At 58.0% G+C, this 57,671-nt stretch carries 49 protein-coding genes (2 of these 49 cut by a window edge); 18 read left to right on the top strand and 31 right to left on the bottom strand.

The window, feature by feature from the left end; genetic code table 11:
• The 4 genes from ptsP to treP all read right to left on the bottom strand — a co-directional run.
• On the bottom strand, window positions 1-1,771 hold the 5' portion of the coding sequence (gene ptsP, locus KVH01_RS14300) for a phosphoenolpyruvate--protein phosphotransferase (RefSeq protein WP_217881861.1). It extends 758 nt beyond the left edge of the window; the window shows 1,771 of its 2,529 coding nt (coding positions 1-1,771); its start codon is at window positions 1,769-1,771; the stop codon falls past the left edge of the window.
• Window positions 1,772-1,893: 122 nt separating this feature from the next.
• Window positions 1,894-3,114 (bottom strand): maltoporin, encoded by a 1,221-nt coding sequence (locus KVH01_RS14295; protein ID WP_217881860.1) that lies wholly within the window; start codon window positions 3,112-3,114, stop codon window positions 1,894-1,896.
• Between the two features lie 163 nt (window positions 3,115-3,277).
• Entirely contained in the window at window positions 3,278-4,924 is a 1,647-nt protein-coding gene (gene treC / locus KVH01_RS14290; protein ID WP_217881859.1) for an alpha,alpha-phosphotrehalase, read from the bottom strand.
• Window positions 4,925-5,041: 117 nt separating this feature from the next.
• The gene (gene treP, locus KVH01_RS14285) at window positions 5,042-6,484 is read right to left on the bottom strand and encodes a PTS system trehalose-specific EIIBC component (protein ID WP_124401812.1); all 1,443 of its coding nucleotides are present in this window, start codon (window positions 6,482-6,484) and stop codon (window positions 5,042-5,044) included.
• Between the two features lie 237 nt (window positions 6,485-6,721).
• Between treP and treR the strand changes: the two genes are divergently transcribed.
• The 3 genes from treR (at window position 6,722) to KVH01_RS14270 (ending at window position 13,029) form a co-directional block, all read left to right on the top strand.
• Entirely contained in the window at window positions 6,722-7,426 is a 705-nt protein-coding gene (gene treR / locus KVH01_RS14280; protein ID WP_217881858.1) for a trehalose operon repressor, read from the top strand.
• Between the two features lie 88 nt (window positions 7,427-7,514).
• Window positions 7,515-12,227: a membrane-targeted effector domain-containing toxin gene (locus KVH01_RS14275; protein WP_217881857.1), complete on the top strand. Its 4,713-nt coding sequence runs from the start codon at window positions 7,515-7,517 to the stop codon at window positions 12,225-12,227.
• A gap of 31 nt (window positions 12,228-12,258) precedes the next feature.
• Window positions 12,259-13,029, top strand: a complete 771-nt coding sequence (locus KVH01_RS14270; protein WP_217881856.1) for an APH(3')-II family aminoglycoside O-phosphotransferase — start codon at window positions 12,259-12,261, stop codon at window positions 13,027-13,029.
• 363 nt (window positions 13,030-13,392) lie between these two features.
• On the opposite strand, the gene KVH01_RS14265 is transcribed toward KVH01_RS14270, so the two are convergent.
• A complete protein-coding gene (locus tag KVH01_RS14265; RefSeq protein ID WP_217881855.1) occupies window positions 13,393-13,563 on the bottom strand; it encodes a hypothetical protein in 171 nt (56 codons plus the stop codon).
• Window positions 13,564-14,209: 646 nt separating this feature from the next.
• On the opposite strand from KVH01_RS14265, the gene KVH01_RS14260 reads away from it, so the two are divergent.
• Both KVH01_RS14260 and KVH01_RS14255 read left to right on the top strand, forming a co-directional pair.
• Window positions 14,210-15,259, top strand: coding sequence for a DUF262 domain-containing protein (locus tag KVH01_RS14260; RefSeq protein WP_124408086.1), 1,050 nt, complete (start codon window positions 14,210-14,212; stop codon window positions 15,257-15,259).
• Between the two features lie 26 nt (window positions 15,260-15,285).
• Window positions 15,286-15,957: an MAE_28990/MAE_18760 family HEPN-like nuclease gene (locus KVH01_RS14255; protein WP_181127502.1), complete on the top strand. Its 672-nt coding sequence runs from the start codon at window positions 15,286-15,288 to the stop codon at window positions 15,955-15,957.
• A gap of 1 nt (window position 15,958) precedes the next feature.
• On the opposite strand, the gene KVH01_RS14250 is transcribed toward KVH01_RS14255, so the two are convergent.
• Window positions 15,959-17,257 (bottom strand): TRM11 family methyltransferase, encoded by a 1,299-nt coding sequence (locus tag KVH01_RS14250; RefSeq protein ID WP_217882027.1) that lies wholly within the window; start codon window positions 17,255-17,257, stop codon window positions 15,959-15,961.
• A gap of 347 nt (window positions 17,258-17,604) precedes the next feature.
• Between KVH01_RS14250 and KVH01_RS14245 the strand changes: the two genes are divergently transcribed.
• The 8 genes from KVH01_RS14245 (at window position 17,605) to KVH01_RS14210 (ending at window position 23,666) form a co-directional block, all read left to right on the top strand.
• Window positions 17,605-18,192, top strand: a complete 588-nt coding sequence (locus KVH01_RS14245; RefSeq protein WP_217881854.1) for a hypothetical protein — start codon at window positions 17,605-17,607, stop codon at window positions 18,190-18,192.
• Between the two features lie 630 nt (window positions 18,193-18,822).
• On the top strand, window positions 18,823-19,032 hold the full coding sequence (locus KVH01_RS14240) for a TraC family protein (RefSeq protein WP_045338571.1): 210 nt from the start codon (window positions 18,823-18,825) through the stop codon (window positions 19,030-19,032).
• 2 nt (window positions 19,033-19,034) lie between these two features.
• Window positions 19,035-19,259: a hypothetical protein gene (locus tag KVH01_RS30830; protein WP_045338569.1), complete on the top strand. Its 225-nt coding sequence runs from the start codon at window positions 19,035-19,037 to the stop codon at window positions 19,257-19,259.
• Window positions 19,260-19,528: 269 nt separating this feature from the next.
• Window positions 19,529-20,323 (top strand): P-type conjugative transfer protein TrbJ, encoded by a 795-nt coding sequence (gene trbJ / locus KVH01_RS14230; protein ID WP_182240337.1) that lies wholly within the window; start codon window positions 19,529-19,531, stop codon window positions 20,321-20,323.
• Window positions 20,324-20,325: 2 nt separating this feature from the next.
• On the top strand, window positions 20,326-20,514 hold the full coding sequence (locus tag KVH01_RS14225) for a hypothetical protein (protein ID WP_182240339.1): 189 nt from the start codon (window positions 20,326-20,328) through the stop codon (window positions 20,512-20,514).
• 2 nt (window positions 20,515-20,516) lie between these two features.
• On the top strand, window positions 20,517-22,136 hold the full coding sequence (gene trbL / locus KVH01_RS14220; RefSeq protein WP_217881853.1) for a P-type conjugative transfer protein TrbL: 1,620 nt from the start codon (window positions 20,517-20,519) through the stop codon (window positions 22,134-22,136).
• 2 nt (window positions 22,137-22,138) lie between these two features.
• Entirely contained in the window at window positions 22,139-22,450 is a 312-nt protein-coding gene (locus tag KVH01_RS14215; protein ID WP_217881852.1) for a hypothetical protein, read from the top strand.
• A gap of 616 nt (window positions 22,451-23,066) precedes the next feature.
• On the top strand, window positions 23,067-23,666 hold the full coding sequence (locus tag KVH01_RS14210; protein ID WP_217881851.1) for a hypothetical protein: 600 nt from the start codon (window positions 23,067-23,069) through the stop codon (window positions 23,664-23,666).
• A gap of 469 nt (window positions 23,667-24,135) precedes the next feature.
• Here KVH01_RS14210 and KVH01_RS14205 read toward each other — a convergent pair whose 3' ends face one another.
• The 8 genes from KVH01_RS14205 to KVH01_RS14170 all read right to left on the bottom strand — a co-directional run bounded on the left by KVH01_RS14205 (window position 24,136) and on the right by KVH01_RS14170 (window position 32,611).
• Window positions 24,136-24,642 carry a hypothetical protein gene (locus tag KVH01_RS14205; protein WP_225924198.1) on the bottom strand — a complete coding sequence of 169 codons (507 nt, stop codon included), beginning with the start codon at window positions 24,640-24,642 and terminating at the stop codon, window positions 24,136-24,138.
• Between the two features lie 232 nt (window positions 24,643-24,874).
• Complete coding sequence (locus KVH01_RS14200) at window positions 24,875-25,753, bottom strand: helicase RepA family protein (RefSeq protein WP_024777067.1); 879 nt, start codon at window positions 25,751-25,753, stop codon at window positions 24,875-24,877.
• A gap of 3 nt (window positions 25,754-25,756) precedes the next feature.
• Complete coding sequence (locus KVH01_RS14195) at window positions 25,757-25,987, bottom strand: helix-turn-helix transcriptional regulator (RefSeq protein ID WP_024777066.1); 231 nt, start codon at window positions 25,985-25,987, stop codon at window positions 25,757-25,759.
• A 303-nt stretch (window positions 25,988-26,290) separates the two neighbouring features.
• Window positions 26,291-27,499, bottom strand: a complete 1,209-nt coding sequence (locus KVH01_RS14190; protein ID WP_217882026.1) for a tyrosine-type recombinase/integrase — start codon at window positions 27,497-27,499, stop codon at window positions 26,291-26,293.
• A gap of 308 nt (window positions 27,500-27,807) precedes the next feature.
• Window positions 27,808-29,385 (bottom strand): glutamine-hydrolyzing GMP synthase, encoded by a 1,578-nt coding sequence (guaA, locus tag KVH01_RS14185; RefSeq protein ID WP_043046834.1) that lies wholly within the window; start codon window positions 29,383-29,385, stop codon window positions 27,808-27,810.
• Window positions 29,386-29,466: 81 nt separating this feature from the next.
• Entirely contained in the window at window positions 29,467-30,936 is a 1,470-nt protein-coding gene (guaB, locus tag KVH01_RS14180; protein ID WP_016977684.1) for an IMP dehydrogenase, read from the bottom strand.
• A 217-nt stretch (window positions 30,937-31,153) separates the two neighbouring features.
• Window positions 31,154-31,702: a hypothetical protein gene (locus KVH01_RS14175; protein ID WP_043046833.1), complete on the bottom strand. Its 549-nt coding sequence runs from the start codon at window positions 31,700-31,702 to the stop codon at window positions 31,154-31,156.
• A 141-nt stretch (window positions 31,703-31,843) separates the two neighbouring features.
• The gene (locus tag KVH01_RS14170) at window positions 31,844-32,611 is read right to left on the bottom strand and encodes a sulfite exporter TauE/SafE family protein (protein WP_217881849.1); all 768 of its coding nucleotides are present in this window, start codon (window positions 32,609-32,611) and stop codon (window positions 31,844-31,846) included.
• Between the two features lie 99 nt (window positions 32,612-32,710).
• Here KVH01_RS14170 and KVH01_RS14165 point away from each other — a divergent pair, with 99 nt between their 5' ends.
• The 5 genes from KVH01_RS14165 to leuA all read left to right on the top strand — a co-directional run bounded on the left by KVH01_RS14165 (window position 32,711) and on the right by leuA (window position 42,321).
• On the top strand, window positions 32,711-33,601 hold the full coding sequence (locus tag KVH01_RS14165; protein ID WP_217881848.1) for a LysR family transcriptional regulator: 891 nt from the start codon (window positions 32,711-32,713) through the stop codon (window positions 33,599-33,601).
• Window positions 33,602-33,611: 10 nt separating this feature from the next.
• Window positions 33,612-34,991, top strand: coding sequence for an exodeoxyribonuclease VII large subunit (gene xseA, locus KVH01_RS14160; protein WP_217881847.1), 1,380 nt, complete (start codon window positions 33,612-33,614; stop codon window positions 34,989-34,991).
• A gap of 3 nt (window positions 34,992-34,994) precedes the next feature.
• Window positions 34,995-35,816: a M23 family metallopeptidase gene (locus tag KVH01_RS14155; RefSeq protein WP_043046829.1), complete on the top strand. Its 822-nt coding sequence runs from the start codon at window positions 34,995-34,997 to the stop codon at window positions 35,814-35,816.
• Between the two features lie 307 nt (window positions 35,817-36,123).
• Window positions 36,124-40,236 carry a membrane-targeted effector domain-containing toxin gene (locus KVH01_RS14150; RefSeq protein ID WP_217881846.1) on the top strand — a complete coding sequence of 1,371 codons (4,113 nt, stop codon included), beginning with the start codon at window positions 36,124-36,126 and terminating at the stop codon, window positions 40,234-40,236.
• Window positions 40,237-40,641: 405 nt separating this feature from the next.
• Window positions 40,642-42,321 carry a 2-isopropylmalate synthase gene (leuA, locus tag KVH01_RS14145; protein ID WP_043046828.1) on the top strand — a complete coding sequence of 560 codons (1,680 nt, stop codon included), beginning with the start codon at window positions 40,642-40,644 and terminating at the stop codon, window positions 42,319-42,321.
• Between the two features lie 162 nt (window positions 42,322-42,483).
• On the opposite strand, the gene KVH01_RS14140 is transcribed toward leuA, so the two are convergent.
• The 17 genes from KVH01_RS14140 to iscU all read right to left on the bottom strand — a co-directional run.
• Window positions 42,484-43,275, bottom strand: coding sequence for an amidohydrolase (locus tag KVH01_RS14140; RefSeq protein WP_217881845.1), 792 nt, complete (start codon window positions 43,273-43,275; stop codon window positions 42,484-42,486).
• Window positions 43,263-44,411, bottom strand: a complete 1,149-nt coding sequence (locus KVH01_RS14135) for a pyridoxal phosphate-dependent aminotransferase (RefSeq protein ID WP_217881844.1) — start codon at window positions 44,409-44,411, stop codon at window positions 43,263-43,265. Before KVH01_RS14135 ends, KVH01_RS14140 begins: the two co-directional genes overlap by 13 nt.
• Window positions 44,412-44,546: 135 nt before the next feature.
• Entirely contained in the window at window positions 44,547-46,016 is a 1,470-nt protein-coding gene (gene der / locus KVH01_RS14130; protein WP_057703915.1) for a ribosome biogenesis GTPase Der, read from the bottom strand.
• Window positions 46,017-46,279: 263 nt separating this feature from the next.
• A complete protein-coding gene (gene bamB, locus KVH01_RS14125; protein WP_124421775.1) occupies window positions 46,280-47,431 on the bottom strand; it encodes an outer membrane protein assembly factor BamB in 1,152 nt (383 codons plus the stop codon).
• On the bottom strand, window positions 47,424-48,065 hold the full coding sequence (locus KVH01_RS14120; protein WP_217881843.1) for a YfgM family protein: 642 nt from the start codon (window positions 48,063-48,065) through the stop codon (window positions 47,424-47,426). Before KVH01_RS14120 ends, bamB begins: the two co-directional genes overlap by 8 nt.
• A gap of 41 nt (window positions 48,066-48,106) precedes the next feature.
• Window positions 48,107-49,396 carry a histidine--tRNA ligase gene (hisS, locus tag KVH01_RS14115; RefSeq protein WP_044268091.1) on the bottom strand — a complete coding sequence of 430 codons (1,290 nt, stop codon included), beginning with the start codon at window positions 49,394-49,396 and terminating at the stop codon, window positions 48,107-48,109.
• Between the two features lie 23 nt (window positions 49,397-49,419).
• Window positions 49,420-50,529 (bottom strand): flavodoxin-dependent (E)-4-hydroxy-3-methylbut-2-enyl-diphosphate synthase, encoded by a 1,110-nt coding sequence (gene ispG, locus KVH01_RS14110; protein ID WP_034115889.1) that lies wholly within the window; start codon window positions 50,527-50,529, stop codon window positions 49,420-49,422.
• Between the two features lie 2 nt (window positions 50,530-50,531).
• A complete protein-coding gene (locus tag KVH01_RS14105; protein ID WP_217881842.1) occupies window positions 50,532-51,524 on the bottom strand; it encodes a RodZ domain-containing protein in 993 nt (330 codons plus the stop codon).
• On the bottom strand, window positions 51,524-52,282 hold the full coding sequence (gene pilW / locus KVH01_RS14100) for a type IV pilus biogenesis/stability protein PilW (protein WP_217881841.1): 759 nt from the start codon (window positions 52,280-52,282) through the stop codon (window positions 51,524-51,526). The genes KVH01_RS14105 and pilW overlap by 1 nt, the downstream gene beginning before the upstream one ends.
• 12 nt (window positions 52,283-52,294) lie before the next feature.
• The gene (gene rlmN, locus KVH01_RS14095) at window positions 52,295-53,443 is read right to left on the bottom strand and encodes a 23S rRNA (adenine(2503)-C(2))-methyltransferase RlmN (RefSeq protein WP_005791178.1); all 1,149 of its coding nucleotides are present in this window, start codon (window positions 53,441-53,443) and stop codon (window positions 52,295-52,297) included.
• 29 nt (window positions 53,444-53,472) lie between these two features.
• Complete coding sequence (gene ndk, locus KVH01_RS14090) at window positions 53,473-53,898, bottom strand: nucleoside-diphosphate kinase (RefSeq protein ID WP_003175956.1); 426 nt, start codon at window positions 53,896-53,898, stop codon at window positions 53,473-53,475.
• 92 nt (window positions 53,899-53,990) lie between these two features.
• A complete protein-coding gene (gene iscX, locus KVH01_RS14085; RefSeq protein ID WP_217881840.1) occupies window positions 53,991-54,191 on the bottom strand; it encodes a Fe-S cluster assembly protein IscX in 201 nt (66 codons plus the stop codon).
• 14 nt (window positions 54,192-54,205) lie between these two features.
• Complete coding sequence (fdx, locus tag KVH01_RS14080; protein WP_057013169.1) at window positions 54,206-54,547, bottom strand: ISC system 2Fe-2S type ferredoxin; 342 nt, start codon at window positions 54,545-54,547, stop codon at window positions 54,206-54,208.
• Between the two features lie 3 nt (window positions 54,548-54,550).
• Window positions 54,551-56,413, bottom strand: a complete 1,863-nt coding sequence (gene hscA, locus KVH01_RS14075) for a Fe-S protein assembly chaperone HscA (RefSeq protein WP_124401839.1) — start codon at window positions 56,411-56,413, stop codon at window positions 54,551-54,553.
• A gap of 51 nt (window positions 56,414-56,464) precedes the next feature.
• The gene (hscB, locus tag KVH01_RS14070; protein ID WP_043046817.1) at window positions 56,465-56,986 is read right to left on the bottom strand and encodes a co-chaperone HscB; all 522 of its coding nucleotides are present in this window, start codon (window positions 56,984-56,986) and stop codon (window positions 56,465-56,467) included.
• An 8-nt stretch (window positions 56,987-56,994) separates the two neighbouring features.
• Window positions 56,995-57,318 (bottom strand): iron-sulfur cluster assembly protein IscA, encoded by a 324-nt coding sequence (gene iscA, locus KVH01_RS14065; protein WP_003209680.1) that lies wholly within the window; start codon window positions 57,316-57,318, stop codon window positions 56,995-56,997.
• A gap of 28 nt (window positions 57,319-57,346) precedes the next feature.
• Window positions 57,347-57,671: the 3' portion of a Fe-S cluster assembly scaffold IscU gene (iscU, locus tag KVH01_RS14060; RefSeq protein ID WP_043046816.1), read on the bottom strand. 62 nt of this gene lie beyond the right edge of the window; the window shows 325 of its 387 coding nt (coding positions 63-387); its start codon lies off the right edge, out of view; it ends in the stop codon at window positions 57,347-57,349.

The following is a 57,671-nucleotide window of genomic DNA, read 5'->3' as shown; positions in this document are numbered from 1 at the left end:
TGCCAAGGGCACGGGCGATGGCGCTATAGGTGCCGGCTTGTTCCTCCGGGCTCGGGGCACGGTTGCGGTCCAGGTAGAGGAACTCCGAACGCAGCAGGCCCACGCCTTCACCACCCAGGGTCAGGGACTGCTCGACTTCCTGCAGCGAGGCGACGTTGGCCGTGACTTCGACGTGATGGCCGTCGCGAGTGATTGCCGCCAGGGATGCCTGTGCGATTTCACGCTGCAGCCGCAGCTTTTGCTGTTGGCGAACCGCTTGCAGTTGTTCGATTTCAGCCAGGTCCGGTTCCAGGTGAAGCTCGCCTTTGTCGGCGTCGAGCAGTACTCGTTTGCCGTTGGCCAGGGCCAATACATGGGCCGGTACACCGCAAATGGACGGCAGGCCGAGCGCCCGGGCGAGGATGGCCACGTGGCTGGTAGCCCCACCGGCGACAGTGACAAAACCCAGCACCTTGCTGGTATCCAGGCCGGCGGTTTGCGAGGGCGTGAGTTGTTCGGCGACCAGGATGGCGCACTCAGGCAGGTCCAATGACCGTTCGGGAACACCCAGGATCAGCTTGAGCACGCGCTGGCCGACATCGGCCAGGTCCGCCGCACGCTCGGCGAGCAGCGCCTTGCCCAAGCCTTCGAAGAGTTTCGCGGTCGCCAGCGTGGCGCTGTTCCAGGCAAAGGCGGCGCTCTTGCCTTGGGCGAGCAGGCCGTGGGCTTGCTCCAGCAGGGTCGGGTCTTCGAGCAATTCCTGATGGGCACGGAAAATTTCGGCCTGGGCACTGCCGGCGGCCTTGTCTTGCAATGCCTGCAGCGCTTCGGCTGCCGCCCGCAGGCCACGCGCCAATGCGGCACGCTCGAAGGTTTCGCCAGCACCGGTTTCAGGAATATTCAGCGCCGGTTCGGCCACTTGGACGACCTGGCCAAACGCCGAGCCCGGTGATGCACACACGCCCCGCATCAAGCTATCCGATGATACCGGCGCGGCAGGCTTGACTACTTCGACCGCCGCCACCGTCTCGCCACAGCCGTCCTGCAACAGCGCCACCAGCGCCTGGATCGCCGCCTCGGCATCGGTGCCCGCCGCACTCACTTGCAGGCTATCGCCCCGGGACGTCTGCAGCGCCATGATCGCCACCAGTGACTTGGCATTCGCGCTCTGGGTTTGCTTGTGCAGGTAAATGCTTGAACTGAACCCTTTCGCCGCCTGGGCAAGCACTGCCGCTGGGCGAGCGTGCAAGCCGTTGGCGTTGGGCAAGGTCAGGGGCTTGGAGAACAGCGCATCGCCCTCCTCTTCATCGGCTTCTGACGACGCTTGCCCGGGCGACACTCGCAACAGTGGCCGGCCTTCCTCGACAACGCCCTGATCGGGCGCCAGCAATACAAATGGCTCGCCACTGACGACCAGCATCAGGGTCAGCAGACTGCGGGCATTGAGCGCCACGTAGTCGGCGTCGAATTCAAGCAGCGGTTGCCCGGCCACCACCCGCTGGCCTTCTTCGACCAGGCGGGTGAAGCCCTGGCCCGCCAGGTTCACGGTGTCCAGGCCGATATGCAACAGCACCTGCACGCCGTTGTCGTCGGTGACACTCACCGCATGGCCGCTGTCCTGGATATTGCTGATCACGCCGGCCAGCGGCGCGCAGAGCGTCTGCGAGGTGGGATCGATGCACAGGCCGTCGCCGATCACGCGACTGGAAAACACTGGGTCGGGTACCTGATCCAGCGCCAGCAGCACCCCGGACAGGGGCGCCAGCAGTTCCAGGGGTTGAGATGGGGTCATGACTTCACCTGTTTGTGTTGTTCTTTAAGAATCATTGAGTCGATGCAAGGTTGAGGATGACGAAGATCAAAGGTGGGAGCAGGCTTGCCCGCTCCCACATTAGCCCGCGCACTCCTTACGGATTATTTCCACCAGTATTCGACTTGCACGCCCATGTTCGAACCATGCCGTGCCGTGCCATAGGCGCCGGTATCGGATAACGCCGAGCCCGCCGCGAGTTCATTCGCTGCGCGCTTGGCCGCCTGGTTCCAGCTGGCGTAGGTGTAGTACAACCGCACTTCCGGCCGCGCCCAGAACTCCGGTCCTTTGGGCGACCAGGTCGGCGCAAACGTGAATTTGCTCAGCTTGCGTGTACCGCCGGTAGCCTCCACCTGATCGTGGCCCAGTTCAGCGACCAGCTTGAATTGTTCGCTGATGGCATACGCAGGGCGTACGCCAAGGGACATCCAGTTCTGGTCCTGGCGCCCCGGGCGTACATCCTTCTGGTACACCGCCTGGACTTGCCCACCGAAACGCGGGGTCACCTGCCAGTCAAAGAACTCCACGGCACGGTAGCTTTTGCTGCTCTTGTCCAGCCGGGTATTGCCGGTATAGCCCAGCCCGGTGCCAGGGCCTTCGCCGTACTGCAGGGCGAACTTGTTCTTGCCGCCCAGGAACGGGGTTTGCACATGCTGCGCGGTCAGCGCCCAACCGCTGTTGGTGTCACGCCCGCCGGCCTTGGCGATGTAGCTCAAACCAAGCTCCAGCTCGCCACCCGGGTTGGTGTTGAAACCGGCCACGTTGAAGTCGTGACGGGTGGCGTACTCCTTCTGGTACAGATTGTCCTTGCGCGACAGGGCGTAGCTGTATTTCAAGCCGCCGATCAGCACGTCCTCGATCCCGCCACCGGTGGCGCTCTGGTTCCAGTAGTAGAAGTCGGAGATATGGATATCGTTACGCTTGTAGTAACGCCGCCCGGCCCACAGCGAACCACCGTTGAGACTGGGCAGGTTGGACCATTGCGCATACATCTGCGGCATGCGTGCCGAGCCGTTGTTTTCACCCTGGAACTTCAGGGCGCGGTCGTACTTGTTGTAGAGGGAGGCCATGGCATCCACGCTGAGCACCGAGCCGTCGTCGAACGTCAGCAGGTCCTGGCGCAGTTCCAGTTCGGCATATTGCTCGCATTCGTTACCCAAGCGATATTTGGTTTGCGCCCCCGGCAGTTGGAAGCACTGCTGCTTGCCGCTGCCCGTTGACGTGCCCGCGCCGCTGCGCAAGTAACCGGCGAACTCCAGGGCCTGGGCGCCAAACGGCACAGCAAGGCACGACGTAATAAGGCCCAGTTTTATTGTTGTTTTCATGAAGCGCTCCTTTATTTTTATTGTTTTTTCTTACTGTTTTGCATGACGCGATCACTGGTAGGAGCGAGCTTGCTCGCGAAGAACTTCGAGGCGCCGCGCTGAACCTGGAGCGGCGCGTATCGTTGATGATCTTCGCGAGCACGCTCGCTCCGACAGGGGTATTTCAGTCCGTCAGGTGCAGCACAAACGATTCGTAGGGGCGCAACACCACCGTGCTCGTGCGCGCCGGGCAATCGGGGTAATTGCTGATGAGCAGCCGCTGCGCGCTCGACGGGTTGATCACCTGGTCGGGCAGCTGGATTTCGCACGGCGTGCCGTAGAAGTTGTTGAGCACCAGCAGGCGCTCGCCGTGGCCTTCGCGCACGTACGCCCAGACCTGGCGATGGTCTTGCAGCAGTGGGCGATAAACGCCTTCCTGGATCAGTGGCTCGCAACGCCGCAGGGCGATCAGGGCGCGGTAGTGATGCAGCACCGAATCCGGATCATCCAGCTGGCTTTCCACGTTGATCTGCGCGGCGTTGGCCGGGATACCAATCCAGGGCTCGCCACGGCTGAAACCGGCATTGGCCTGGCCGCTCCACTGCATCGGCGTGCGACCGTTGTCGCGGGATTTCTGCATGATCGCCGCCATGCTCGACGCCTCGGACTCCCCGGCATCACGCTTGAGGCGGAAAATGTTCAGGGTTTCCACATCGCGGTACTGTTCGATCTTGTCGAAACCAGGATTGGTCATGCCCAGCTCTTCGCCCTGGTACACATACGGCGTGCCCTGGAGGAAGTGCAGCGCGGTGGCGAGCATCTTGGCCGAGACCACGCGGTATTGGCCGTCATCACCAAAGCGCGAGACCACCCGCGGCTGGTCGTGGTTACACCAGAACAGCGCGTTCCAACCGCCACCGGCCTGCATGCCCAGTTGCCAGTCGGAGAAAATCTGCTTGAGTTGCAGGAAATCGAAGTCGGCCTTCACCCACTTCTGCAGGTTGGGGTAATCGACTTTCAGGTGGTGGAAGTTGAAGGTCATCGACAATTCTTTCGAAGCCGGATTCGAGTAGCGGATGCAGTGCTCCAGGCTGGTGGACGACATTTCGCCGACGTTGATCAGGTCATGGCCTTCGAAGACTTCACGGTGCATTTGCTGCAGGTATGCGTGCACATTCGGGCCGTCGGTGTAGAAACGGCGACCGTCGCTGTTATCTTCGGGGAAGTCGGCGGGCTTGGAGATCAGGTTGATCACATCCAGGCGGAAACCGCCCACGCCTTTGTCACGCCAGAAGCGCATCAGCTTGAACACTTCGGCGCGCACCTTGGGGTTGTCCCAGTTGAGATCGGCCTGGGTGTGGTCGAACAGGTGCAGGTAGTACTGGCCGGTCTGCGCTTCGTATTCCCAGGCCGAGCCGCCGAACTTGGATTCCCAGTTGTTCGGCTGGTCGCGCCAGATGTAGAAGTCGCGGTAGGGGTTGTCGAGGCTGCTGCGCGCCTGCTGGAACCACTCGTGCTCAATGGAGGTGTGGTTGACGACGATATCGAGCATCAGCTTGATGCCACGCTTGGCCGCTTCGCTGATCAACAGGTCGCAGTCGGCCATGGTCCCGTAGCTGGGGTCGATGGCGTAGTAGTCGCTGATGTCGTAGCCGTTGTCGCGTTGCGGCGAGCGCAGGAACGGGGTGATCCACAGGCAATCCACTCCCAGCCATTTCAGGTAGTCGAGCTTGTCCACGATGCCCAGCAGGTCACCGGTGGCGTTACCCGCGTGGCTATGGAAGCTTTTGGGGTAGATCTGGTAGATCACCGAGTGTTGCCAGTTTTGCATGGTGGGTTTCCTTCAATTAATTGTGTGCGGGCTTTGAGGGCCTCATCGGGGGCAAGTCCCCTTCCACATTTGAAATGCATTCCCCTGTGGGAGGGGGCTTGCCCCGATGGCGGTGGATCAGGCGACCCGATATCCAGGCCGGATAATCTTCATGCTCAACACACAGGTCAGTACAAAGGGCACGACGATCGCGACGGCCATGCCGATCACAAACACCGGGATGTACTGCGGGATGATCGAGATAAACCCGGGCAGGCCGCCGACGCCGATGGCCGAGGCCTGGACCTTGTTCAGCGAGAGGAAGATGCAGCCAAGGGCAGACCCCACCAGTGCCGCGTAGAACGGGAATTTGTATCGCAGGTTGACACCGAACATCGCTGGCTCAGTGATGGCGAAATACGCGGAAATCGCCGACGTCGAGGCCATGCTTTTTTCCCGCGCATTGCGGCTCATGTAGAACACCCCCAATGCCGCACTGCCCTGGGCCAGGTTGGACATGACGATCATCGGCCAGATAAAGGTGCCGCCCTGGGTGGAAATGAGCTGCAGGTCCACGGCCAGGAACATATGGTGCATGCCGGTGATCACCAGCGGTGCGTAGAGCATGCCGAAGATCAAGCCGCCCAGTATCGGCGCCAGCTCAAACAGCGTGACCACGCCTTCGGTAATCAGGATGCCGAGGTGGCGGGTCACCGGGCCAATAATCGCCAGCGCCAGGACACCGGTAACAACGATGGTGGTGATTGGCACCACCAGCAACTGGATGGCATTCGGCACTCGTGCCCGCAGGTATTTCTCGATCACGCTCATGACATAGGCGGCCATCAGGATCGGCAGGATCTGGCCCTGATAGCCGACTTTCTCGATCTGGAACCAGCCCAGGATGTCGAAGTACGGCAGGCTCTGCCCATCGAGCCCGGCGACCGCCTTGCCGTAGTTCCAGGCGTTGAGCAGGTCGGGGTGCACCAGCATCAGGCCGAGCACGATGCCGAGGATTTCACTGCCGCCGAACCGCTTGGCCGCCGACCAGCCCACCAGCGCGGGCAGGAATACGAACGAGGTATTGGCCATCAGGTTGATCAGGTTCCACAGGCCATCGAGGTTCGGATAGGCCTCCAGCAAGGTCATGTCCTGAATGAACATGCCCTTGGCGCCCATCAGGTTGTTCACCCCCATCAACAGGCCGGCAATGATCAGCGCGGGCAGGATCGGCATGAACACATCGGAAAATACCCGTACCAACTGTTGCAAGGCATTGACCTTTTCGCCACCGGCCTTCTTGACATCGGCGATGGTGGACGCGGCGAGACCGGTCTGTTCGCGCAAGGCGGCATACACCCTTTCCACTTCGCCGGGGCCGATCACCACCTGGAACAGGCCGCCGGTAAAGAACGATCCCTTGACCAGGTCGACCTGGTTCAACGCACTGCTGTTAACCAGGCTCGGATCCTTGAGCGCCAGGCGCAGGCGGGTCACGCAATGGGCAGCTTGCTCAAGGTTGTCGCGCCCACCGAGGTTCTCGAGAATCTCGCGGGCGATAGTCGGATAGTCGTGGCTCATGCTCGTTTTCCACTGTGATTGTTTTTATGGGTGGCAGTCGTTGGCAGCACGCCGAGGGCAAAACTACTCGTCTGTACGAGTTAAATCAACAACTCGTCTGTACGAGTTACACTTTTGTTTATAAATGCGAACTTACCGTCAGATTTTTCCCCTGGCTATAGGACTGCCCAATGGACAAACCCCACCTCTGCCACTAAGGTTCCTGCCTTGAATGCAAGCCGGGCATAGAGCCATCTCATGAGCAAATACAACCAGATCTATACAGATCTGCTTGCCAGCATCACCACCGAACGCCTGCAACGCGGTACGCGCCTGCCCTCCGAAACCGAGCTGATGGACGCCTACCAAGCCAGCCGCGGTACCGTGCGACGCGCCATTGAGCAGTTGCAGGAACGTGGCTTTGCCCAAAAGATCCATGGCAAGGGCACCTTTGTGTTGTCGCCCAACCCGATCGAGTTCCAGTTGGGCGGTATCGTCAGCTTCCATGAGACCCACGCCGACCTGGGCGATGACGTATGCACCGAGGTGGTTGAATTCACCCAGCTCCCATTGGAAGGGCCACTGCTGCAACACTTCGAGGCCGAGCCGGGCACGCTGATCACCCGCATCAAGCGGGTACGACGCATCGGCGGCAAACGGGTGATCCTGGACATCAACCACTTCATCGCCGAGCTGATTCCCGGCCTGGATCGCCATATCGCCGAACAGTCGATCTACGCGTTTATCGAGCAGACATTGCAGCTGCAGATCAGCTATGCACAGCGCACCATCGAGGCCTTGCCACGCAGCAAGGACGATCAGGCGCACCTGGACCTTGACGGGCAAAGCCATGTGATCGTGGTGAGTAACCAGACGTTCTTGCAGGACGGCCGGCAGTTCGAGTACACCGAGTCACGGCATACCCTGGACAAGTTCTACTTTTCGGATATCGCACGGCGCTGAGCACGCTCTTGTAGCCTAACTATGTAGCGCCCTCCCCGCGCCAGCCTGGGGGAATCTCGCCCTTCATTTTTGAAGGATGAGCACTCCCATGATTTCGAGCCAAACCCGCACCCTGCCCAACGCCGCCGACAAGGCAGCCCTCAAGGCCCTCGCCGGACGCGTGATCCTGGCCTGCCCCAGTCTGCACGATACGGCTCACGAAACCGCCCGCGGCATATTGAATAAACACGGCGTCAAGGGCCTCGACCCGGACGAGGTGTATTACCACCGCTTCAAGGCAGCCCAAAGCAGTTCACTGACCTTTACCGGCTGGGAACATGTGCTGGAAAAACCCTACGAATCGACGACCCTGACCGAGCTGGTGATTCATCGCTTCCGCGCCACCGACTACGACAACGCCGACCTACTGGACCTGTACGGCGGCTTCTATACCAAAGGCCCGGAATACGGTGACTTCAATCAAACCAATGAAGTACGCCTGCATGCCAACGAAGTGCTCAAGGACTTCTGGACCCTGAAGTTCAGCGACCTCTATCGCGACAAGCTCGACAGTTTCTGGCAGGACCACGCCGAGGCCTTTCGCACCCTGGCCAAATGCAACTTCCTCAGCAAGGCGGTGCAGGCCCTCGAGTTCAAGCACCTGAGTGCCGAAGACTTCCACACCTGCATCAGCGCCGTGGCCCCGCACCTGAGCTGGCCGGTCAGCCTGGCCATGCTGCAGACCGACGCGGCGCCAGGCGCCGGTGCACAGGTCGCCGCCCTCGACCTGGACGGTTACGTGGCTACCAACCTGTTGCGCATCATTGACGCAGCCGGGCGACAAATACTCTATGTGCCAGGTGAGCAGCAAACCTTCAAAGTGTTCGAGACCGCTGCGCAATTGCACTGGTGGTTGCTCGGGATCATGGATGACAAAAAGACCCGTGACCTGTTCCTCTGCCACTTCTCCCTGACTGACCGCGAGGCCATGACCGACGGCATCACTGACCTGATGAATCGCCTGGTGCAGACCTGGGGCAAGTCGGATCATCACATGATCAACCAGAAGAACCAGGCGGTCACCACGGACGCCTTCAGTTGGCTGCGGGACCGCACCCGCGCAGCGATGTATGACGAAGCCGAGCAGTTGCTGACCACCAATGCGCAACTGAGCAAAAAACTCTGGATCGGTTACCTGAGTGCCGGCCTCAAGATATTCGGGCCACTGGCCGTCATCGGTTGGCCGGTAGCCTTGCCGGTGCTGGGCGCCAGCATCGCCAACCTGGCCCTGAACATCGACCAGGCGGTCAATGGCCGAACCAGCGCCGAGCGCAAGGCTGGGGTGACCGGTTCGGTGTTCAGCGCGATCGACACCCTCTTCAACCTGGCAGCGCTGCATGGTCCTGGGCCCATCGCCGAAGTGGGCGCCGAAGTCGAAGCAGCGGAAGCGGCCGAAATGGCCAAATACGATGAGGCGCTGAACCCCGAGGCAGCCGAACCTGCAAGCCCTGCCGTGCCTGCCCCCCCCACGCTGCCCCAACTGCCCGGCGACGGCCTGGGACAAATACCCTCGAGCTGGCAGCGCCTGCAAGGGCTGGAGGGTGCTACGGCGATGACCGAAGGCGGTCGTTTTGAACAGATCTACCGCATCAATGCCAACCCTTCGACCCTGATCAAGCTCAAGGACGCGGTGTTTTACGTGCGTTATGAAGCGGACGTGAACGGCGGCGGCACCTGGGCCATCATCGACCCGCTGAACCCCCACGCCAGCACCGGCTCATTGCCCGTACGCCTGAATGCCGAGGGCGAATGGGAGCGGGCGCTGCGCCCCTCCGAGGCGGTGCGCGGTGGTAGCCCCATGGATACCCCGAGCACGAGTACACGACCGAGACTTGCATCCGACTATCGCCGGCCAAGCGCTTATGGGGAGCCGGGTTTTAGAAACCCGTCCTCCAGCCTACCGACCCCTTTTGATCTGAAGAACCAGAGCAGTTTCGACATCGGCCTCGCCATGTCTGGCGGGCCGGACTACATCAGGCCAATCATCACCCCTACCGGCGAAGCTGGCGGTTTCAGCACCTCGGACTATTTCATCAACCCCATGCGGGCAAAAATCCTCAGCAGCGCGCGCAATTTTTTCTCCCGGCCGTTCTTCACCAGCACCCTGCCCGAGCGGCCGGCACTGCCTGCCATCACGCCAGGCACGAGCCCCGAGCAGCTGATTGAAAAAAGTCTGGCAAACGCCAAGGGGCTGGTCATCGCCGAGAGCCCGAATCGGGTCGCCAGTACCTATCTATTGATCAAGCAAATGCCCAACCTGGCCAAGCAAGGCGTCAAGACCCTCTACCTGCACAGGTTCTACAACGACTTGCATCAACTGGACCTGGATGCCTTCGCCAACAGTGGCGTCATGCCTGACCGCCTGGGCAAGTACCTGCGCGAGTTGGACCCGACCAATATGGGCCGCTTCAATACCCTGGAACTGCTGCACGCCGCCCGCGACAACCATATACGCATCCAGTCCAGCGAATGCCTGGCCAACTACCTGCCCAAGGGGTCGGCGGTGGATGAGCAAATGTCGAAGAACTTCATCACCAGTGAAATCCTGCGCCTCGACCAGGCCAAAAACGGCGTCGGCAAATGGGTGATGCTCACGGGGGCGGAAAACACCAACACCTTTAGAGGCGTGACCGGCATCAGCGAGATAAACGGCGGCACCAGTCTGCGCGTTACCGAGGAACTTGGCGGCCAAAGCAGCCAGATCAAGATCGGCTATGGCCCCAAGGTCAACAACCTGCCAGTAATTGACCCGGTGAGCCCACCACTCAATGCGCTGGACACTGACCTTTTCCTGGAAGTACCGATGCGCGAGAGCGAACAAATACACCCCCATATTTTTGCACAGAGAGACCTTGAAGCAATCCTCGGCTCACCTGGGGACTGCGTCATGCAACAGACCCGTAACGAGCTGACGCTTATTCACCGCAACCGCCTGAACAACCTGGTACGCAACCGCATCCAGCACTCGGACGCCGGTTATTTCATTGATCGCGAGGCCTTTCCAAGGCTCAACGGGACTGCCTACAAGACCCTGCCTGAACTGCGCGGCGCCCTGGGTGCAAACGGCCTCACGCTCAAGGGCCTGCCGCCGGCCAAGACACTGGTTCCGGCAATAGAGCTGGAGCGCCCTGCCGTGCAGGCCGTTGTTGAAACCACCGCCGAGACGGGCGCGGCGCTGGCGCCTTCGGCCATTCCCAGCGGTGCGGTGGAGGCCAGCCTACGGCCAGAAATCCCCCCAGCGTGGGAAGCCAATGAAATCCTCGAAGGCCGCAAACCGGTCAGCGAGCCTGGCAGGGATCAAGGCATCTATCGCTTGGAGTCCAACCCGGCGGCGGCCATCCTGCTCAACGACACGCCGTATTACGTGCAGTATGTGAGTGACGTCAATGGCGGCGGACACTGGGCAATCGTCAATCCTGAAACTCCACTTGCCCTCTCGGAAGCCATCCCGGTGCGCTTCAACGCCCAGGGTGAATGGGAAGTGTTGCCCAGGCCCGGCCTGAAAGGCGGCGCCGGGCAGCTCATCAACCGGTTGCCGGGCCGCAGGCCGGTGCCGACGGTGCAAAGCCCGGCCGTCGCCTATGAAATACCGCCGGACTTACGTGCCCCCCTGGAAAATGCCGCCGCCGGGCCAGGCACTGCGAAATATGCCCTGAGCGACGAGGGCGTGAACCTCTTCGACAACGGCCCCGACCCCTACGCGCCATTCAAAAGCAGAAGGCAGCAACTGTTCAAGGATGCGGTGGCCTTCCTGCGCAGGTTCCGTGCGACCAATCGCCCGCCTATTCCCTCGGTGCCGGCCAAGGCCCCAACGGCGACCTGGCTGGAGGCACTACTGAAGGACGGACGTGGCATCGTGGTCGGCGAAGCCCACAGCGGCGTGGGCAGCAAACAGCTATTGATTGAGCACATGGAGTTGCTGGCACAGAAAAACGTCAAGACGTTGTATTGCGAGCATCTGCTGCGCGACTTTCACCAAGCAGCCCTGGACAGCTTTTTCGAAAGCGGCGAAATGCCCGAGACGCTCAGGCGCTACCTGCAGAGCCTCGATAACGGCATGGGCACCGATCCGCTGGGGCAATACAACTTCATGGAACTGATCAAAGCTGCCCGCACGCATAAGATCCGCATCCAGGCCATCGATTGCCTGGCCAGTTACCGTACCGACGGATTTATCCCGGCCGTGACCGATAGCCAGATCGCCCGAGGTGCGCAACGCCATGCCTTGATGAACTACTACGCAAGCACCGTGATCCGTGCCGACCAGGCAGCCCAAGGTGCGCACAAATGGGTAGCGCTGGTGGGCAATACCCACGTCAGCAGCTACGAGGGGGTTCCAGGGCTGAGCGAACTGGAAGAAGTGCATGGACTGAGGATAGAGGATGTTGCGCCCGGGCAATCCCAAGGCATCATTCCAGACCCTGGCATCCCGGCAACCGGCGAGGAAGGCGCGGTGAAAAGCGACCTGCTGTTTCAGTCGCAGATTCCCCGAAAACCTGCAACCTCCGCAGAGTTCGACGCCTTGCTGCAACGCCGCGGAATGTTTACCGTCGACTCGTCGTCGGTGTCGCCCATCCTGAAACATCGCAGCAAACTGGGAGAGCTGGTCTCTACGGATATCCGTAACCAGAACGGCTACTTCTTTATCGAGCGCCCCAATTGGCCGAGCGTTAGCGGAAAGCGCTTTGACAGCCTCAAAGGATTGTTTGCCGCGCTTGAAGACATGGGTATGGTGATGGTTGGCAAACCGGCACCGCTATGAGCAGCAGCTGAAACCAGGGAATGAGAACACTGTGAATATCCCGAGCAAATGGCGCGAACAGTTCCCCCATGCACTGATCGAACAACAGTCCATCGGCGAGTCGCGCGCAGACGTCTATCGACTCCGCAGCGAACAAGGCGAAGACCTGTTCCTGAAGTCCGAGCCCCTTGGAGAGTTCACTGAGCTGGCAAACGAAATCGAGCGCCTGCGCTGGTTGCGGCAACAAGGGCTACCGGCACCGATTGTGGTGGATGAAGTGATAGACCAGGATCGCCACTGGCTACTGATGAGCGCCATGCCAGGGCAGGACCTGGCGACGATCGACGGCCTTCCTGTGGCGCACATCATAGAGATCCTGGCGAACGCCCTACGCACGCTGCATCAGGTTCCCACCGTTCTTTGCCCCTTCGATCACTGCCTTGAAGTGCGCATCGCGACCGCACGGGACCACATCAACGCGGGCTTGGTCGACGAGACCGACTTCGACGATGAACGACTAGGACAAAGCGCCGAGCAAGTGTTGGACGAACTGGTATCGACACGGCCAACCACCCAGGACTTGGTGGTGACCCATGGCGACGCCTGCCTGCCGAACTTCATGACCGCAGACGGCCGTTTCAGCGGTTTTATCGATTGTGGTCGCTTAGGCGTCAGTGACCGCTACCAGGACCTGGCCCTGGCAGCGCGCAGCATTACCCAAAACTTTGGACAGGCATGGGTGGCACCGTTCTTCGAGTGCTATGGCGTAGAGCCCGATGAGCAGCGCATTGCGTATTACTGCTTGCTTGACGAGTTCTATTAAAGGGCTCCCACATAAAGCAAAACCCCGGCACCAGGCCGCAATGCCGTTCAGTTAAGCGTATACCGCCCTTTGTAGGAGCGAGCTTGCTCGCAAAAAACGTCAACGATAACGCGTGCTTCCTGAATGAACGCGGCGCCTATGAGTTTTTCGCGAGCAAGCTCGCTCCTACAAAATGCCTTAACTGAACAGCATTACGGCACCAGGCCGGGGTTTTGTTATTGAGCATTGACCTGCCAGTGCAGGGTCACTCCCACTCTATTATCAATATTGAATAAAAACCCATATATTTCATATAGTTAAAAATCAAAAGGTTACTCATGCCATGGAATATACCATTCCATCATAAGCGCGGAGATTTGCGAATCAGCTTGACTGGCCCACTTCCGGGACGAACGCCTTGGCGATCTGCCTTAGTAGAATGGCCAGCTCGGCAGGGTCGCCATTACGGCGTACCTCAGTCAGTAACTCGACCGCATAGTCAGGACAGGACGCGAACAGCTCGGCCATTGCCTCGTCGTGGGATCGTTCCTTCATCTGTTACCCCTTTCTCAGCTAAGCATGAGATTCAAGTTTACATCCGCAATCCTGGGGGTCGAGCGGGTCATGGATAAGCGAGCAGTTGAACCAATCCAGCAAGACCTGAGCTTAATCCTACGAAGAGTGCAATTCTGAAACGCTTCTGGTAGGGCCGGTAATGGGAGCTCTCGATCTTCTTGAACTCGTCTTCTCCGATTCCAGCGTCGCTCCTCGCGTACAGGGCCATTTGCAAATAACGCTTAGCACTGTCCGGATCACGTTTCGCGTCAATGTAATGTGAATAGTTCCAGTACGAAATGCCAAGCGCTGTCGCGCAAAGCGTCCATGAAACGGCCTGAGCGACCAATCCTGATGTCGACACGTTGTACCTTCCTACCTAGACAAGCCGCCAATGGCGACGCGAAAAATGCGGCTTTTTTAACCTTGGCCCGCGCTGGACCGAGGGCTTGAGCTTACCTGGGAACGCTGTCAGATCTCCACCGGGGATGTCAAAATGTTCAGATTGACGATTAGCAGGGCGTGCCATTACATCGTTATACTGAGGCGTGAGCAGTCGATATGTGTACGAAAATACATATAGACGCTTGTCTTGGCATCACATAGCTCATGTCAGCTGGACGACTGGTCCACGAAAGGGATAAAAATGGCACTTGCAACGAAAAAACTAGGCTTAATGCAATCTCAGCTTGAGACAAAACGAAAAACGGTTTCGTTTGATAGCTATGACCTGTCAGTTAGACAAGTTTTAGATATGGTCGAGTCTGGAGATATATTCGTGCCACCAGAATACCAGCGACAGTTCATTTGGGACGCTGATCGACAATCAATACTCGTAGAATCTGTACTACTGGGAATTCCGGTACCAAGTCTGTTCATGGCAATGAACTCAGACTCTACTTGGGAGGTTGTTGACGGAGTACAACGACTAGGATCACTCAGCCACTTTGTAGGAAGCCAAGAGCTTTTAGCTAAAATACATCGCGCTAACCCACTCATAGTGAACGGATTAGAAAAGCTGAGCGCATTCAACGGTACAGGTTTTATAGACTTTCCAAAATCTATGCAATTGCAGTTTCTAACTCGGCCAATCCGCGTCACAGTGCTAAACGATAGAAGCGATCTTGCAGTACGCTTCGATCTTTTTGAACGCCTTAACACAGGGGGCGTATCGTTAACCGATCAGGAAATCAGGAACTGCGTCTATCGCGGGCCATACAACGACGATCTTAAAACACTATCGACGCTCGCTGACTTTAAGTCTTCAGTTAAAATAACAGCCAAGAACGAATCTAACGGCACTTACGAAGAACTAGTACTACGGTTTTTTGTTTATCTTTATCGCTACAATGACTTCAACCACGCAGTCAAGGAATTCATGAATGAATATATGAATAGCGTCCGACACAGCGTAATCCCACTGTCAGACAAGAAGCTATTTGGCGACGTGATGGAAATATTAGCAAAGGCCTTCCCTAACGGTATAAACAGAGGCCGAGGCGGGTTGACGCCTGTAAACTTATTTGAAGCACTTTCCGTCGGAGTTGCCTTAGCTTTAAAGCAAGGCAAAAAAATCGACCTTTTGAAGCTACCAGTACTAGCTAATGACGAAAATCTAAAAAAATTTACAGGTGCCGGCTCTAATCAGAAAAAATTTGTAGTTGGGCGTATCGAATACGTACGTGACGCTTTATGACAATTTGCCAACTTGCACGAGAAGGGATGAATGATCGACTATCAGAATCGCGCTTACTTTATTCAAGCATTAAGAATTTAGAAGTGATAGACGGCACACCTCAGCCCATGGGACCTATGTCACTGACGTTACGTGGTTTAATCTATGTATCTTTATATGGCGCAATCGAATATTCAGCAACGCAAGGAGTACAAGCATTCATCAACCACCTTTGTGGCCTCAACATACAGACAAAACATCTCGAACAATCATTGTTTACCATCGCCCTTGACTCGCAATTAAGCTCAGCTCGATCTGGGTCAGAGAAAAAAAAATGGGAAGCACGACGAGATATATTTTCACACCAGCAGTCTACGTCTTTATGCGCTATACCTGACACCGTTTTTGGAAGCTACTTACACAATGTCTATCCGAAAACAATCTTAGAAATTTTCTGTTGCTTAGGAATAGCAAAACCGGCGACTCAAAATCCTAGTGAAGTAGGCTATTTCAAAGAGATAACTGAAAAGCGCAACGCGGTTGCTCATGGTCGCGAATCTGCAAGCGAGGCGGGTAGAAACTTATCATTGAATGAGCTGGAAATACGATTAAATGCCGTATATAGCATCTGCTCCTACTTCCTTGATTGCTTGGAAGAGCAGGCAGACAGCTTGAAATTTGTAAAGGCTAGACATCGCGCTATTTACAGACAAGCATAAATCAGTTCTTTTCGAGCACTAATACGCTTTCCACCGTCTGACGCTTTTTAATATAAACTTTTGATTTTTTATTCAAATCCACCATCGAACGAGCCGCTACGAAATCTGCGTGATAGTTCAGCCCCAAGCCAACATGACGGGCCATCTCTTCGATAATAAGCGCAACATCATTCCTAACCTCCTTGTAGTAGGAATTCTGAACAACCAATACAAACGGAGCGCCATTCTTGAGTACACGCGCTGCCTCTGCGACAGAATTATACAAAGAATCAAAATACTGAATGTGACTCTTCAAATAATAAGTACCTGATGCTTTAGATCGATGATTTTTAACTTTATCTAGAAATTCCAAACAAGTCTCCCCCCACTCAACTCTTTCTTCCGAACCGGTTCTCGGAACAGTTGAGCTTCCAGTAAGGTCTCTGCGAAGCTGTGCGAAATTCTGGCCTCCAACCCGAATCACTGCAAGCTCAACGTAGGTAGCAACAGCATAGTCAATACGAGTGCAATATGGCGGAGAAGTCAAAATGGCATCAACCGAATTTTCTGACAATGGCAAGTTTTTCGCATCAGAAAGAATCAACTGTACTTGGTCGAGATTGAGCTCTCTATCCCGAGGAGAGATGGCCTGATGAACACTTAACTGCTCGACCTCCTTGATAAAAAGCCCGAACACCTCCTCCTTTGGCACATGCTTTCTCTCCTCTGAGCTCTTACTTACTTTTATCCAAGTAGGATTCGAAGCAACAAAATTTGCAGTTAGCCTCCGCACCACTCTAAATAAGGCTAGATAAAAAAATGCCGAGAGCGGTGTTAGCTTATCAAGCCCCTCCGAGGTATTCAGCGGAACGTAGGTGGCATGAGAGATCAATGTTGAATTTATGCTTTCTTCAACGCGTCGAATATTCGAAGAAGAAGCTGAGTCAAACCAATGGGAAAGGGGGTCAGAATCGAAATCAATCTTTAGACGCTCAGCTTTTTTTACAATAGACACAGCAAGCGGCAACAGACTTTTTAAATCCAGCACGGAAACTAAAGCCGCTTTAGCCACAATAATCATTGCGGGATTTAGGTCCGAGCCAACTACATTAAACCCAAACTTCAAAGCTGTACTTGTTGTAGTACCACTTCCGTTCCATTGATCTAATATTACTGACTCTGGGGCAAGATCCAAAACCCCAAGCACACTCTCCACAAATGACTCTGAAAATCCAGCATAATAAGGAAACAGCTTTCGCGCCTCTGCTTCAAGCGGATTCAAATGCCTTTTGGGGTTAGTTATGGATGAGTATTGAGGCATATTCTGCAAAAGAACTCTTAATAAATCATGACTGGATCTCCTCACATTTTACATTATCCAAGAGCAATATGCGAGCACTATAATAAATAACATTTTTAGCCCAACATAAATAATTCAATAACGGGTGCTAGCCGGCCTGCCACCCTGCTCTTAATTAACTCTTTGAGATCCCAACAAGTGCGTTTTTAAACCGCGTCAGCTAATGGAGAAGTCATGCTCACCATCACAACTCGGATAGTTCTCGCTCAACCATAGGTACCTTTCAACTGGCTAGAGACGCATTGCTCATGCACCGAGAGAGTGAGACTCTAAGCCAAAATAACGTGGCACCGAGATCGAGACATATTATGGATGACGATTACAGACAGTTTATTGCAGACCGGCCGACACTTACTGAAGACAGAAACCACCCGAATCATTGGCGAAACCGTGCTGCGGATCTTAAAGCCTCAGCAGGCGCCCTTTGGCATTCCATGGGTTCGCAAGACTCTGCCATCGCCTCCGAGCTTGGCTATGCACCTGGGTATCGCATGGCTGTCGCTTGCTGGCCCGTTTATCACATGCTCTGCGGGCTCTCTCTCGAACTCATTATGAAAGCTGTTCTTGCCCAACGCGGCTTTTCGCCAACGGAGTTCAAGGGGCACAAATTCGAAAACCTTCATAAGCTCCTTGGCGTGCCCTTGAAAAAAGATCGAGCTAAGTTAATCGCATTCTACGAGGCATCACTGGTATGGGCCGGGCGCTATCCCACACCGCTTTATACGGATGATGAGAAGCTTCTGACCTACTACGATCTCGCCAGTGATGTACTGACGAAACCAATCGACTTGAGGTCCACTGGCGTTTTGAATTTTAAGACATCGAGTGGCGCAACAGATTGGGAGCATTTTTTAAAACTATGGAATAGCTACGCCATCCTTTTCGACGAAACGTAATTTTTACACTTGGCATCTCCCCAAATTAGGTGCTTAAACGCATCGCAATTTAAAGTGCGGATCGATAGCCCAAACCACGACTGGCTTACCGCGTCGACGGGCTGGGGCCTTTTCTTTGGTGTCGCCTGTCGTGGTTGACCCTGTTTTTACGCTGCGCTTTTGCCTTTAGACGCGGAAGCGGCTGCGCGCCTCGCAGAGCAAGATGCCGTTGAGCCGAAGGCGAATAAGGGGCGGTGTTGGGAGGGTGCGGGCTTGCCCGTACCCGTACAACACACATCTTGCCGTCTGTCTGAGTGCAACTCAAAGAAATTTAATGCTAATGGCCGTTTCGGTAACGCAAATTGCCTAGAATTTCCTTGAATTTCGTTCATTTTTCCTTAGTTGCCTAGAGTTGCATTAATCTAAGCAGGAGTTTCCTAAAATTGCCTTGAATTTACTTAATCGACCAAATTTAACTGAACGGATCAAACAGGGCGGAGAAAGCACAGGAGTGGCGACCAACATGCCGGGGCCGCGCTTCGTTCTTAGCGATGCCAATCCTGATGTGGTCAGAAATTCCAGCGGTCGCTAAAATCTCCGTGATCCACAATAGGTTTAGGCCGAAATGGCACCAAAAAAGGAGCAATAAAATTGGCTAGAAAAACCCTTTCCGAGCGGCGAGCTGACGCGCTTTCTGAGCTAGAGATGGCTAAGGCAAGGCTTGCAAAGCTCGACAATGAGGCAGCAGAAAGAATCGGAAGAATTGCAATAAAATCAGGATTGGTTAATCTTGAGCTTACGGACGATCAGATCCGGGAAGAATTCGATAGAATCGTGGAAGGGATCAGCAAGAGGAATTGATCATGAAGACAGCTCACCGCATCAGCGCTTTGGCCAATCAACTCAATGAACTGCAAGCCTGCCTAGGTCGAGCCAGCGGGCAATCTAGTAAGCCCGTTGTGGAAGCCCAGCGCATTGCGGCCGAGCTAGCTTCTTCACTCGAAGAGTGGCACCTAGAGACGCTGCACATCCCTGAGACTGAACGTAGCCTTTATCGCGCTCAGAATCCTTATTACGCGGCCCACTGACGCCGCGCACAAACTTATCAAAAGCTCACTTTGGTGGGCTTTTTTTTGTCCGCAAAAAGCATCAAACCGGACAGCTAAGTATTCTTCCTCATGTAAGAAAAACCCTAGACAAGTCAGATGGTTGGCATCACTGCAAAGGATGATTGACGGACAGTTTCCGGACGCAAATCATTGAAATCTATGCGGATAAGTATCTATCCGCATATTCAAAACCACCCCGTATCGGACAATAATCAGACCTCAGATTACGACAAAATGAGGTATTCGGCATGGAAATGGAATCGCGAAAAACGTCAGCTTATGTCGCTCGGGTATTTGGCCGAGGCGCGGCGCTAGCTGTGGCAATGGCAACCACAGGCCTTGGTGTAGGCCTCTACATCACACCTGCACCGGCTTACGCCATCTACTGCTCTAACTGCTCGACGTTCTATCAACAGATGTTCGAGTACGCCGAACAGGTCAACACGGCGCTGAACACCGCCGAGCAACTGCAAACGCAGATTCAGCAGTACCAAAACATGGTCACGCAGGGCACGGGCCTGCCCGATTCGATGTTTGGCAGCATTGCGGCTGACTTGAAAAGCGTGGTCAACATCTACAACCGTTCGCAGGCCTTGGGCCGTCAAATCCAGAACATGGATTCGCAGTTCAACACGGCTTTCCCCGGCTTCGATTCCTACCTGAATCAAGCAGCGAACTCGGCAGAGGTCCCGGCGCAAGATCGCTATCAAAAGTGGTCGCAACAGGGCCGCGACAACGTGAAAACGGCGATGGAAGCGGCAAATCTCAATACCAGCACGTTCGAGCCTGAAGACGCCCAGCTTGCTCGCATGGTGGCCCGTTCGCAGTCAGCCGTAGGCCGCATGCAAGCTATTCAGGCGGGCAACGAAATCGCCTCGCAGAACGTGCAGCAACTGCAAAAACTGCGGGATCTGATGGCCACCCAAATCAACATGCAGGGCAACTACATGGCCCAGCAAGGCGACCGGCAGGCCGTTAGCGAAGCGGCTGAACAGCAGTTTGAAGCGCGGAAAAACACACGCGGCGGCGTGAAGGAGTACTGAGAATGACTATTTCGAAATGGCTAATCGCGTTGATGTGCGCCGGGTCCGCACTGACCGGTTACATGGTTGCCGTGGTGGTTCAAAGCAACATCGAATGTACTGCGATGGCTGAGCAACAACGGCAACAGCGTGACGCTGATGCGTCGTTTGAGGCGCGCCCGAACACTCGCGGCGGCGTGAAGGGGTACTAGCTATGGATCGTCGTCTTTTGTTGTTCCTCGCCTTGGCGAGTGTGTTCATGGCCGGAAATGCTATGGCCGCGACCGACCTTTCCCATGCCGATACATCGGTTCAGGGCCTACTCGACCTGGTTTTGCAACAGTCGCACCAGTGGTCAGCGAAGCTGTATGACTATGCGATCAGACTGTTCTGGCTGCTGGCCTCGATCCAGTTTATTTGGACGTTCATGCCTCTGGTAATGAAGCAAGCCGACTTCGGCGAGATTGTCGGCGAGCTGCTGCGCTTCGTGCTGGTGATCGGTTTCTTCCTTGCAGTCATGAAGTACTCAGTGGAGTGGTCGACGGCCATCGTCGATAGTTTCCGCGATGCAGCGGCATCAGCGAGCGGCCTCGGGCGTGCATTAGAACCCGGCGATATGCTTGCAGTTGCGCTGGATTTTGGCCGCACCATGGTGGAGGGCATTTCAGTGTTTTCTCCAGCCAAGGGACTTCTGATCGCTGTATGCGCAATCCTTGTGTTGGCATGTTTCGCCTTCATCGCTGCATTCATGTTTGTCACGCTCGTAGAGTCTTACGTCATCATCAATGCTTCCGTGCTGCTCTTCGGCTTTGGCGGTTCGCAATGGACGCGGGATTTTGCAATTGCGCCGATGCGCTTCACCGTTGCGATTGGCGCCAAGCTATTTGTACTAACCCTGATTGTCGGCCTGATCGTCCAGTCGGCAAAGCAGTGGTTGGCCGCCTACACCAATGACGAAGCGTCATTGATGACGATGGTCGGTTTGGCCTTAGTGTGCTGTTACCTCACGAAGACAATTCCTGACCTGATCGGTGGCATGATTAGCGGGACGTCAATGGGCGGTGGCTTGGCCATTGGTGGGATGGCTGTGGCCGGTGCTGCCGGGGCGGCGGCTGCAGCGGCCACCATCGCCACAGCCGGGGCGGCGGCGCCTGCTGCTGCCCTCGGTGCTGCCGGTACTGGTAGCGCAGCCGGGGCCGGGGCGGCGGGTGTCGGTGGACTCGGCGGCAGCGGTCTGGCGGGGGCGATTAACTCCAGCTTTGCCGGTGCCAGCTCCGCAGGTGGTGCCGCGTCGTCTATGGGTGCAGCGGCGTCCTCCGGCGTGGGTGCTAGCACCGGCGGCGCATCAGCCAAGAGTGCCAGTTCCGCAGGCGCGAAGGTCGGCGGCAGCTCTGCCAATCCTCCCGGGCAGGCGTCGGCCGCGCCGTCCTCTCCAAACAGCGGCGTACAGCAGGTCGCCAAGCAGGCCGGAAAGGCCGCACAGGGGAACGACGACAAAGACCAGCAGAGGACACCAGAAGGGGGAGTTGTAATCTCCGGCAGCGCACTTTCCCAAGCGGCCGACGGTGGCGCAAAGATGCTCGGCGTGATGGCCTCGATGGCAGTGCCAGGTATGGAGAATGCGCACGCCTTGTCTCTTGGTGCAGAATCTCCGCCACCAGTTTCCGACGATACCAACTCGACCACTCCAGCCAATGGAGCAGAATCGGCCACGGAAGCTTCACAAGCTGGGCCTAACGTCATCCGCCCGGCCTCGGACACTAACTCTGCTACCGGCCGCCTCGCCTCGCTCAAGGTGCCGGGAATGACCTCGAACGACCAACCGGAGAAATAACCATGATGGGCTTTCTGATGTTCGCTGGATTCGTAGTATTCGCCTTTACGTTCGCCATCGGCATGTGGGCACTCGGCCGGTGGCTACGAAGCAAAGGTTACGGGCCGCAGCTAGATAAGCTGGATCGGCAGTATACGGCGTTGCAGCTTCGAGTAAGCCCGCTTGCTTTGTCGGCGTCCTATCGCATGTTTGTCGGGGCGCAGATCATCAATCGCTTACCTTTGCTGGGAAGCAAGAGTGGCGCCTATCTGAACCAGCAGGTATTGGCGGCCATTCAAGCTGCGAAAGAAGCGGCGAAGCATGAGAAACTGTGACCGATAGTCAGTCCCACGCAACCCCGCCTTAGCGCGGGGCTGGCTTGCCAGACAGCAAGCCTCCTATCGTATACCCAGCTTGGCACTCAAACACGCCTCCGCCCTGTACCGGGGCTGCGCGAGCCGCAGACAACGCTCAGCGTTGACACACCGCCCTTGCGGCTACTCGTGATATTTCATCACGGGGACTACTCCCGGTTACGCCGGTCAAAAGCACCGGGGCTTCGCCATTAGTAATACGCACGGACTTGTCTCAGCCCATCGATTACCGGCAAGTCGCCCCAAAGATGCCCTTCGTGGAGAGCGGCAATCGGCCAGACGCGGACTAACTGAACACCTAACTAAATTCAGCCAAAAGCGCGATCCAGGGCTGCTGACTCGATGGAAGGTGGAAAGCGTCAGCCACTGATGGTTCTGTCACTATTGATAAGTGGTGCGCAAAGTACAAAATAGTTTACGAGAGGCGGGATTTTATGATTTCATGGAGGAAGGCATAAGTAGCCTCCCTGCTGCGATGGGAAATACGAAAAATCTAAGTGAACTTACCCACTTATTTAGCCACTGCAAGCAGCATGCTAATCGAGGCACGTCTCCGATTTGGCTAAAGGAGTGAGCAATGTTTCATCAACGCGCAGCGCAATGTATCGATGACCTTAAGGGGCTTGCCCGGATATCCGTCATTGGAGAATACAGTTATTGCCAACGGCTGACCCATCTCAGCAAAGAGTTTGGCTTCAACAACTTTCATCACTTCCGCAAGGTCGTTGAGCATTTATCTGAAGACTTGATTGGTAATATATCTACGACGTTAATGCGCCGATATTGTGAGATTGCTCAGCCAAAGCCAGGCATTGCCTATTTCGAATTTCTATCCGTAAACAACGACACTCGCTTAAGATTTTATAGTCAATGGGCTGGATGGGACGAATTCGGACAAGAGGTCAGAGTTCCTAGATCATTGAATGGTGAATCGGCCCCGCGCCTTCGCAAATCGCTAAATAAAACAGTGTATATAGTTGAAAATGATCGTCAGCTTATTGCATGGCGTCATCGCTGGCATGGACTGTGTTATATATCCGAAGAGCTCTGCAAAAACCATATGAAGGAAGCATTCGAGAGGAATAAGGCCATTGTAAAAGGTAAGCGCAACGAGGAATTCCCCTTGCTAGATGATTTCAGCGATAACTATGCAACTTGGTATCCCGTTATAGAGTAACTTCAGTTTGGAAAGGGCTCTCAGGAGCTCTTTCCATTCAATTGCCCCATTTTTCGTAGTCGTATTCGACTCGTTGGTTTTTGGCCGAATTCTGCCGGTGACCGGGCACCCAGTGCGCTGGTCAAACTTGATGCAAACAACTGGTTAAGTCGAATGCAAATGACTGGTCAGTGGCAATGCGAAGGCGTGGTCAACTTGAGTGTTATTTCCCGGCATCGGCACCCACTGGCCATCACGTAAGCTTTTGAGCGCTTCTGCGGGCACGCTCGACGGACAATCGCTCTTCCTTTTGGTGCCAAACGGCCGTAGGCCGACTGGCAAGGCCTGACCGCGCCTAAGCGCGGGCTGGGCCGCGCAGGACTGAATATCCTGAAGATCCTGCTAACCCCGGGCGGGTGTGGCACGTTTCGGGCGGGTGTGACGCGCTACCGGGCGGGTGTGACACGCCATCGGGCGGGTATGGCACGCTTCAGCTGCTGCAAGCACTGCTTTTCTTGATGCGATCACCATCAAGTACAAGCCCAATTCCTCTTAGATCTTCAGCTTCCTCCTTAAGCCTTCGCCGCGCATTGCGCATGTCCTGACTTGAGGCTTGTCCGGCTACCGCCACGATAACGGTGTCTAGATACCAACCGCCTGTAGGCACTACTTTGTGGCTCAAAACGTGCCGAGCTACCGCTTGGCTTATGCCGTGCTGGAGGCGCGCAATAGGAGCTGGGTCGTAGTAGAGACTCAGATCATGCTCAAGGAGCATTACAAGCGCAATTCCGAGCCGCACCCGCCATAGGTTCCGGGCTCCTCCTGTCAGAGGATCGGGACGTGTCATGGGTGAAGGGATAACGTGGTCAATCAATCCGCCGATGATTGGAAAATCAAATTGCGGCGTTTCAATTGTGATCGTTGCGGCTCGCAGTTCGGCGAGCAGCTTTTCGATCTGTGTGAAGCTGTAGCGGCTATCGGAAAGTGTCTTTCTCACACGCGCGGGATCTACCAGAAGTTCTACGCCACCATCTGAGACAGACCGTCGACGTTCTGCGCAGTACAGAACAGCTTCCAGTATGTCCGCGTGCCTCTGCCCTAGTCTGCCTGTCACGCGGCAGCGCCCAAATGATGTTTCTGCCCAATTACCCTCCCGCAGTCGCGGGCGCTGGCTAGGCTGATAAAGCATCACTCTGGCCTGTGCAATAGAGCTGGTGGGGACCACGGCGTTACCACCGCTCATCGTCACTTCCGTTTACGACTTGCAGCGGGCTACCTTTCTTCACTTCCGCCAACTCAACCGGCACAAGAACGCCGCCTTCCTGGCGCTGGTACCATTGGTCGAGCGGGGTGGCGTCGTAGTTCTGCTTGCTAACACCGAAACGAACAAAAAACTTGCGCCTATCGTTGCCAATGGCCTGTCGCTCATAGGTGCGATCACTCAGTCGCTTTGCCTCGTCCTCTGTCATCTTGGCCACGAAGCCGCACCAACGGGCGTTATCGATTAGAGCTGATGCGCCCCGCGCTGCCTGCTGCTGATCGACTTGACCCTCGCGAGCGCTGCCTTTACTGACATGATGAAGGTAAAGCACCGATGCTCCGGTGCTGGCCGCAACGTGCTCAAGCGTGGCGACAAGCCGAGACATGTCGCCGTTGCTGTTCTCGTCACGGTCGTGAATCCGGCTAAGTGTATCCAGTACGATCAACCGGGCACCGATGCAAAACTCGGTGATACGGGCAAGATGCCGATCATCCATGACGTTTAGTCGTTTGCCCATGATCGACTCAAGGACGAGGTTCTTCGCGATGGCCTCGCGTGCCTGCTGATTTAAGTGCTGGCCTATGGCATGAATGCGGCGCACCAACGCGACTTCGGGGTCTTCTCCGGCGAAATAGACCACTCGACCAGCGCATGAGGGGGCAAGCCCTACAAGATCACCGCCGGCAACGCTGCATGCGATAGCCATCGCCGCCTCCAACGCCCAGAAGCTCTTCCCTGTAGCTCCGGGAGCTACCAATGCTCCCACTGTGCCAGCGAGGAAGCCAGGCCATATGAAGTCCAGTGTGGGCGGTTCGTTCTCGAAGGCTGCCCGTAAGTCAATCGCCACAACTCAAGCTCCCATTCCGGGACGCGTGGCCGGGCCGGATTGCCTGCACGTATCAATCCATGTCTCGACCTCTTCCAAATCCCAAACGACCTTCCGGCTGCTAACGGCAATACGACGAGGGAATTTCCCCTGCTTTTCGAAGTTATAAATCGTCCGCTCACACAAGGGGATCATTGCCAGCAATTGCTTTTTGCTGATGAGCACTTTGCTCGACTTCCTCGATTCTTTTTCCACACCGAACTCCTCGTTTTGTCGCATTTGAGGTTCGATTATTGCCCCATATTTCCAGAGTATTCCACAGATATTTAAGGATTTATTCCCTTTAAAATCAATATCTTACCGCCCTACAAACGTATAGTTTCGGGACAGAAAAACAACTCGATGTCGTTGTTCTTTCAGGAGTTTTTTTCGTCAAAGATGTCAGGAAAAATGTGTCCCACAAACGGGTAGTTTCCGGACAGAAAAAAAACCACGAATGTGGTTTTTTGATAGAGAAAAATAGATCAGCTCCCGACTACCTCATCACGCAAAACGCCATCAACTCTCTGAACGTGTTCTCTTACGCGTCCATTCGTCAATCATATCCGCCCAATCCTGCAACATAGCCCGGCGCTGATCACGGTATTCAGCCTTGTTGTAGACGGCCCGTACGCCCTTCTGCTCGTGCGCAAGGCACTTCTCAATCCAATCTGAGTTGTAACCCGCCTCATGCAGCAGCGTGCTCGCTGTGCGCCTCAAGTCATGCGGTCCGAACTTGCTCAACGGCCGCCCTTCTTTCTGCGCAAGCCGGTAGGTCAGCGTCAGCACCTGATTGATCGTCGCGGTACTCATCGGCAAATCAGAATCGTACCGAGAGGGAAAGACGTAATCCGAACCACCGGCAAACGTCTTCAGAGCAATGAAGAAATCCAGCGCCTGCTGAGATAAGAACACCAAATGGGGATTGCGCCGCTTCATCCGCTCTTTCGGAACGGTCCACAGGGCTTCGCTGAAATTGATTTCGTTCCAGGTAGCGTTGGTCAATTCACTTTTGCGAACCATGGTCAGCAACAGCAGCTTAGCGGCGACTCTCACGGATGAGGCAGTGCCGATGCGGTCCAGGTACTGATACATCAACGCGATTTCGTCAGGCCCTAGAGCGCGATCGCGTGGCTCGAATTTAGCGATGCTTGCAGGACGCACCAGATCAGCCGGATTCTCAACCTTCTGCCCACGCTCTATCGCCCATCGGAACACCTGCATCACAATCTCGCGGGAGTGCACGGCCGTGGCTGGAGCTCCACGCTCCACAATTGCATCTGTCAGGGTACGCAGATCCTCATGATTGATTTCCACCAGTTTCTGATTACCGAAGTGCGGCTTTAGCTCGCGCTCGTAAACCGATCGGCGCATGTCACGCGTCGAGTCAGCCATCTGATACCCACGCAGCCATTTCTCCGCCCACGCATCAAACGTCTCTGCCCCTTTGGTGCGTGCCTTGGCACGGGCTTTCTCTTTGGCAGGTGACTTACCCGCCGAAACCATCTTTTTAGCCTCGCCCAAGCGCTCTCTGGCTTCCGCAAGTGTGATGCCACCCACGCCATAACGACCGAACGTGATGGTCTCCTGACGGCCATTGATTGAGTAGTTGTAACGAAAGGAGATGGAACCGGCAGCAGTGACGGCCACGTACAGCCCGTCACGGTCGTTCACCTTGTAGAGTTTTTCTTGCGGTTTGAGGTTACGCAGCTTGGTATCGGTCAGCATGGCAGTTACGGATTCCATTGAAAAAATACCATGCTCAGAAAAGCACTCATGCACCACGATAAAACCCAATGAAACCGGGCTGATGATGAGATTTGATACCATGCCCTGCCCTACTAGGGCGACATGGTATCGAGCACCGAACATGGCATTTGGCTCAGTCAATGCCCCGTACCATGCCATACAAACACGGTGCTTGGCGATGCACAAAGCTGCCAGAATTTGCCAAACCCAAAAAGCCAAAAGCCCGCAATTACGCGGGCTTCAGAGCATTTCTTGCTAGATCGTGCCGGACAATGCCGGACGTCCAATCATTCCCATTCAATAGTCGCCGGCGGCTTGCTCGACACGTCATAAGTAACGCGGGAAATACCTTCGATCTCATTGATGATCCGGCCGCTGACGGTTTCCAGCAGTTCGTAAGGCAGGTGCGCCCAACGCGCGGTCATGAAGTCGATAGTCTCTACGGCACGCAGGGCCACAACCCATGCGTAACGACGGCCATCGCCGACCACACCCACCGATTTCACCGGTTGGAACACCACGAAGGCCTGGCTGACCTTGTGGTACCAGTCGGCCTTGCGCAGTTCTTCGATGAAGATGTGATCGGCGCGACGCAGCAGGTCGGCGTATTCCTTTTTCACTTCACCCAGGATGCGCACGCCCAGGCCCGGGCCTGGGAATGGGTGGCGGTAGACCATGTCGTAGGGCAGGCCGAGCTCCAGGCCCAGGCGGCGGACTTCGTCCTTGAACAGTTCGCGCAGCGGTTCTACCAGCTTGAGGTTCATTTCCTCAGGCAGGCCACCGACGTTGTGGTGGGACTTGATCACGTGAGCCTTGCCACTTTTGGCGCCAGCCGACTCGATCACGTCAGGGTAGATGGTGCCCTGGGCGAGGTACTTGATGTTGTCCAGTTTGTTGGACTGGGCATCGAAGACGTCGATGAAGGTGCGACCGATGATCTTGCGCTTCTTCTCCGGGTCGGACTCGCCGGCCAGGTTGTTGAGGAACTGCTCCTCGGCGTTGGCACGGATCACCTTGACGCCCATGTTCTCGGCGAACATGGCCATAACCTGCTCGCCTTCGTGCAGGCGCAGCAGGCCGTTGTCGACAAATACGCAGGTCAGCTGGTCGCCGATGGCCTTGTGCAGCAGCGCAGCAACCACCGAGGAGTCAACGCCGCCGGATAGGCCAAGCAGCACGTTATCGGTGCCGACCTGGGCGCGTACCTGGGCGATGGCGTCTTCGGCGATTTTCGACGGGGTCCACAGGGCCTCGCACTCGCAGATATCGAGGATAAAGCGCGACAGGATGCGCCCGCCTTGCTTGGTGTGGGTCACTTCCGGGTGGAACTGCACGCCGTAGTAGCGACGTTCGTCGCTGAACATGCCGGCGATCGGGCAGCTTGGGGTGCTGGCCAGGATGTGGAAGTCCTCGGGCATCTTGGTGACCTTGTCACCGTGGCTCATCCACACGTCGAGGCCAAACAGGCCATCGGCGTCGATGTGGTCTTCGATGCCGTCCAGCAGGCGGCTCTTGCCGACCACGTCGACGCGGGCATAACCGAATTCACGCAGCTCGGAACCTTCGACCTTGCCGCCCAGTTGCTCGGCCATGGTCTGCATGCCGTAGCAGATACCGAAGACCGGCACGCCCAGGTCGAATACCGCCTGCGGGCAGCGCGGGCTGTCGGCTTCGTGCACGGACTCGGGGCCACCGGCGAGGATGACGCCTTTAGGGGCGAATTCGCGGATCGCTGCGTCATCCATGTCGAACGGATGCAGTTCGCAGTACACGCCGATTTCACGCACGCGGCGGGCGATCAGTTGGGTGTACTGGGAACCGAAGTCGAGGATCAGGATGCGGTGGGCGTGAATGTCGAGGGCCATGAAGTCAGTCTCGTCTAATGAATCAGAAACAACTCGGGGCTGAAAGAACAGCCCCGGTTACTTAACGTTTTGCTGGAAGCCTCAACCTACGCGGTAGTTTGGCGCTTCCTTGGTGATCTGCACGTCGTGGACATGGGATTCAGCCATGCCGGCGCCGGTGATCCGTACGAACTCTGGCTTGGTGCGCATTTCTTCGATGTCGGCGCTGCCGGTGTAGCCCATCGAGGAACGCAGGCCGCCCATCAGTTGATGGATGATCGCGCTCAGGGTGCCTTTGTACGGCACACGGCCTTCGATGCCCTCCGGGACGAGCTTCTCGGCGCCTGCCGAGGAGTCCTGGAAGTAACGGTCGGAAGAACCTTGCGCCTGGGACATGGCGCCCAGCGAACCCATGCCGCGGTAAGCCTTGTAGGAACGGCCCTGGAACAATTCGATCTCGCCCGGCGCTTCTTCGGTACCGGCGAACATCGAGCCCATCATGACGCAGGAAGCACCGGCCACAATGGCCTTGGACAGGTCACCGGAGAAACGGATACCGCCGTCGGCGATCAACGGCACGCCGGTGCCTTCAAGGGCGGCGGCGACGTTGGCGATGGCGCTGATCTGCGGCACGCCCACACCGGCGACGATACGCGTGGTGCAGATCGAGCCAGGGCCGATACCGACCTTGACCGCATCGGCGCCGGCTTCGGCCAGGGCCTTGGCCGCAGCGCCAGTGGCGATGTTGCCGCCGATCACTTGAACGTCAGGGAAGTTCTGCTTGACCCAGCGCACGCGGTCGATCACGCCCTTGGAGTGACCGTGGGCAGTGTCGACCACCACCACGTCAACACCGGCAGCAACCAGCGCCGAAACGCGATCGCCGGTGTCTTTACCGGTACCGACTGCCGCGCCAACACGCAGACGACCTTGGTCATCCTTGCTGGCCAGCGGGTAAGCCTTGGCTTTTTCGATGTCGTTGACGGTCATCATGCCCTTGAGGGCGAACTTGTCGTCGACGATCAGCACGCGCTCGATACGGTGCTTGTGCAGCAGTTCGCGCACATCGTTCTTGTCGGCGCCTTCCTTGACAGTGACGAGGCGCTCTTTAGGCGTCATCACTTCGCGGACGGTAACTTCAAGGCGGTTCTCGAAACGCACGTCACGGGAAGTGACGATGCCGACCAGGTCGCCATCGTGCAGCACCGGAACGCCGGAGATGTTGTGCAGACGGGTCAGGTCGAACAGGTCACGCACGGTAGCGTCAGCTTCGATGGTGATGGGATCTTTCACCACACCGGCTTCGTAACGCTTGACCTTGCGCACTTCGGCAGCTTGCTGCTCGATGGTCATGTTCTTGTGGATGATGCCGATGCCGCCTTCCTGGGCCATGGCGATGGCCAGACGGGCTTCGGTGACGGTGTCCATGGCAGCGGAAACCAGGGGAATATTCAGCTCGATGCCACGGGTTAGGCGGGTCTTGAGACTGACTTCGTTAGGAAGCACCTCGGAATAACCGGGCACTAGGAGAATGTCGTCGAATGTCAGAGCTTCTTGGCTGATACGCAGCATCGCGGGGGCTCCCGAGCGGGAAAATGGAAGCGCGCCATTATATACATGCACCCTGCCCGGCTCAATGTAAAACTCTGACAAACTTGGTAATACTGATAGATGGAGAAAACCCGCTGCCTTTTTGTAGGAGCGAGCTTGCTCGCGAAGAACGCCCGGGCACCGCGATAAATCAGGCAGCCCGCGTTATCGTTGACGATTTTCGCGAGCAAGCTCGCTCCTACAGTTCGACTTTGACCCAGCTCATTTTTTGATCGAGCCAATCGGCAAATTCGTCGATAAAGCTCTGCTTGAAGCCCGCCTCCGCCCAGTTGTTGAAGATAAACCCCAGGTTGGAAAACCCGCATTCCTGCAGGAACAGGAAGCCGTTGATGTCGTCTTCATGCCCACACAGCGGGCAAGTGAAATTGTCGGTATGGCCGGGCATCCAGTCTTCCAGGCTTTCGAACAGCGCCTCGCCGACTTCCTTGAGGCATTCCGGGCAGCCTGCCTCTTCGAGAAAGCCCTTAGCCGGCGTATAGATGCAACGTTTGTAGATGATCTCCAGGCCATTGACCGGTTCATTGAACGGCAGTGCCTCGGGGTGCAGCACCACGGCGCGGGCGCCATCGGCCAGGGCGTAGGCCATACGGTTGCCGGTGCGGCCGCAGGTGCTCAGTTCTTCCTTGACGATATTCTTGCGCACCAGCCAGCGCACGATTGCCCGGGCGCGGGGCTCGTGGACAGGCAAGGTGGAGATTTTCGGGACGAGGATGCTTTGGGAGTTCATGGGAGTCCTGCGGTGTGGCGTCTGGCGCCATCGGGGGCAAGCCCCTCCCACATTTTGAATTGTGAATACGTTCAAAGGTGGGAGGGGCTTGCCCCCGATGGCACCCTAAAGGCTGGCAGCTTAATCCCTGCTCGACACAGGTCAAGTGCTCAAATACCGCCCGATCAACCCAATACCACTGGCCAGCACCAGCCAGGTCACCAACCGCACAAACGCTTCACGCGACATACGCATCGTCAGCCGGCGCCCACACCAAAGCCCGAAGGCCATCGCGGGCAACAGGCAAACCGCCAACATCAACAAGGGCAGATCCGCATATACCCCGGCAATCAGAAACAAACTCAGGCGCACCAGCGTACTGCAACTGATCAGCGCACTTTGTGTGGCCCGCGCCGCGTCCTTGGATAATCGGCTATTGAGATAAATGGCGTATAAAAAGCCGCCACTGCCAAACAACGCACCAAACAAGCCACCCACCGTACCCATAGGCACCGACCAACCCGCCGCCAGCCGCGTCGGCCGGGCTTTCACCGCCAGGCTATAAAGGGCGTAGGCGCTGATAAACAGCCCCATCAACAGCAGCAGCAGATCCGAATGCAGATTGAGTAAAAACACCACGCCCAGGGTGCAGCCTATCGCCATGCATGGCAGTAATCGCAGCAGTTCCGGCGTGTTCACCTCCCGTCGCGTTTGCAGCAGGCCGCCAGACGCCGCGACAAAATCCAGCAGCACCAGCAGCGGGATGATCTTCGACAGCGGCATAAACATCAGCAGGACCGGCCCCGCCACCAACGCCGTACCGAAACCGGCGATGCCAAACACGATATAGGCCACCACGATGCCCAGGCCGATCACCAGCCAATCCACCGCGCCGAACGACCACTGACTCATCCACTCAACCGCGCTCATGGGTTATTCCTTGAAAGACTTGGCTTTCACTTTAGCCACCGATGAATGTTGCGACTAATATCTTCAAAGCCATCCACCCATCTCGAAAAGGCATGCCTCGTGATTTCTATCCGGCAACTGCGTTACTTCGTCGAAATCGCCGACAGCGGCAGCTTCAGCGCCGCCGCCGAGCGCCTGTTCGTGGCGCAATCGGCCTTGAGCCGGCAAATCAAGGAGCTGGAAAACCAATTGCAGACTCCCTTGTTCGAGCGTACCGCTCGCCAGCCTCGCCTGACGGCCGCCGGCGAAGCGTTTTATCCACGGGCGCGCAACCTGCTGGGTGAGTTGCTCAAGGCCAGCGAGATGGCGACGCAGGTGGGCAATGGCCAACTCGGCACCTTACGCCTGGGCCATTCGAGCACCGTGCCAATGAGCGGAGCGTTACTGCAGGGCATCAGCACTTGGCTGGAACGCTGCCCCGGTGTGTCGATGGATATCGTCAAACTCGCCTCCGAGGCCCAGTTGGAAGAAATCGCCGACGGTCGCCTGGACGTCGGTCTGTTGCGCTTGCCGGTGTTGCGCCAGCGCGAAGGGGTGCGCGTGGTGCCTTTGTACACCGAGCCGTTGGTGTTGGCGGTGCCGCCGAATCACCCATTGGCTCACAGCGCCACACCGGTGGAATTGGCCCGGCTCAAGGACGAAGCTTTTATCTCGATCCCCCATCCCCAACGTGGCGGGCTGAGTTATCTGTCGGCAGAGCTATGCATGCGCGCCGGTTTTTTCCCCAGGGCGGCGCGGGTGATGTCTCGCAAGACTACGCAGTTGCAATTGATCCAGGCCGGCTTCGGCATTGCCTTGCTACCCGAGTCCATGCAGGACATCGCCCCTGCCAATCTGCACTTCCTGCCCCTGGCCGACCCGGACTGTCACAGCACCGTCGCCTTGGCCTGCGCGCCACGGCAGAGCACGCTGGTGGAGCAATTCTGTCAAACCCTGCACGAATGCCTATAAACTGCCGCCCATGATTAAAGATCCCTTTGCCCGCCTGGGCCTGGACCGCGAAGTCCTGACTGTCAGCCAGCTCAACGGCCGTGCGCGGGTGTTGCTGGAAGACGTGTTCACCAATATCTGGGTCGAAGGCGAGATCTCCAACCTCGCCCGCCCGGCCTCCGGCCATGTGTATTTCACCCTCAAGGACAGCGGTGCCCAGGTGCGCTGCGCGCTGTTTCGCAACAACGCGGCACGGGTACGCCAGGCGTTGAAGGACGGCCTGGCGGTCAAGGTGCGCGGCAAGGTCTCGCTGTTCGAGGGCCGTGGTGACTACCAGCTGATTCTCGACACGGTGGAACCTGCCGGTGATGGCGCGCTGCGCCTGGCCTTCGATGCGCTGAAAGAGAAGCTCAGCGCCGAAGGGTTATTCAGTGCCGAGCGCAAAGTCCCACTGCCGGCGCATCCACAAAGGATCGGCATTATCAGCTCGCCGACCGGTGCGGTGATTCGCGACATCATCAGCGTGTTCCGCCGTCGGGCACCGAACATTGAGCTGACCTTGATCCCCACCGCCGTGCAGGGCCGCGAAGCGATCCCGCAGATTGTGCGCGCATTGAAACTGGCCGACGCGCGTGGCTTCGACGCGTTGATCCTGGCCCGTGGCGGCGGCTCGCTGGAAGACCTCTGGTGCTTCAACGAGGAGGCCGTGGCCCGAGCCGTGGACGCCTGCGTCACGCCCATCGTCAGTGCCGTCGGGCATGAAACCGATGTATCGATCAGCGACTTCGTGGCGGACGTGCGTGCGCCGACGCCATCTGCCGCCGCCGAGCTGCTCGCACCGGACGCCAGCCACTGGGTGCGCCAAGTGGATAACCTGCACCGTCGCCTGGTGATGCTGATGCGCAATCGGTTGGCCCACGACCGCCTGCGCCTGGAAGGCATGGCCCGGCGCCTGCGTCACCCTGGCGAGCGTTTGCGCCAACAGGCCCAGCGCCTGGACGACCTGGACATGCGCCTGCGCCGTGCTTTTGAGCGCAGCCTCAATACCCGTCGCGAGCGCCTGATCCGCCTGGAAACCCGCCTCGCCGGCCAGCATCCGGGCCGCCAATTGGCGCTGTTGCGCCAGCGCCTGGACAGCCTCGCCGAACGCCTGCCCCGTGCCATGCGCGAAGGTCTCAAGGCGCGGCGCCTGCAGCTGCAAAGCCAGGTGCAGACGTTGCAGGTGGTCAGTCCGCTGGCGACCCTGGGTCGTGGCTACAGCATCCTGCTCGACGAGCGCGGCCAGGCCATTCGCAATGCCGCACAAACCCACACCGGCCAGCGCCTGACCGCGCGTCTCGGTGAAGGCCAATTGCAAGTGCGGGTGGAAGACAACCATCTGACACCCGTTACCCTTTCGCTACTGGATTGATCGATGCCACGTCTATTGAGCTTGTTGCTGCTGCTGTGCCTTGCCGTTAACGCCCAGGCTGACAGCTATATCACCCGCACCCTGAACAAGCCGGTACCGGGTGGCGTGGCGGTGGTCGAACTGGGCCCGGCCGCCACGGCGCCGAAGGCCACCTACCAAGGCAAGCCGGTGCTGGTGGTCAAGGAGCAGGACAACTGGCTGGCGATTGTCGGCATCCCATTGACGGTCAAGCCTGGCAACGAGCGCATCAGCAGCGGCGGGCGCAACTTGCCGTTTGTGGTCGGCTATAAAAAGTATCCAGAACAGCGCATCACCTTGAAAAACAAAAGCCAGGTCAACCCCGCCCCCGCGCAGCTCAAGCGCATCGAAGCGGAACTGGCCGTGCAGCTCAAGGCATACCGCAGCTTCAGCCCTAACCTGCCAAGCAATCTGGTGCTGGACAAACCGGTCAATGGCCCGCTGTCGAGCAAGTTCGGCGTGCGTCGTTTCTTCAACGGTGAAGAACGCAATCCGCATTCAGGCCTGGATTTCGCCGTGCCGGCCGGTACGCCCATCAAGACGCCGGCGAACGGTAAGGTGATCCTGGTCGGCAACTACTTTTTCAACGGTAATACCGTGTTCGTCGACCATGGCCAGGGCTTTATCAGCATGTTCTGCCATATGTCGAAGATCGATGTGAAAGTGGGCCAGCAACTGGTCCGCGGTGCAGTGGTGGGCAAGGTCGGCGCCACCGGCCGAGCAACCGGGCCGCATATGCATTGGAATGTCAGCCTTAACGATGCCAGGGTCGACCCGGCAATTTTTATCGGCGCATTTCAGCCTTAACAGGCATGATTGGGCGCCTTCCCCTGCGCGCCCTTCTCTCTCCCCTCTCCTAGCCTGAACTGCACCGATTTCGCTGCAACACGCTCGCTCCTGCTTACATTTGCAGCAGGAACCAACGGATGGTCAATACGCACCCAGCCTACGCGTTACCGGGAGCGTAACGACGATATGAACAGCCCATTCATCCTGCGAGTGTCCGCTTATGCCTATTCTTCTAGAGGCTGCTCCGCGCAGCCCCCTTGACGCCTTTTTTCATACCGCTCTCGACAACCCCAGCGTCCATCATCCAGCCGATACACACCAGCCTATGTCTTCGCCGCCGGCGGCCTTGAGCTATGCCCCAGACGATCTGACGCCGCCCACGTCTTCGGGCATTGCCCCCGTTGGTGTGCATTACCCCAAGCTCGTGAAGCAGTTCAACGTCAGCCACCAGCGTGCGTTCCTTACCCAGCACGACAGCCTTACGCAAGATATGCAGCGCCTGCAAAACGAACAACCGAGTTTCAAGGCCTTTGTGCAGGCGCAACTTGAACAGGCCTTTCCAGACCTGCGCCCCCTCGACGCCGACACCATCAGTTTCAATCGCTACCGCAGCGACGGCGACGAGGAAACACCGCTGTCATCAGAACCGCTGATGAAGGCCCTCGGTGAACAGGTGCGCAACATCCTGGCCAACCCGAATAAGCTCCTGCACGCAGAGCGCAAGGTACGCACCGAATTCACGACGCGCCCCACGCCTGCCGATGAGCCCCAGACACTGACTACCTCCAGCACATTGCAATCGATTGCCCGCGCCATTGCCACGCAATATCCGGCTTACCTCCAGGCGTTCTGGAGTACGCCACGGCTGACGCCGATGGACGCGCAGATCGAGGAAATCCTGAACACCCCGCAAACGCCGCAAGTGCCGCAAGACCAACTGCTGAGCCTGCACAAACAACAGCTGTCGACCCTGGCCGCACTGCGTGTCAGCGACGGCACCCTGAGCCCGGCCAGCAAACGCTTGATTGATATCGCCCTGCAATACCCGACGTTGGCCGAGCGGGAACGTCAATTTCCCAATGGCGAACGCCCTGGCGTTTACCCCATCACCCTGGATGACGGCAGCGAACACGGCACCATGCTGGCGGGCAGTTTCCTCATCACCAGCACCGACGGTTCCGCCGCCACCCCGCCAACCTGGCCAAAAGAAGGCCGGCGCCTCGCACTCAACGACCTCAATGGCCCCGTCGTGCTGTATACCCCAAGCGAAGGTTTCGAGGAGTTTGCTACCCCGGCGCAGGCACGCCAGGCGCTGGCTGCGCGCCTTGACCAGGGCGGGATAGATGCGGAACTACTGCTGCAAACTGCGCCGCTGTCGGTACAGGACCGACCCGATGTGCCTTCAGGCGATGACCTGATGCGCAGTGTTGAACCCTTAAGCGGGGATGTGCTGGCAGAGGCAATCGCCTTAATGCTCAAACGCCAGGAAGCGCAAATTAACGCACACCTGGCCCAGGCATTGGCACCGCCAGCCACTGGCACCCGCAGCAACGCCTTGCTGGCCCCTGCAGCAATGCAAAGCCTCGATGGCGCGGCAGACGCACTCTTTGTATTCGATGGCAGCAATGCCATGCTGGCACGCGACGCCAAGCTGGCTGAAAAGCTGCAACCTCAATGGCTGAAAAGCCTCGACCCGGATCAAGAAGCGCTCTTCGAAAAGCTGGAGCATGCCGAGCAGGAAAGTTCGAGCCAACTGGCCTCGCTGCTGAAAAAGATCCCATCCCTGGCGGATTTTTCCCGGGATCGCTTGAATCAAGCGCTCAGCCAGCAGTATCCGACGGCGCAGCTGAACGCGGACCAACTGATGGTGCGGGTCGATACCCGCACAACCCTTCACAGCGGCCGCGGCAGTGGCCCAAGGACAACGTTCCCCGCACAGCACTCCGTGTCCCTGACCGACCTGGCCTTGCGAAACCCCAGCGGTTTTCCAGCCATCGAACGCGGCCAATCCACCCATACCACCCTGAGGCTGGCGCTGGTCGACACCCAAGGCCAGCCTATCCTCAATGCCAAAGGCGAGCAGGTCATCCTCGATACCGAAGCGCTTAAAGCACTGGTCAACACCGCGGATGTGGGCGGCGAATATACCAAGCTGCTTGAGCAGGAGCTGGCGACTGACACCACGTCGGGAGCTTCTGCCCAAGTGCGCACCGCCTGGAAAGCCAACCTGAACGACCTGATGGCCAAGGAAGCGTTTCTCGCCCAACTCAACCCTGATGCCTACCAGGCCGAGGCCAGCCAGGACAAATCTACCAAACGCGCTGCGCAGTGGGTCGCCGCGGTGCTCGATTATCCCGACCCGGCCAGCCGCCCCCAGGTGGACGGCAAAGACATCGTCGCCAACAGCCTCGTGCAATACGGTTTACCTGTGCAGGGTGTGCTCGTGATCGGCAATCAGGTGGATTCATCACTGGTGCTATGCGCACCCGATGCGCCCGACGGCGTTGTGTTTCGTGAAGTCGCAGACCAGGCCGCACTGAACACTCTGCTGAACAAAGATGAGTGGATCGCTTATACCGCCCGTAGAAAATCACCGGTGAATAAAGACGACTTCATCTCGTTCATCGAGACCGCCAGTAAGAGCCTGGTCAACCCGCTGACGATCAAGAATCCCTTTGAAATGATCAGCCTGTTCGTCCAGGCGCTCAAGCTCAAAGGCGGTGATGCGACCCTCGAGCCGGTGACGGGTAATGTCGAGGATCACCTGTACAAGCAGCATGTGCAGTTGGTGATAGACAAAGCCGATTACCAATCCGTCAGCAGTGCCGAGGTAGCGGCCCAGTCGAAAATCAACAAAGTCGAGTTCGGCATTGAAGTAGGCATGCTGTTGCTGGACCTGGTGCCGATACTCGGCAAAGGCCTGTCCGCTGGCGTTCGCCTGGGCAAAGCGGCGATGACTGCACTGCGCGCCAATAGCCGACTCCTGCCACACCTGATCAGGAACCCCGGCCTGGGCCGTGGGATCTACGCTGACTTTACCTTGGCTGCAGCGCGCATCCCCAACCTTCGCGCTGCGCCAATGCGACCGGTATTCAGTGCGTCAACAACTGCCGGCGCCAACCCGATACGCCCCGGCGCCAGGGCACTGCCTGCGCCAGCCGGCTCCGGCCCCGCGCCCGCTATCGCCTCTACCAGCGCAGCCGTAGAGCACGGGCTTGTGCAGACATCGCCGCTGGTAGCCGCCCCAAGCCGCGACCTGAGCGCCTACGCCAAGACCGACGATATAATCCGGGGCCGCACGTTAGGGACCAACGGTACTTACAATGTCGACGATGATTGGTACATCCGCTTCACCGACAGTACTGGCGTGAGCAAGGTTTACCAGATCGATTCGGCTTTTCACGCCAGCAGTGGATACGCCAATATCATCGACCCCAATGCTCCGGTGAACGCGAGCAAGAGCAGCAGGATCGTGGCTTCGGTGCAACACGCAGGCAACGGTGAATGGCGCCTGAATCGATTGCCTGGAGGGGCACCGACACCGGTATCAAGCACATCGGAAACAGGATCAGGATCAGTAGAAGCGACAGCATCGTCGTCGCAAGCGTCCGCCAGCAAGTTAACCGCCCCCGAATATTTCAGCCTCACTGACGGCAGCCTGGTCGAACAGCACTTCACCCCAGCAAAACGGGAACTGTTCAGAATCTGGTTCAGGCGCGACATGGCGAGGTTCTACCGAAACATGCTCACCCCAGGCCAAATGCCGCCTCGCCCGCCTCGACTGGAGCTTTCACCCGGCACGTCGCCCGTAGATCTCTTGCGCAAGGCCTATGAAGTCACCGACGTGGTGGTATTGGGCGAGTCTCACAGAGACATCGCCAGTTTCCAGATGATCAGAGAGGCTATGCCGGCCCTGAAAGAGGCAGGCGTCACCACCCTGTATCTTGAGAACATGGAACTCAACGCCCTAAAGAAGCTTGATGACGTCGGCATGGGCGCTCACCGGCCGGCAGGCGCGTCTCCCACGCTCAACGAACTGATCAAACTTGCCAATGACAATGGCATCACCGTCAAGCCCCTTGAACATCACTACTTGACTCGCCGATCGGATATGCCCGATTTCTACAAGTACGTCGGAGACAATGACAACGGCATTACACGCCTGCAGGAGTTCAACTACTTCGCGACCCGTGTCATACAAAGGCGCAAACCCGGTGAGAAGGTGCTCGCCTTAGTAGGCAGGGCCCATATGAATACTGCTCGCAACGTGCCGGGCCTTGCCGAAATGAACGGCGGCATAGGCATAGGTGTGTACCCGAATACTTCATTCTCCAAGAGCACGGCCATCAGCGGCCCATCGGTGCGCAGGGATCCTGGGGCCGGAGTAACGGGCAGCCATACCGTGGGGGATTATCAGGTTTTCCAGCAAGTGACCTGAATGCCTTAGTCGCGCTCGATTGACGCAGTGGTGAGCCGATCACCATTGCGTTGCTCGACCTGAGCTGTGCGACAAAACCTCCCCCAAAATAATTGCGCCCCGTTCAAAAGCTACGCAACAGAGTTAAACATATACAAAGATATGCGCAATAAATCATCTTGAAATTCGGTTCAGTCAGAAAATCTATCAATTTTTTCTGATCACTTGCCATCTCTCCTGCCCACGGTTAGGGTTGGGCTTATGAAAACCTCTCACACCCTCATTCAGCTTCGCCAGCACCGCAGCCTGTGCCTCGTCAGCGCACGACTGCCAGGCTGAATCGATCTGCCTCGCCCTAAGCTTTATCCCCAATAACAGTTCCATGGCAGGCCGCCTCTTCTCGGCCCCTACACAAAGGATTCCCCGATGAGCATGCTCAAAGACCCGTCTTCCAAATACCGCGCGTTCCCGACTATCGATATCCCGGACCGCACCTGGCCCTCGAAGACCATCACCACCGCGCCGATCTGGTGCAGTTCCGACCTGCGCGATGGCAACCAGTCGTTGATCGAGCCGATGGACGCCGCGAAAAAATTGCGCTTCTGGAAGACCCTGGTCGCGGTTGGCGTAAAGGAAATCGAAGCCTCGTTCCCGGCCGCCTCGCAAACCGATTTCGACTTCGTGCGCACCCTGATCGAAGACAACCACATCCCCGAGGACACCACCATTCAGGTGCTGACCCAGGGGCGTGAAGACCTGATCGCCCGCACCTTCGAATCCCTGCGCGGTGCCAAGAAGGCCATCGTGCATTTGTACAACGCTACATCGCCTTCATTCCGCCGTATCGTGTTCAACCAGGACAAGGACGGCATCAAGGCCATCGCGGTCAACGCGGCCAAACTGTTCGTCAAATACGCCGCGCAGCAGCCGGAAACCCAGTGGACCTTCGAATACTCCCCCGAGACATTCAGTGCGACCGAACTCGAGTTCGCCAAGGAAGTCTGCGACGCGGTGATCGAGGTGTGGAACCCGACGCCTGAGCACAAGATGATCCTCAACCTGCCGGCCACGGTTGAATGCGCCACGCCGAACATCTATGCCGACCAGATCGAATGGTTCGGTCGCCATATCAACCGTCGTGACAGCGTGATCATCAGCCTGCACACCCACAACGACCGTGGCACTGGCGTAGCCGCCACCGAGCTGGGCCTGATGGCCGGCGCCGACCGTGTCGAGGGCTGCCTGTTCGGCAACGGCGAGCGTACCGGCAACGTCGACCTGGTGACCGTGGCGCTGAACCTCTACACACAAGGGGTTAACCCCGAACTGGACTTCTCCGACATCGACGGCGTGCGCAAGGTCGTCGAAGAGTGCAACCAGATTCAGGTGCACCCGCGCCACCCGTATGTGGGCGACCTGGTCCACACCGCGTTCTCCGGCTCCCACCAGGACGCGATTCGCAAGGGCTTCGCCCAGCAGAAAGACGATGCCTTGTGGGAAGTGCCTTACCTGCCAATCGACCCGGCCGACATTGGCCGCAGTTACGAAGCGGTGATCCGGGTGAACAGCCAGTCGGGCAAAGGCGGCATCGCCTACCTGCTGGAGCAGGAATACGACATCAGCTTGCCGCGCCGCATGCAGATCGAATTCAGCCAGGTGGTCCAGGCCGAGACCGACCGCGTTGGCCTGGAAATGACCGCACCGCAGATCTACGCCTTGCTGCAGCGTGAGTACCTGCAAGCCAACACGCCGTATGCATTGGTCAGCCATCGCCTGCAGGAAGAGAACGGCAACAGCTTTGTCGAAGTAGAAGTGTCCGGCAAAGGCCAGGGCGAAACCAACCTCCACTGGAAAGGCAAAGGCAACGGTGCGCTGGAAGCCTTGGTGGCTGGCCTGCCGATTGGCGTGGAGATCATGGACTACAACGAGCATGCAATCGGCGCGGGCACCAACGCCAAGGCGGCGGCCTACATTGAACTGCGTGTGAACGGCGAGCGTCCGGTGCATGGTGTGGGTATCGATGAGAACATCACCACCGCCAGCTTCAAGGCGCTGTTCAGTGCGCTGAACCGTTCGTTGAGCCAGTTGGAAGCCAAAGCGGCGTAATCAGCTGCTGAAATGTGAAAGGCCCCTGGGTGTGAATCCAGGGGCCTTTTTTACTTTGGGGTTATGGTGGTGCTGATGGCCCCATCGGGAGCAAGCCCCCTCCCACATTTGAATGTATTCGCAAATCAAAGTGGGAGGGGGCCTGCTCCCGATAGCGGTCTATCAGACAAACTGAAAGCTATCGGCATCCTGATTCGCCGGGAACCGGGTGCGATAAGCAGACAACTCGGCCGCATCCAGGATCACCTGGAACACCCCGTCCGCCTCCCCTGCACTGAGCAAGGTTTCACCCTGGAAATCCAGCACTTGGCTGTCACCTGTATAGGCAAAGCCTTTGCCGTCCGTGCCCACCCGATTCACCGCCGCCACATAGCACAGGTTTTCAATCGCCCGCGCCGGTAACAACCGGTTCCAGTGTTGACGCCGCGCACCGGGCCAATTGGCGGTGTACAGCAGCAGGTCAGTGTCCTGGGCATCCCGGCTCCACACCGGGAAGCGCAGGTCGTAGCAGATCAGCGGACGAATACGCCAGCCCTTCAACTCAAACTGTACCTGGCGCTCGCCAGGGGTGTAGTGATCGTGTTCGCCGGCCATGCGGAACAGGTGGCGCTTGTCGTAATGCAGCACCTCGCCATCCGGCCTGGCCCACAGCAAGCGGTTGCGATGGCTGCCATCGGCGGCCTGGATAATCACGCTACCGGTGATCACCGCGTTGTACCTGGCAGCCTGCGCCTGGAGCCAATGATGGGTCGGGCCGTTTTCCGGCTCGGCCAGGGCGGCCGACTCCATGGAGAAACCGGTGGTGAACATTTCCGGCAGCACGATCAAGTCGGCGCCATTGGCTTGCTCCAGCAGCAGTTGAAAATGCTCGAGGTTGGCCTGGCGGTCATGCCATACCAGGCTGGTCTGGATCAGGGCGATGTTGAGGTTCGGTAGTGCACTCAGATCACGCATAGTTTTTCCGCCGCCTGTTGCAGCGTCTCCTCGCGTTTGGCAAAGCACAAGCGCACCAGGCGCTGGCCTTGGGGTGGGTGCTGGTAGAACACCGAGACCGGAATGGTTGCAACGCCGTGTTCGCGGGTCATCCACTGCGACATGGCAACGTCATCCAGGTCTGGCCGTATCTGCGAGTAATCCACCAGTTGGAAGTAAGTGCCGGCCACCCGGGTAAAGCTGAAGCGCGACGGCTCCAGCAGGTCGCAGAACAGGTCGCGCTTGGCTTGGTAAAAAGCCGGCAGTTCTTCAACGTGCTCCGGGTGCTCGGCCATGAAGTCTGCCAAAGCGTACTGCAAAGGGGTCACGCCGCAGAAGTTGACATATTGATGCACCTTGCGCAGTTCGGCGCTGAGGGCCGGGGGAGCGACCACGTAGCCGGTTTTCCAGCCGGTTACGTGATAGGTCTTGCCGAAGGAGCTGATCACGAACGCACGCTGATACAGCTCTTGGTGGGACAATACGCTGACATGGGGCACACCGTCGAACGCCAGGTGTTCGTAGACCTCATCGCTGACCAGGTAGATATCGCGGTCGCGGATCAGTTCGGCCAATTGGTCCAGCTCGGCACGGCTGATCAGTGCGCCAGTCGGGTTATGGGGCGAGTTGATGATGATCATGCGGGTGCGCGGTGACAGCGCCGCCTTGAGCTTCTCGAAATCGAGGGCAAAGCCGTCCAGGCTCAGTTGCACGTGCACGCAACGACCACCGGCCAGCTCCACCGAGGGCTCATAGCTGTCGTAGCAGGGGTCGAACACGATGACTTCATCGCCATTGCGAATCACCGCCTGGATCGCGCAGAAGATAGCCTCGGTGGCGCCAGGGGTGATGGTCACCTCGCTGTCGGCATTGACTGTGGCGCCATAGCTGCGGGCGACCTTGGCCGCCACTTGTTGACGCAGCACCGGCAGGCCCGTCATCGGCGCGTATTGGTTATGACCCAGGGCGATATGCCTGCCCACTCCATCGAGCAAACCTTGCGGGCCATTGAAATCCGGGAAACCCTGGGACAGGTTGAGCGCGCCGGTTTCAGCCGCGAGTTGCGACATGGTGGTGAAAATGGTCGTGCCGACGTTCGGCAGCTTGCTGGTGATCATCGGAGGCCCCTGCAGGTGAGCCCCAAGTTTTAAGCTGCCAATTGCATCGGGTCAAGGCAGAAACGGGCGCGCATAAAAAAAGGGCTCCAAAGGAGCCCTCTCTTGCAGCTTGTCGCTTACCACTCAAAGCTGCCGTTATTTCTTGTCGCGGCGCTTCTTGTCGGCCTTCTTGTGGTGAGTCATCAAACGACGCTTCTTGTTCACCTGACGGTCGGTCAGCGTGTTCTTGTTGCCTTCGTATGGGTTCTCGCCACCCTTGAACTCGATACGGATCGGCGTACCGACCAGTTTCAAGACACGGCGGTAGGTGTTTTCCAGGTAACGCACGTAGGACTTGGGCACTTTCTCGATCTGGTTACCGTGGATCACGATAATCGGCGGGTTGGCACCACCCAAGTGGGCGTAACGCAGCTTGATCCGACGGTTGTTGACCATCGGCGGGGCGTGCTCGCCCACGGCGTCTTCGAGGATCTGGGTCAGGCGGTTGGTCGGCCAGCGGGTGACCGCAGACTTGAACGAGTTCTGTACGGAGGCGTAGAGGTTGCCCACGCCGGTACCGTGCAGTGCCGAGATAAAGTGGATATCGGCAAACTCAACGAAGAACAACCGACGCTGCAGCTCGATCTTGACGAAATCGCGCTCGCTCGGCGTCATGCCGTCCCACTTGTTGATCGCGATCACCAAGGCCCGGCCGGCTTCCAGGGCAAAGCCCAGCAGGTTGAGATCGTGGTCTACCACGCCTTCGCGGGCATCCATCACGAAGATCACCACGTTGGCGTCTTTGATCGCCTGCAGCGTCTTGACCACGGAGAACTTTTCAACTTCTTCGTGGATCTTGCCGCGCTTGCGCACACCGGCGGTGTCGATCAGCGTGTACTTCTCGTCGTTACGCTCGAACGGGATGTAGATACTGTCGCGGGTGGTGCCAGGCTGGTCGTAGACGATCACGCGGTCTTCACCGAGCATGCGGTTGACCAGCGTCGACTTGCCGACGTTCGGGCGACCGATGATGGCGATCTTGATACCGTCTTTTTCGCTCGGGCCAGGAATGCGCTTGGCTTCCTCACCTTCGGCGACGATCTCTTCCTCGCCCTCTTCTTCATCGACATCATCCTTGGGGAAGTCGCGCAGGGCGATTTCCAGCATCTGGGTGATACCGCGACCGTGGGCACCGGCGACAGGGATCGCGTCGCCCAGGCCCATCGGGCTGAATTCGGCACGGGCCGCCTCAGGATCGATGTTGTCGATCTTGTTGGCGACCAGATAGGAACGCTTGTTGCGCTTGCGCAGGTGCTCGCCAATCATCTGGTCGGCAGCGGTGTAGCCCGCGCGGGCGTCGACCAGGAACAACACGACATCGGCTTCTTCAATGGCCAGCAGCGACTGCTCGGCCATCTTTTCGTCCATGCCATGCTCGTCACCGGAGATGCCACCGGTGTCGACAATAATGTAGGAGCGCCCTTGCCACTTTGCCTCACCGTATTGGCGATCACGGGTCAGACCGGACAAGTCGCCAACGATGGCGTCGCGAGTCCTGGTCAGGCGGTTGAACAAGGTGGACTTGCCGACGTTAGGTCGGCCCACCAGGGCGATTACGGGAACCATGCGGCTCTCCACTTCGTTATTTCAGAAAATACAAAAGCCGCTGCAGGGCAGCGGCTGGTGCTCGGGGCGGCATTTGAAATGCCACATGCCCTGCTCTGGCACCACCACTGTAGGAGTGAGCTTGCTCGCGAAAAACCCAAGGACGACGCGTCTATCCAAAAAACCCGCGTTATCGTTGACGTCCTTCGCAAGCAAGCTTGCTCCTACAGCAACAGGCATTGAAACAGGGCCGCCTGGGGGTTACCCCAAGCATAGTCAAACCTTTACTTGATGGTCAGGGCTTCCAGCGTGCCGCCGTTGCCATACACATAAAGCATGTTACCTACCACCAGCGGACGCGCACGCAGGCCGTCGCTGTCGATACGCTGGCGACCTACAAAGCGACCGTCCACCTGGCTTAGCAGATGCAGGTAACCTTCAAAGTCACCTACCGCCACGTAGCTGGAGAAGACTTCCGGTGCCGACAGTTGACGGCGCGCCAGCGAATCATTGCTCCACAGTGCAGTGGTGGAACGCTCGTCGACGCTCTCAACGGTGCCGGAGGCCAGGCTCACATAGACGCTGCCAAACCCTTGGGCGACACCTGCGTAGCTGGAGGCATCACGCTGCCAATTGACGCGACCGCTTTGCAGGTCCAGCGCGGCAACACGGCCCTGGTAGGTGGCGACGTAAAGGGTTTCACCCGACAGCAGCAAGCCACCGTCGATGTCCACGACGCGATCCAGCTCGGAACGACCTTGCGGGATAGCCACACGGGTTTCCCAGGCCGGCACGCCGTTCTGGGTATTCAGGGCGACCACTTTACCGGTCGACAGGCCGGCAACGGCGAGGTTGTTGGTCACAATCGGACCACTGGTACCGCGCAGGGTCAACACCGCCGGGGTACTGTCGTACAACCAGCGCTGGTCGCCGGTGGACGCCTCCAGGCCGATCACGCGATCATCCTGGGTTTGTACCACGACGATATCGCCGTTGGTCGCAGGTGCCGAGAGCACTTCACTGGTCACGCGAGCGCGCCATTTCTCTTCGCCGGTGCTGGAGTCGAGTGCGACCACATCACCTTTGAGCGTGCCGATCAGCACCATGCCGTAGCCGACGCCCACACCACCGGAAACCGGCAGTTCGAGGTCTTTTTTCCACTTCACATCGCCATTCATACGATCCATGGCAATGACGACGCCGGTGGAGTCGGTGGCGACGATGTTGTCGCCGTCGATGGCCGGCTGCAACAGGTTGTAGAGGTCGCCCTGACCATCACCGATGGAGCGGCTCCATTGCTTTTGCAGGACCACTTCTTCCTTGAAGCTGGTCAGCTCGGCAGGCGGCAGTTCTTTTTTGCTGTTGCTGCTGCAACCCGCGGCCAAAACGGCCAGAGCCAGCAATGCTGCATGTTTCCAACGGATCACGTCACGCATCCCCTTTGGCCAAGTCGTCGAGCTTGATTTGTAAGCCACCGACCGCCGCTTCATCAGACAGCGCCGCCTTGGCTTTTTGGTACGCAGCATGGGCTTCGTCGGTACGACCCAATTGGACCAACAGGTCCCCCTTGAGCTCTTCGCGAGTGGCCACGAATGCCTTGTCAGCATCGCCGTCGAGCAGTTTGAGTGCTTCGTCAGCCTTGTTCTGTGCCGCCAATACCTGCGCCAGGCGCTGACGTGCGATTTCACCCAGGGTCGGGTTGGTCGGCTTGTCGGCAATGGCCTTCAGTTCGGTGGCGGCGTCATCCAGCTTGCCGGTGTCGACCGCGACTTTCGCGACGAACAGGCTACCGTACTGGGCGTAAGTGCTGCCGCCGAATTCGTTCTTCAGCTTGCCGGCCAGGTCTGCAACCTGCGCGGGGTCAGGCTTGCCGTCCGGCGTCAGGGTAGTTTCCAGCAATTGCTGATAAACGATCGAGGCGCCCTGAGACTGGTTGGTCTGATACTTGGTCCAGGCTTGCCAGCCGAACACCACCACTAACGCCAGCAGGCCGCCAGTGACCAGGGGCTTGCCGTTACGCTGCCACCAGTCCTTGAACTCGGCCAGTTGCTCATCATCAGTACTCGACACCCCAATACTCCTTAATCGCTAAATTCGGCTGTTCGACAGCTTCAACCCTGCACGACGCAGGTGGCCAAGTGCGCAGCGAGCGCATCAAAGGCAATGTTCTGTTGTTCGCCCTGGCCACGCAGGGGTTTGAAACCTATCACCTGCTGGGCCAACTCGTCATCGCCGAGGATCAGTGCATACAGCGCACCGCTCTTGTCGGCCTTCTTGAACTGGCTCTTGAAGCTACCGGCGCCGGCATTGATCTGCAGCCGCAGGTTCGGCAGTTGGTCGCGCACTTTTTCGCTCAAGGCCAGGGCAGCCAGTTCGGCGGCCTCGCCAAAGGCGCACAGGTACACATCCACCTGACGGGAAATCTCTTCGGGTACCTGCTCGAGGGTCTCAAGCAGCAGGATCAGCCGCTCGATGCCCATGGCAAAGCCTACACCGGTGGTCGGCTTGCCGCCCATTTGCTCGACCAGGCCGTCATAGCGACCACCGGCACACACGGTACCCTGGGCGCCGAGTTTGTCGGTGACCCACTCGAACACAGTCTTGCTGTAGTAATCGAGGCCGCGCACCAGCTTCGGGTTGATCACGTAGGGAATACCCGCGGCATCCAGGCGAGCCTTAAGGCCCTCGAAGTGCACGCGGGATTCGTCGTCCAGGTAGTCGGCCATCTTTGGCGCATCGACCAGCACGGCCTGGGTATCGGCGTTCTTGGTGTCCAGCACGCGCAACGGGTTGGTCTTCAGACGGCGCTGGCTGTCTTCGTCCAATTTGTCCAAGTGCGCCGACAGGTACTCGACCAGGGCTTCGCGATAACGCCCGCGGGACTCGCTGGTGCCCAGGCTGTTGAGTTCAAGCTTGACCGCATCACGGATGCCCAGTTGGCCCCACAGGCGCCAGGTCAGCACGATCAGCTCGGCATCGATGTCCGGACCGTCAAGGTTGAAGACTTCGCAACCGATCTGGTGGAACTGTCGATAGCGACCTTTCTGCGGGCGCTCGTGGCGAAACATCGGGCCGATGTACCAGAGCTTCTGGGTCTGGCCACCGCCGGTGATGCCATGCTCAAGTACGGCGCGCACGCACGCGGCAGTGCCTTCCGGACGCAGGGTCAGGGAGTCGCCGTTGCGGTCTTCGAAGGTGTACATCTCTTTTTCGACGATGTCGGTCACTTCACCGATGGAGCGCTTGAACAGCTCGGTGAACTCGACGATCGGCATGCGGATCTGCTTGTAACCGTAGTTATCCAACAGGCGCGCGACCGTGCTCTCGAAGTAGCGCCACAGTGGCGTCTGCTCCGGCAGGATGTCGTTCATGCCACGAATGGCTTGCAGAGACTTGCTCACATCAAATCCTTAAATTCGTTCAATCAGCCGCGAGCGATCAGCGCTGCGTCAGCGGCGACCTTCTCGGCCGCTTTCTCGCGGATCAGCTTTTCCAACTGATCCACCAGATTGTCATTCGTCAGTTTCTGCGACGGCTTGCCGTCAATGTAAATCAGGTTCGGCGTACCGCCAGTCAGGCCCACATGGGCTTCCTTGGCTTCGCCCGGCCCATTGACCACACAACCGATCACTGCCACATCCAGCGGCACCAGCAGGTCTTCGAGGCGCAACTCCAAATCGTTCATGGTCTTCACCACGTCGAAGTTCTGCCGCGAGCAGCTCGGGCAGGCAATGAAGTTGATACCACGGGAACGCAAACGCAGGGATTTGAGAATGTCGTAGCCGACCTTCACTTCCTCTACGGGGTCTGCCGCCAGGGAGATGCGGATAGTATCGCCAATCCCTTCGGCGAGCAGCATACCGAGACCCACGGCAGATTTCACTGTGCCTGAGCGCAAACCGCCCGCTTCGGTGATACCCAGGTGCAACGGCTGTACGATTTCCTTGGCCAGCAGGCGGTAGGCTTCTACGGCCATGAACACGTCGGAGGCCTTTACGCTGACCTTGAAGTCCTGGAAATTCAGGCGCTCAAGGTGCTCAACATGGCGCAATGCCGACTCTACGAGCGCCGCCGGCGTCGGCTCGCCGTATTTTTTCTGCAGGTCTTTTTCCAGGGAACCGGCGTTGACGCCGATGCGGATCGGGATACCGCGATCACGGGCAGCATCAACCACGGCACGCACACGGTCTTCGCGACCGATGTTACCCGGGTTGATACGCAGGCAATCGACGCCCAACTCGGCGACGCGCAACGCGATCTTGTAGTCAAAGTGAATGTCGGCAACCAGCGGCACCTTGACCAACTGCTTGATGCGGCCGAAAGCCTCGGCGGCATCCATGTCCGGTACGGAAACCCGCACGATATCGACGCCGGCAGCTTCCAGACGGTTAATCTGGGCCACGGTAGCTGCCACATCGTTGGTGTCGCTGTTGGTCATGCTTTGCACTGCAATGGGGGCATCGCCGCCCACCGGCACAGAGCCGACCCAGATCTTGCGCGATACGCGACGTTTGATTGGAGATTCGCCGTGCATGACTATTGTCCCAACTTGAGGCGAGCAGTCTCGCCACTGGTGAACGGCGCCACGTCTACAGGCTGGCCGTTGTAGGCCACTTGCGCGCCACGGGCAAAGCCCAGACGCAGCGTCAAAGGAGGCTTGCCGCCCTGGTCCAGCGTATCTCCCTTACGCTTCAAACCGCTGAACAGCACTTTGCCGTTGCCATCGGTGACCTGCGTCCAGCAGTCAGCGATGAAGGTAATCTGTACGCGCCCATCACCGGCGATCAACGCAGGGGTGGTGGGAGGCGACATCGCCGGCGCTGTCGGTGCGGCTGGCGCGGGGGTCGGGGTCGTTGGGGCAGGCGTCGCTGCGGCCGGGGCCTGGGCCACAGGCGCTGTCGGAGTCGCTGGAGCCGGTACCGCAGGCGTCGCAGCCGGTACCGTGGCGGTTTCTGGCACAGGCTGTTCAGCCGTAGCCGGCACTTGCGGCGTGGTTTGCCCTTCTGCAACGGCCTGGTCTTCCGGCTCATCCAGCGGATGAATCTGGGTGGTGCCGTCGGCGCTTTCGACTTCGACGTGCTCCATGGCATTGCTGGTCAGGTCTTTGCTGCGCTGGGAGGCCTGGTCTTGCCACCAGACGAAACCGCCGCCGATCACCGCAATCAGCAGTAACAGGCTGACAATCCGCAAAATCGTATGGGAAACCCGTGTTGGTTCTTCGATTCGCCCCAGGCCATGGACGTTACTGCCCTGGGAGTCGGTACCGGTGAACTGGTCGAATTCCTGCACCAGCACAGTTTGGTCGATCCCCAGCAATTTGGCATAGGCGCGGATATAGCCGCGGGCAAACGTATGCCCGGGCAGCTTGTCGAACGCGCCGGCTTCCAGGTTGGCCAGGGACGTGCTGGTCAAATTGAGCTTGACGGCCACTTCCGCCAGCGTCCAACCATTGCTTTCGCGGGCCTGACGCAAGGTGTCGCCTGGGTTTACGCGATTAGCTGCTACATCTTCCGGGTGCGCGGCTTTCATCATTGCTCCGACAGGTATTGCTGATATTCCGGCGTACCGGGATAGAGTCGTTCGAGTTGCTGGCCAAAACGTGCGGCCGTGTCGTGTTCTTCATGAACCGTCGCCAGGCGCACACCGAGCAATAGACTACGTGCATTTTGCCCGCTGAGCAGGCTAAAACGCTCGTAATAGTCTCGTGCAGGCACATAATGCCTGTCTTCGTACGACAACTCAGCCATTTCGAGCAATGCCCGTGGCTGGCGGCTGTTCAGGTGCAAGGCTTTTTCAAGGTGCTGGCGTGCATTTTCACGCTGGCCGAGGCGTATCGAGGCTACACCGAGGTTCTCGAACACCCGCGAACGCTCCGGGTAGAGGGTATCGGTGGCAGCCTGCTGGAAATAACGCGACGCCAGGTCATAACGCTTCTGCTCGAACAGGAAACTGCCGTAGTTATTCAGCAGCCGTGGGTCGGCAGGGCGTGAAGCCAGGGCCTTGTGGAAATAGCGGTCGGCCAGTTCAGGTTCGGCCTGGGCCTGGAATACCAGGGCCAGTGCGGCATTGGCGTCGACATCATCGTTGTCCAGCTCAAGGGCCTTTTTCAACGGCACCTTGGCCTGCTCGCTCATGCCTTGGCGCAGGTACCCCAAGCCCAGCTGCACATAGGCAACTCGCGCCTCATCACGGCCTTTATCCGTTTGCAAAGGGCTGACATGGCCCGATGAAACGCAACCGGCAACGAGGCCGGTAACCAGTAAAAGCAGCGCAAGGCGTAAGGGCATAGAGATCCTCTCTCAGATTCGATTCACAGCAATTTGCGGCAAATCTTCAGCGGCGTTAAGTTCGCGCACGGCGATATAACGTTCGCTGCGGCGGGTGCGATCCATCACCTGCCCTACCAATTGACCACAGGCGGCGTCGATGTCTTCACCACGGGTGGTGCGCACGGTGACGTTGTAGCCGGCCTGGTGCAGTTGATCCTGGAAACGACGGATCGCGTTGTTGCTCGGCCGCTCGTAGCCAGAATGTGGAAACGGGTTGAACGGAATCAGGTTGATCTTGCACGGGGTGTTCTTGAGCAGTTCGATCATCTCGACCGCATGCTCGACTTTGTCGTTGATGTCCTTGAGCATGGTGTACTCGATGGTCAACACGCGCTTCTCGCCCAGGGTCGCCATATAGCGCTGGCAAGATTCGAGCAGCATCTTAAGCGGATACTTCTTGTTGATCGGCACCAATTGGTTACGCAATGCGTCATTGGGTGCATGCAGCGACAACGCCAGGGAGACGTCGATGTGCTTGGCCAGCTCATCGATCATCGGGACCACGCCGGAGGTCGACAGGGTCACGCGGCGCTTGGAGATGCCGTAGCCCAGGTCGTCCATCATCAGGTGCATGGCCGCAATCACGTTGTCGAAGTTCAGCAGCGGCTCACCCATGCCCATCATCACCACGTTGGTGATGGCACGGTCGACGGTCGCCGGGACGCTGCCAAAGGATTTGTTGGCAATCCACACCTGGCCGATGACTTCGGCGGCAGTGAGGTTGCTATTGAAGCCTTGCTTGCCGGTGGAGCAGAAACTGCAATCCAGGGCACAGCCTGCCTGGGACGAAACGCACAAGGTGCCGCGTTTGCCCTGGGGAATGTACACGGTCTCGACGCAGCTGCCGGACGCCACGCGCACCACCCATTTACGGGTGCCGTCGCTGGAAATGTCCTCGCTGACAACCTCGGGACCACGCACTTCGGCAATGGCCTTGAGCTTGTCGCGCAGGGCCTTGCTGACGTTCGTCATGGCGTCGAAATCGTCGACACCAAAGTGGTGAATCCACTTCATTACCTGACCGGCACGGAAACGCTTCTCCCCGATTGAGTCGAAGAATTTCTCCATTTCCGGCTGAGTCAGACCCAGCAGGTTGGTTTTAACAGTCGATGTAGTCATGGATTCACCCTCACTCTTTAAGCCGATGCTTAGCGAGCGGTTACTTCAGTAGCAGCGAAAAAGTACGAGATTTCGCGAGCAGCAGCGGCTTCGGAGTCCGAGCCGTGAACAGCGTTGGCGTCGATGGATTCAGCGAAGTCAGCACGGATGGTGCCGGCAGCAGCTTCTTTAGGGTTGGTAGCGCCCATCAGTTCACGGTTCAGGGCGATAGCATTTTCGCCTTCCAGTACCTGGACAACAACAGGACCGGAGATCATGAAGGCAACCAGGTCGCCGAAGAAGCCACGAGCGCTGTGCTCAGCGTAGAAGCCTTCAGCTTCAGCCTTGGACAGTTGCTTGAGTTTCGAAGCTACAACCTTCAGGCCGGCTTTTTCGAAACGAGTGGTGATCTCGCCAATGACGTTTTTTGCAACAGCGTCAGGCTTGATGATGGAGAAAGTACGTTGAACAGCCATGGTGTAACTCCAGAAACGGTAATTTACGAAAAATTAAACCCGCGAATTATACGCGGGTTATTGGGTATTGCCTAACTGCGTAAAAAGGCGGCTCAGTCTGCTTCTTCGATCCACAGGCCTTGGATCGCCTCCAGGACCTTTTCGCCACCCCGGTCAGGGAGGTCGTCAAAATCCGGCAGCGCCATTACGAGGTTGCGCAGCTTGACGAAGTTCACGGTAAGAGGATTGACCTCAGGATGAGCTTCGGCAAGTTGTATAGCGATTTCTTGTACATCAACCCATTTCAGGCTCATGACATTTCCTTGAATCAATGCGGCGCTTCGGCTGCATGGTTGAGCGAATATTTCGGAATCTCGACAGTGAGATCTTCGGTACCGACTTTCGCCTGACAGCTCAGGCGCGACGTTGGCTCCAGGCCCCACGCCCGATCAAGATAGTCTTCTTCCAGGTCATCGGCCTCGTTGAGGCTATTGAAACCTTTACGAATGATGCAGTGACAAGTGGTGCAGGCATTCACGCCGCCACAGGCACTTTCGATCTCGATGTGATTGTCATGGGCGACGTCGAGCAGGGACTTGCCGGTCTCAGCCTCCACAACCATGCCGTCCGGGCAATGCTCGGCGTGCGGTAGAAAAGTAACCTGCGGCATCAGTTATTCCTCGATTTCATTCAGGTTGCGTCCCGCCAGTGCGGCTTTCACCGTCTGATCCATGCGGCGGGCGGCAAAGGCGTCAGTGACCTGCGACAAACGCTTGGTCTGCTGCTCGATGGCATAACCATCGTTGCCTTTCATCAGTTCGGCCAACTCCTGCATCTGCAGGTCGATGACCATGCGTTCCTCGGCATCCAGCAGGCGCTCGCCATCAGCATCAAGGGCGCCCTGCACCGCTTCGAGCAGGCGCTGGGCATCGACTTGCTGTTCGCGTAATACGCGGGCGACTTTGTCGTCACCGGCGTACTGGAACGAGTCCTTGAGCATCTTGGCGATTTCGCCGTCGGTCAGGCCGTAGGACGGCTTGACCTGGATACTGGCCTCGACGCCCGAACCCAGCTCGCGGGCAGCCACGCTGAGCAGGCCATCGGCGTCGACCTGGTAGGTCACGCGAATTTTCGCAGCACCGGCCACCATCGCCGGAATACCGCGTAACTCGAAGCGCGCCAGGGAGCGGCAATCGCTGATCAGCTCGCGCTCGCCTTGCAGCACATGAATCATCATGGCCGTCTGGCCATCTTTGTAGGTGGTGAAATCCTGTGCGCGGGCAACGGGGATGGTGGTATTGCGCGGAATCACCTTCTCCATCAGGCCGCCCATGGTTTCCAGCCCCAGGGACAACGGGATCACGTCGAGCAGTAACAGTTCGCCACCGTCACGCTTGTTGCCAGCCAGGGTATCGGCCTGGATCGCAGCGCCGATGGCGACCACTTGATCCGGGTCGATTTCAGTCAGCGGCTGGCGACCGAAGGCTTCGGCCACGGCCTCGCGCACGCGCGGTACGCGGGTGGAACCGCCGACCATGACCACCGCAGCCACGTCTTCCAGCTCGACACCGGAATCGCGCACGGCACGGCGACACGCCCTGAGGCTGCGAGCGACCATCGGCTCGATCAGCGCATCAAAAGCTTCGCGGGTCAGCTGCGCCGACCAGCTACCGTAGGAGACTTCAACAGAAGCGGCGTCAGTCAGTGCTTCCTTGGCGGCACAGGCTGTCTGCAGCAGATTACGCTGCGCGCCTGGATCCAGGTCGGCAGACAAACCGGCACTGGTGATAATCCAGCCTGCAATGGCATGGTCAAAGTCATCGCCGCCCAGGGCACTGTCGCCACCGGTGGCCAGCACTTCAAAGACGCCGCCGGTCAGGCGCAGGATTGAAATATCAAAGGTGCCGCCGCCCAGGTCATAGATAGCAACCAGGCCCTCAGCGTGCTGATCCAAGCCATAGGCTACCGCGGCGGCAGTCGGCTCGTTGAGCAGGCGCAGCACGTTCAGGCCGGCGAGCTTCGCCGCGTCCTTTGTAGCTTGGCGCTGCGCATCGTCGAAATACGCGGGAACGGTGATCACCGCACCGACCAGTTCGCCGCCCAAGGTGGTTTCCGCACGCTGGCGCAGCACCTTGAGGATATCGGCCGACACTTCCACCGGGCTCTTAGGCCCTTGGACGGTGTCGATGAACGGCATATGGGATTCACCGCCGACAAAGCGATAGGGCAACTGGTCGCCCAATTGCTTGACGTCGGACAGACCACGACCCATCAAGCGCTTGACCGACAGAACAGTATTCAGAGGGTCGGAGGACGCGGCCAGCTTGGCCGATTCACCGACTTCGGTACGATCCGCGTGGTAACGCACGGCGGACGGCAGGATCACCTGGCCATCGGCGTCGGGCAGCGGCTCAGACAGGCCGCTGCGCAAGGCGGCGACCAGGGAATTGGTAGTGCCCAAGTCAATCCCGACCGCCAGGCGACGCTGGTGCGGTTGAGGGCTTTGGCCGGGTTCGGCGATTTGCAGTAGGGCCATGGTAATCAGGTCTTATCTGTCTATCAGGCGTGCATCACGGGCAGCACTGGGTTAATCGTCGAGGCGCTCTTCTAGCTGGCGCACTTCGTAGGTGAGCTTGTCGAGGAACTGCATGCGCCGCATCAGGCGTTCGGCCTGTTCGCGTTGCGCAGCATCATCCCAACAGGCTGCGAAGCTTTCGTTGAGCTCATCCTGGGCGGTTTTCAGACGGCGCTTGAAAACCGCGACGCCCGCCACATCGGCTTCGTCCTGCAAGTCTTCGAGCTCTTCGCGCCACTGCATCTGCTGCATCAGGAAGTCCGGATCGTGCACCGTGACTTCCAACGGCAACTCACCACCGTTCATCGCGAGCAGGTAACGCGCGCGTTTCGCAGGACTTTTGAGCGTCTGATAGGCTTCGTTGAGGCTGGCCGATTGCTCCAGGGCCTGGCGTTGTTCACGCTCGGAAGCGTCAGCAAAACGGTCCGGATGCACGCCACGCGCCAGTTCTCGATAGCGCGTGGCAAGCTGATCGAGGTCCAGGCGAAAGCTCGGCTGCAGCTCGAATAAAGCGAAATGACAAGGAGTACCCACGAGTAGCCTCAGATGTTGAAGCTTTCGCCGCAGCCACATTCACCGCGCACGTTGGGGTTGTTGAACTTGAAGCCTTCGTTCAACCCTTCCTTGACGAAATCGAGTTCGGTGCCGTCCAGGTAGGTCAGGCTCTTAGGGTCGATGATCACTTTCTCGCCGTGACTTTCGAACACCTGGTCCTCTTCAACCACCTCGTCGACAAACTCCAGCACGTAGGCAAGGCCGGAACAGCCTGTGGTGCGAACACCCAGACGAATCCCCTCACCTTTACCGCGCCCATTCAGGGAGCGGCGAATGTGCTGCGCAGCCGCTTCTGTCATGCTGATAGCCATCGTTGACTCCTTACTCGTCGCCAAATGCTTAGATCAAGCCTTTCTTCTGCTTGTAGTCGCGAACAGCCGCCTTGATGGCGTCTTCCGCAAGCACCGAGCAGTGGATTTTCACTGGCGGCAGGGCCAGTTCTTCGGCCAGCTGGGTGTTGCTGATGGTGACAGCCTCATCCAGGGACTTGCCTTTCATCCACTCGGTCGCCAGGGAACTGGAGGCGATGGCAGAACCGCAGCCATAGGTCTTGAACTTGGCATCTTCGATAATGCCCTGTTCGTTGACCTTGATCTGCAGGCGCATCACATCGCCGCACGCCGGAGCGCCGACCATGCCGGTGCCGACATCAGGGTCTTGCGCG

It is taken from the genome of Pseudomonas khavaziana (assembly GCF_019145205.1).
Classification (GTDB): Bacteria; Pseudomonadota; Gammaproteobacteria; order Pseudomonadales; family Pseudomonadaceae; genus Aquipseudomonas; species Aquipseudomonas khavaziana.
The sequence above is the reverse complement of the archived record's forward strand: the minus strand, read 5'-3'. Positions and strand labels throughout refer to the sequence as shown.

Excerpts from the sequence above, each read along its gene's own strand:
- KVH01_RS14210 (WP_217881851.1), top strand. The coding sequence starts at position 23,067 with ATGTTTCATCAACGCGCAGCGCAATGTATCGATGACCTTAAGGGGCTT.
- guaB (WP_016977684.1), bottom strand. The coding sequence starts at position 30,936 with ATGCTGCGTATCAGCCAAGAAGCTCTGACATTCGACGACATTCTCCTA.
- bamB (WP_124421775.1), bottom strand. The coding sequence starts at position 47,431 with ATGCGTGACGTGATCCGTTGGAAACATGCAGCATTGCTGGCTCTGGCC.
- KVH01_RS14255 (WP_181127502.1), top strand. The coding sequence starts at position 15,286 with ATGAATGATCGACTATCAGAATCGCGCTTACTTTATTCAAGCATTAAG.
- guaA (WP_043046834.1), bottom strand. The coding sequence starts at position 29,385 with ATGGCCCTCGACATTCACGCCCACCGCATCCTGATCCTCGACTTCGGT.
- KVH01_RS14190 (WP_217882026.1), bottom strand. The coding sequence starts at position 27,499 with ATGCTGACCGATACCAAGCTGCGTAACCTCAAACCGCAAGAAAAACTC.
- pilW (WP_217881841.1), bottom strand. The coding sequence starts at position 52,282 with ATGCCCTTACGCCTTGCGCTGCTTTTACTGGTTACCGGCCTCGTTGCC.
- KVH01_RS14140 (WP_217881845.1), bottom strand. The coding sequence starts at position 43,275 with ATGCGTGATCTGAGTGCACTACCGAACCTCAACATCGCCCTGATCCAG.
- KVH01_RS14250 (WP_217882027.1), bottom strand. The coding sequence starts at position 17,257 with ATGCCTCAATACTCATCCATAACTAACCCCAAAAGGCATTTGAATCCG.
- KVH01_RS14225 (WP_182240339.1), top strand. The coding sequence starts at position 20,326 with ATGACTATTTCGAAATGGCTAATCGCGTTGATGTGCGCCGGGTCCGCA.
- KVH01_RS30830 (WP_045338569.1), top strand. The coding sequence starts at position 19,035 with ATGAAGACAGCTCACCGCATCAGCGCTTTGGCCAATCAACTCAATGAA.
- KVH01_RS14155 (WP_043046829.1), top strand. The coding sequence starts at position 34,995 with ATGCCACGTCTATTGAGCTTGTTGCTGCTGCTGTGCCTTGCCGTTAAC.
- leuA (WP_043046828.1), top strand. The coding sequence starts at position 40,642 with ATGAGCATGCTCAAAGACCCGTCTTCCAAATACCGCGCGTTCCCGACT.
- KVH01_RS14265 (WP_217881855.1), bottom strand. The coding sequence starts at position 13,563 with ATGAAGGAACGATCCCACGACGAGGCAATGGCCGAGCTGTTCGCGTCC.
- KVH01_RS14175 (WP_043046833.1), bottom strand. The coding sequence starts at position 31,702 with ATGAACTCCCAAAGCATCCTCGTCCCGAAAATCTCCACCTTGCCTGTC.
- KVH01_RS14135 (WP_217881844.1), bottom strand. The coding sequence starts at position 44,411 with ATGATCACCAGCAAGCTGCCGAACGTCGGCACGACCATTTTCACCACC.
- trbJ (WP_182240337.1), top strand. The coding sequence starts at position 19,529 with ATGGAAATGGAATCGCGAAAAACGTCAGCTTATGTCGCTCGGGTATTT.
- KVH01_RS14260 (WP_124408086.1), top strand. The coding sequence starts at position 14,210 with ATGGCACTTGCAACGAAAAAACTAGGCTTAATGCAATCTCAGCTTGAG.
- xseA (WP_217881847.1), top strand. The coding sequence starts at position 33,612 with ATGATTAAAGATCCCTTTGCCCGCCTGGGCCTGGACCGCGAAGTCCTG.
- KVH01_RS14275 (WP_217881857.1), top strand. The coding sequence starts at position 7,515 with ATGATTTCGAGCCAAACCCGCACCCTGCCCAACGCCGCCGACAAGGCA.
- KVH01_RS14215 (WP_217881852.1), top strand. The coding sequence starts at position 22,139 with ATGATGGGCTTTCTGATGTTCGCTGGATTCGTAGTATTCGCCTTTACG.
- fdx (WP_057013169.1), bottom strand. The coding sequence starts at position 54,547 with ATGCCGCAGGTTACTTTTCTACCGCACGCCGAGCATTGCCCGGACGGC.
- KVH01_RS14245 (WP_217881854.1), top strand. The coding sequence starts at position 17,605 with ATGGATGACGATTACAGACAGTTTATTGCAGACCGGCCGACACTTACT.
- iscA (WP_003209680.1), bottom strand. The coding sequence starts at position 57,318 with ATGGCTATCAGCATGACAGAAGCGGCTGCGCAGCACATTCGCCGCTCC.
- iscX (WP_217881840.1), bottom strand. The coding sequence starts at position 54,191 with ATGAGCCTGAAATGGGTTGATGTACAAGAAATCGCTATACAACTTGCC.
- treC (WP_217881859.1), bottom strand. The coding sequence starts at position 4,924 with ATGCAAAACTGGCAACACTCGGTGATCTACCAGATCTACCCCAAAAGC.
- der (WP_057703915.1), bottom strand. The coding sequence starts at position 46,016 with ATGGTTCCCGTAATCGCCCTGGTGGGCCGACCTAACGTCGGCAAGTCC.
- KVH01_RS14150 (WP_217881846.1), top strand. The coding sequence starts at position 36,124 with ATGTCTTCGCCGCCGGCGGCCTTGAGCTATGCCCCAGACGATCTGACG.
- treR (WP_217881858.1), top strand. The coding sequence starts at position 6,722 with ATGAGCAAATACAACCAGATCTATACAGATCTGCTTGCCAGCATCACC.
- ispG (WP_034115889.1), bottom strand. The coding sequence starts at position 50,529 with ATGCACGGCGAATCTCCAATCAAACGTCGCGTATCGCGCAAGATCTGG.
- KVH01_RS14105 (WP_217881842.1), bottom strand. The coding sequence starts at position 51,524 with ATGAAAGCCGCGCACCCGGAAGATGTAGCAGCTAATCGCGTAAACCCA.
- treP (WP_124401812.1), bottom strand. The coding sequence starts at position 6,484 with ATGAGCCACGACTATCCGACTATCGCCCGCGAGATTCTCGAGAACCTC.
- KVH01_RS14170 (WP_217881849.1), bottom strand. The coding sequence starts at position 32,611 with ATGAGCGCGGTTGAGTGGATGAGTCAGTGGTCGTTCGGCGCGGTGGAT.
- hscA (WP_124401839.1), bottom strand. The coding sequence starts at position 56,413 with ATGGCCCTACTGCAAATCGCCGAACCCGGCCAAAGCCCTCAACCGCAC.
- ndk (WP_003175956.1), bottom strand. The coding sequence starts at position 53,898 with ATGGCTGTTCAACGTACTTTCTCCATCATCAAGCCTGACGCTGTTGCA.
- KVH01_RS14295 (WP_217881860.1), bottom strand. The coding sequence starts at position 3,114 with ATGAAAACAACAATAAAACTGGGCCTTATTACGTCGTGCCTTGCTGTG.
- rlmN (WP_005791178.1), bottom strand. The coding sequence starts at position 53,443 with ATGACTACATCGACTGTTAAAACCAACCTGCTGGGTCTGACTCAGCCG.
- trbL (WP_217881853.1), top strand. The coding sequence starts at position 20,517 with ATGGATCGTCGTCTTTTGTTGTTCCTCGCCTTGGCGAGTGTGTTCATG.